The following is a 57,671-nucleotide window of genomic DNA, read 5'->3' on the forward strand; positions in this document are numbered from 1 at the left end:
TCTTCATCATCTTTAGGCAGTGGCATATAGCGATACGCTGCTCTGGAGAGCCCTACTAATTCACAAGCTAAGCGCTCTGATGTTGAGTATTTCTGCAGCAACACCTGAGCAGCTGTTTTGCGTTTAGCAGGGCTTAGAAGTTTCCCTTAATAACTTCCTTGAGCATCACCTCTCGTAGCGATAAGTCCGCTACGAGCTTCTTGAGTCGGGTATTTTCCAGTTCTAGATCTTTGTACTTACGAGCTTGATCGACCTTCATGCCGCCATAAATCTTGCGCCAACGATAGTAGCTTTGCTCTACCGTTCCCACTTCTTTACAGGCCTGGGCTAGGGTTTTGCCGTTCGTTGTCAGGACATCGATTTGACGCAATAAGGTGACGATTTGCTCGGGTTTAAGACGTTGGCCTTTTGCCATATTTAGCACTCCTTTAAGGTGAGAGATTATCAAAAATCCTCTCTTTTGGAGTGGTACTAAAAATCAGGTCAGTTCAAAATTATGACGAGTAGTTACCCTTAATTATTGCGGCGCAAAAATATAATCTGCATGAACTGATGAAGCAAAAGCTAATTGGCTAATATTAGCTATTCTGTGCAACTAACTAACCCTCACTCGCCTACTTTGATCGTCCAGAAGTTATCCTAATTAAGCCACCACAACCATCACATAACCGGACACTGCATTGTCGGGTCAAATCGACGCCAAATGGCTAGGGTTTTGCCGTTCGTTGTCAGGACATCGATTTGACGCAATAAGGTGACGATTTGCTCGGGTTTAAGACGTTGGCCTTTTGCCATATTTAGCACTCCTTTAAGGTGAAGATTATCAAAAATCCTCTCTTCTGGAGTGGTACTAAAAATCAGGTCAGTTCAACATGATGTACGTTGGTACCTTTGCCTCCAAAGCAAAATTATTTATCTTATTTTCATTTCTTTTAATGCTTTATTTAAATACTCAGATAGCTTTTGATAATGCTTATCTGCTTTGGCTGTTAAATAGATTAATTTTTTTCGGCCGTCAAGCTCTCCTTCTCGTAACTCAACATAACCTTTAGTACTCAAACTTTTTAATCGTTTATGAATCGTCGCTTGCGAACCAAATTGCCATAGAACTAGGAGATCCCCTACCAATAGATCATCGCCCTTAAATGTCATCAATAAAATATGATTTAGCAACTGCTCCTCTACAATATCAATTTTATGATTAGCATTAATCAAATTTAAAGAAGTTGAGGCATTTAGAAATTTAGCAAAAGCCAACGATTTGATCGAAATCATTTTCTACCGCCTAAATTAATTTAATAATTTAGTTACTTTATAGGGTATTAATAAATATTTATGTCTGCTACCGTACACAATGACGAAATGTTGATGAGTAAGACTAACTAATGTTAGAAGAGAAAAACTTGCCTCACTTATTAGCACAATATCGCTCTTTCACCTTTTAATTACCATTGGTGCTCTATAAAACTAAATGGATGTTTGCTGTTAGCAGCTCTGATTCAGCGAGGTGCGTAATAAATGATTTTGATCAACTGGTAAAAAAAATTTACCCGAAAGTTAGACGCTAAGCAAAGTCTAAAAGAGCGAATGATACTTAGACATCCAATAAAAACCAACTTACGTTGCAATGCAATTGGGTAATAATCTATCGTATTCTTTTTTCACAACCTTATAGCACTCACAACTACGCTGTTCTAGGCCAGTTCGATTTAAGATAGTGATGTGACCACGGGCATATTTAATTAGACCTGCCTTTTGGAGTTTTGTTGCTGCCTGAGTTACCCCTTCCCTACGAACGCCCAGCATATTAGCAATGAGCTCCTGCGTCATAATAAGCTCATTCTCTGTTAGACGATCGGCGCTTAATAATAACCATCGACATAATTGCTGATCTAAAGAATGGTGCCGATTGCAAACCGCAGTTTGTGTCATTTGACTTATGAGTGCTTGGGTGTAGCGTAGTAGAAGGTGCATTATTGGACCGGATCGATTAAATTCGTCCAATAAAATACTAGACTTGATTTTGTAACCAAAGCCTGCACTTTGGACAACGGCCCTGCTAGTAGATGTTTCACCACCCATAAAAATTGATATGCCTACTAAACCTTCATTACCTACTACAGCAATTTCCGCAGATGCTCCATTTTCTAATCCATACAATAAAGAAACAATTGCAGTGGCCGGAAAGAAAACATGAGTCATCTTCATTCCTGGCTCATATAAAACTATACCAAGTTCCAAATCAACCAGTGTGAAGTGAAGCTGTAACCTCCTCCATTCTTCTGGGGGAAAAGAATTGATTATTTGGTTTTGCTCTTTAAGTACAATCATTTATTTTTTATAGAAATTTTATGTAACAGATCATTTAAAATAAATATAACTATTATACTTACTATAGATTAAGTCTGTTCGATAGCGCACATAAGGATTGAGAGCAAACCGTTATGGTTTACCCCGAATATATTTAAGCTTTTCCCCAAAAATATCTCTTGTCAATTGAGGCGGATTATTTTATCGAAGTGACTGGGGCCTTTCCGCGTCCAAAATAAAGATCAATTAACACTCGACCGACTTCATGATCTAAATACGAGCTCATACGAGGATCCCAAAATTGCCCTTTATCGGCATCATAGAATACCTCTCTGCCATCATATTGTTGTGGCCCATACAAATGATGAGTTACAATTTTTTCAAACAACTGTTTCTTGTTCATTTTTTTATCCCTTCCTTGAAACGAAGCTAAGCATAATTAGGGTGAATAATTGAACTATGTTCGAAATCTAGGGCAGTAGATTTAGCAGGACGCCAAACCAGCTCGGAGGTTTGTTATAGACAGTCTAGTTATTTCTTGCTAATAATTGTGTACGGTACCAAGCATAAGAAATTATTTTTATTACTGAATAGTAAGAGTAGCAATTTATAAAAAATAGCCCAACGAGTGGGCTATTAAGTTTCTTAGTTGCCCCGGGCGGGACCGACTAGGGCAAAAGGATATTGAATCCAAAATTACTTTCGCTTATTTATCGCATCTTTAAAGGCCTTGCCTGACGTAAATTTAACCGTCTTAACAGCTGGAATATTAATCTCCGCTCCAGTCTGCGGGTTACGGCCAATGCGAGCGGCCCGCCTACCAGATTTGAAGGTACCAAAACCAACTAATTGCACATTATCCCCTTTGGAAACAGTTTTGATGACTGTCTCCATGACGACTTTAAGAACTCGCTCTGCAGATGCCTTTGAAATATCAGCATTTGTTGCAATTTTTTCTAATAATTCTGGTTTATTCATTACGTATCCTATCGTTTTAAGAAAATCCAAAATAAGTAAGCAATACAGTTACTCTGCATTCAAATCTAGGGCGGTAGGTTTGGCAGAATGCCAAGTCAGCTCGAAGATCTGTTCTATCAAGTCTAGTTATTTTTAACTACTTCTTATGTACGGTAACAATCATAAGAAGTTATTTTTATTACTGAATAGTAAGAGTAATAATTCTTAAAATAGCCCAATAAGTAAGCTATTGTGATTCTTGGTGATCGGGGCAGAATCGACCAGGGTCTAGTCAGTCCTCTTTGGATAACTCTGCATTTTGGAAGCCATTTCTAACGCCTATCCAACTTGATGCAGTTAAATATTTTCTAAATAACCATATTCCAAAGGAAGTTATTTTTAGCATGGTGGTAGATGAAATTGTGATTTCTTACCCAGATGGGAGCCAAAAAAAGTTACTTAATAATCCATTGCGAGCCGAGTACCCGGAATTTCAAAAAGCAATGTACCAATTACTAGGTTATGGCCTAAACGTCCAACAATCGCTTAATGCAACCTATGAAGGTCAGCCAATGACGGTGGCTCAATTAGAAAAAAATTATGGCGCTGCTTATGTCAATCTTTTAGCGGGGCATGGCATGAAGGTAATACCTGCAAATAAATCATCTGGTAACTCGCAGGCAGCAACCTATCAAATTATCAAAACAACGTCTGTATTAAGGATGTGTTCTGACCAAAAACAATTTAGAAATGACATTATTAAAAATTATGGTGGTGATTTATTGTGCCAGCCTGTAGCAAATTCTAGCGCTAATCTTGCGAAAGAACCGCAAACTGCATTTACTTTTCGCTCAGTTAAAAATATTTACGACTTCTTAGGGCAAGTAACCGATGCCCAACTAGCAGATCCACCATATTTAGTCACGCTACTCCCCAGTGAAAATACCATAGCAAAGAGATCGACTGAAAGTAACCGCTACGCTTTGCTCGTAGTCAATCGCAATAAAGATAGTAAGACGTTTTCAACTATGGAGGCTTTGAATGACAATACTTATTCGATACCTAGAGAAAATAATGGGTACTCCACTCTGGTGATTAATATCCTAGCGCAATTTCAAGGATTGGCTAAATCACCTGGCAGTATTCCAAGCTCACCAGCTGTATTGATTAAGTAATAAATCAAGTTTTTTGATGCGATCCGATCGGCCAGTCGGGTGTTTGGCCTGCCCAGCACGATTCGAACGTGCGACCTACGCCTTAGAAGAATTCGTGGCTGCTGGAATATCCATATATTTCAATAACTTAGACGCATAAATCGGCGCTGTGTAATAAACTGTGTGATACATAAGTGTTGCTTAAAAGACAAATCCTCATCTAGCTTTCAACACTCAATAAGCATTATTTGACAAAATTCATGCCATCATGCAATAATGCAGCACGAATATAGGAGAATGTCATGGGCGCAGTTATAGATCACCAAGTTATTAAATCCATTGGATCGAGTGGGCAAATCTCGCTTGGAAAAGAATATGCAGGACGTCAGGTTCTTGTTGAAAGCCCAGAGCCTGGAGTTTGGATGATTCGCACCGCTACCGTCATTCCAGATAATGAAAAGTGGATACATACGCCAGCCCTTAAAAAGGATTTAACTGCTGCTTTAGCCTGGGCACAAAAAGCACCCGCTAAAGCAAGCGACCTTTCTAAATTAAAAATGGCTAAAGCGCATGGCACGAAACGTAAAGCCTGAGCCATTAGTCGAGCTTGATCTTAATAGTCCTGTTTTTCAATCTGCCTGGAGTGATTTAGAGCTAGCAGAGCAAGAAAAGGCATTTGCTACCTTTAAAAAACTCACGCAACTAACCTGGAACCAAGTCTATCGAGACAAGGGCTTGAAATGGGAAAAGATTCACAGTATTGCAGCCCCTAAAAATATTGAAGCGCTCTACTCCTTTCGTGTAAGCAAATCTATTCGAGGGATTGGCTTTAGGGAAAATCACTTTTTACGAGTCTTATTGATAGAGCCAAACCATGATGCCGCTTATGGGAAAAAATAGTTAGAGTGAACGGCAACTGTAAACTATGTGGTCGGTACCGGATGTAAACCATGTGTCCGGTACGGACCTTTGATGTTTTGGCCTGCCCAGCACGATTCGAACGTGCGACCTACGCCTTAGAAGGGCGTTGCTCTATCCAGCTGAGCTATGGGCAGTTATATGCTGGGTCTATCTAGAACAAATAGGGAAAGTGGTCGGAGTACAAGGATTCGAACCTTGGACCCCCTGCTCCCAAAGCAGGTGCGCTACCAGGCTGCGCTACACTCCGACGGAACCCGTATTCTACACCGACAGGGCTATTTGGGGCAAATCCTGTAAGATTCGAGGCATGGTTGCCTATTTTCCTAGCAAATATCCCAGACGCTTCTCGGCTGCTTTTTCAGCTGCATTGCTCGTCTTTTGCCTTGTAGGAACCCACTGGCTTGGCTTTGCTCATAGTATTTCGCATGCCGGTTTATCTGCTCAGAGTATTAGTCAATGTTCTGCTACCGATTCCGGTACGGGCATTACCCATGGCTCTGACGCCTGTCATTTATATGATGCACTGACCCTTGCTGGATTTGTTTCAGTTGGTGTTTCTGATGCTGTTCATCTTCACACTTCTTTTTCTACTCTGATTTCTTCGGTAGATCTGCTTCTGCTTGAGTCTGCTACTGCTTCGTACCAGTCGCGAGCTCCCCCTGCTTTCATTCTGTAATGACTTTAGTAGCCTGGGTACTACCTGGGCCTTAGATTAAAGCAGCATCTTCTATAGATGCTGATCGGAATGAGAGATCATCAATGTATTGCAAGCGTAATCTGTGGATTTATAAATCACTGTTGTGCATTCCATTTTCTGGATTTTTGTTTGGTATAGCTAGTGCACAGACAGACAGCCTTGAAATTACTGCCACTGGCTCACAAGAGGCTGCCCAAAGCATCTTGACGCCGACTAAGGTGTTACAAGGTGATGAGCTGTTAAATAAACTTGGGTCGACACTGGGTGCAACTCTCGCTAATGAATTGGGCGTCTCTGCTACAGGCTATGGCGCCGGCTCCTCTCGTCCAGTCATTCGCGGTCTTGAGGGGTCTCGTGTCCAAATTTTGCAAAATGGTCTTTCTGTTGGTGATGTCTCCAATATTTCCCAAGATCATGCTGTTGGTAACAATATGCAAAATGCACACCAAGTGGAAATACTGCGTGGTGCAGCTGCCCTGCTTTACGGATCAGGCTCGAGCGGCGGCCTAGTCAACGTAGTGAATGATCGTATTTTGACCAATCTTCCCGATAGACCTACGGGTGCAATCAATACCAGCTATGAAACTGTGAATAATGGCCGTGCTGGATCGGTCGAGGTGGATGGAGGCTTTGGCTCAGTAGCCGTTCATATTGATACAGCAATTAATAATGCCAACAATTACCGTATCCCTGGGAGCTCAACGCAGTCACAAGGCGAGCCCGCTGGTGGTTGGACTGTTCCACCCGGGGGTAATGGCGGCAACAACTACACCGGAAAACTTCCCAATAGCTTTAGCAATCAAAACAATTTAGGTGTTGGCGTTTCCTATATCGGACAAAACGGTTACACCGGTGTATCTGTCGAGCGTCTGAATAATAACTACGGCATTCCGACGCCAGAAGGTGGCTCGATTAATCAGTCACAGAATCGCTACGACTTACAGCATCAAACCCGTGATCCCTTTGCTGGCTTCTCATCATTCAAATTTAGCGCTGCTAATAGTAATTACAACCATACAGAATTTAATAATGTGGGTGAAGCAGTTGCACTTTGGAAAAATATTGCCAATGAGGCCCGCTTTGAATTGGCCCATAACCCTCTTCTGGGCTGGAAAGGCACCTTTGGCGCTCAAGTTTCCGCTGCTTCTTTAAATGCAACAGAAGTAGGTACTGGAAGTTATGCCATCGTTCCGCCAACCAAGACTAATTCCAATGCCTTATTTTGGATTGAGGAAGGTAAGTGGAATTCACTTCAAGGGAATTTGGGATTGCGCTACAACAATGTTGCCCAAAATCCCAATACATCCACCCTATTGGTGGCACAAGATACGGCAGCGGGAACGCTAACTCCAGGCGTTACTCTGCAAAATCGGAACTTTAATTTAATGTCTTATTCTGCAGGTGGATTGTGGAGCTTTATGCAAGGTCATGGAGTAGGAGTAGCTTATACCGTCTCACAACGGGCACCTAGTGCGCAAGAGCTCTACTCCTATGGCGCTCATGAATCGACTGCCACTTTTGATATTGGTAATCCTAACCTCACCAAAGAGACCTCTCACAATCTAGAGCTCAATTTACAAAGAAATATTGGCTTGTTATGTGGTAAAGCAAGTGTTTATGCAAACCGATTCAATAACTACATTTATGGCTATTACACAGGCAACTCCATAAGCAACGGAGGGCAAGAAGGAGATGGTTTTAATGTGGTCACCTCCCAGCAGGCTGCTGCAACGATCAAGGGTATTGAAGGTGAATTAACCTATAACTGGCGTGAACAAGGTCTTGGTGGAAGGGTTTTTGGCGATGCCTCACAAGGTAGTTTTGATGCAGGCGGTAATCTGCCCTTACAACCAGCACCCAGACTTGGTGCTGAGCTAGCCCATCAACGCAATGGCTGGTTAACTAATGCTACTTATATCTACAGCTATCAACAGAACCGCCTAGCAAGCTGGGAACAAGGTCCGGCTCCAAGTTACAACTTACTCAATGCTGGAATATCCTACACAGAGAAAATTCAGCAGGTGAATTGGACTGTGTATCTGAATATGAAGAACTTGCTCAATGAACAGATTCGTTATGCGACTACTCCAATGGCAGTAAGACTGTATGCACCACAGCCTGGAAGAAGTTTTATGCTGGGACTGCGGGGAACGTTTTAATAGAGATCCGGAACGTACATCTCTGGCGGTACAGGGCCACGTAAGTAATCTGGATTATGAACACGGGCAGGCAGTTTAATCACCGGATGGTCTATTTCTTTATAGGGAATTTGGGCCAATAAGTGGCTGATACAGTTCAGACGTGCTTTTTTCTTATCATTCGCTGCTACAACCCACCAAGGTGCCTCAGGTATATGAGTACGCTCTAACATCGTCTCTTTGGCTTTAGTGTATGCCTCCCACAAGCGTCGAGCTTCTAGGTCCATTGGACTGAGCTTCCACTGCTTTAAGGGATCATGAATACGCATCATGAAGCGGCTGTACTGCTCATCATCAGAAATCGAGAACCAATACTTAATTAAGATAATTCCAGAGCTGATCATCATTCGCTCTAAATCCGGAACCGTTCTAAGAAACTCTTCGTATTCTTTCTTGGTACAAAATCCCATGACCTTTTCAACGCCGGCACGGTTGTACCAACTACGATCAAATAAAGCGATCTCGCCACCAGCAGGAAGTTGTGAAATATAGCGCTGAAAATACCACTGCGTTCTTTCGCGCTCATTCGGCGCTGGTAATGCAACTACTTTACAAACTCGTGGATTTAAACGCTGAGCAATGCGCTTAATAGCGCCGCCCTTACCTGCAGAATCGCGGCCTTCAAATAAGATGGCCACTTTCATTTTATTGGCGACAACCCAATCCTGGAGTTTTACAAGTTCACCCTGCAGCCGAAATAGTTCTTTAAAGTAAACATTACGTGGTATTGAAGAGCCCTCTTCCCCATCATGAGCAAGGCGATCATCGTCAAGCTCCATCTCAAGCTCTTCATCCATGCTATCGAGAATTTCTTCTCGAGCACGGCGATACCACTCGTCCATCTCTTTATGCTTTGATGTCATTTGTTCTGTATCTGTAATTGAACTCTGTTTTTAGAGTATATATGTGTCATATTTATTACAAATGACCTAATTACAGTGTTTTGCAAGATATTGGGCAATGTGCTCTTGGCTATACAAAGCAAGCATTTTTCGATCAACGGGTAACTCTGGAGTGGCTTTAATAGGTGCAAAAATGGCTAATTCCACCCTTAACCTACGGTTTTTTAATATGCTGGCCATAGATCCGATCAAACCCATGTCTCCGATAAAAGCTGGAACCTCGGAATGTTGGCCAGTATATCGATCAAAATAAGCTAGCGCCATCGCACATACAGGCACCTCCGATACCGCTGCAGCCTCAAATAAATTAGGCTTAAAAAGCTGTACGCCTTTACCTATCGTTGAGGTACCTTCAGGAAAAATACAAATGGATTGCGTTTTTAGTATTGCAGCTACGCCATCAACTACCTGCCTTGCATGCCTAGTACTATCTCTTTTGATAAATACAGTACCCAATTGCTTTGCCATCCATCCAAAAATTGGCCAACTCGCTACCTCAGACTTTGCTACGAATCGAATCGGCTTAAATGCATTAATAGCATGAATGTCCAACCAGGACACATGATTTGCAGCGAGTAAATAAGATGACTGTGGAAGTAAGTTGGCATGATTAACGTGCAACTGAACACCGAAGATCTTTAACAAGCGTTTTGACCATCTTTGAATATGATCATTTTTTGAGCTTGCACTTAAAAATGGGAACAACACCAGTAGCGTGATGACACCTCTTAATACATGTAGCCAGACTAATAGCCAAAGCGCTATGTAAATAAAAAATGGGGTATTAATATTTGAGGGTGATTTTCTGGTGGTCATAAATGCTAATTTTATGGAATATGCTAAATCATATTCGCATAGTCATAAAAGTGTCTTGAAACTGTCATGAAGCTTTCACAGTGTATCGGCTTAATACTGATTCATGATGCACTACAGAGCCATTTGGATTTCTGACGTACACCTGGGAACATCAGGGTGTCAGGCAAACTACCTTCTGGATTTCTTAAAGCACAATGAAGCCGACAAGTTCTATCTAGTAGGTGACATTATCGACGGCTGGAGACTCAAGAAGTCATTCTACTGGCCCCAAGCTCATAACGATGTGGTTCAAAAGCTTTTACGCAAGGCGCGTAAGGGTGCTGAGGTAATTTACGTTCCTGGCAATCATGATGAAAGTGCCCGGCAGTTTTTTGGCCTCTCCTTTGGTGATGTCAAAGTGGTTGAGGAATGTATTCATACGACCTTAGATGGCAAAAAGCTGTGGGTTACCCATGGTGACTTATTTGATGGGGTCATGCAATATGCCAAATGGCTTGCCTACGTTGGCGACACCCTCTACTCTTTCATTCTGTATGTTAATCGCTACTTCAATATGTTGCGAGTCAAGATGGGCTTGCAATATTGGTCACTGTCTCAATACCTAAAACACCAAGTCAAAAATGCGGTGAGCTATATCGCTGACTTTGAGCACATTATGGCCAGAGAAGCTCGCCTACGTGGTTGTGATGGCGTCGTTTGTGGTCATATTCATAAAGCCGAGATCCGTGAAATCGATGGCCTGCTCTACTGCAATGATGGTGATTGGGTTGAGAGTCTTAGCGCTCTCGTTGAAACCCAAACCGGCGAACTCAAACTGATCTATTGGACTCATATCAAAGGTGATCCTGTAGAAGCTCCAGAACTGTCTTTCCAAACTGCTGTTGCATCAATTCTCAAAGAGGCTGCACTATGAAAATTATGATCATTACGGACGCATGGGACCCACAGGTCAATGGCGTTGTACGCACCCTGAAACAAACTAGCGCTGAATTAACTAGCATGGGTCATGAAGTAGAAATGATTACGCCTAATGGCTTTAAATCGATTCCCTGCCCGACTTATCCAGATATTGCTCTCTCACTATTTCCAGGTAAAGAGGTAGCTCGTCGCATTAAATCATTTGCTCCAGATGCCATGCATATTGCTACTGAAGGGCCTTTAGGCTTATCTGCGCGCTCATATGCAGTCAAGAACAATCTTCCTTTCTCTACCGCCTATCACACCCGCTTTCCGGAATATGTCAAAGCCCGTACAGGTATACCACTTTCTATTACCTATGCGTTCATTCGCTGGTTTCATGGCCCATCCATGGCAGTCATGGCCCCAACGATTGTCGTTAAGGATGATTTAGAAAAGTATGGTCTAAATAATGTTGTCCTCTGGTCTAGAGGTGTTGATCTGGATATATTTAAGATGCAGGAATCTAAGACTCTCAACACAGCCCATCCTATCTTTTTATACGTAGGTCGCGTCGCCATTGAAAAGAACATCAATGCCTTTTTTGGAAATTGATTTACCTGGTTCAAAATGGGTAGTGGGTGATGGCCCCGCCATGGCAGGAATTAAAGAAAAATATCCTGATATCAACTATCTCGGAGTGTTACAACAACATGAGTTAGCTAAGGTTTATGCAGCGGCTGATGTATTCGTGTTTCCAAGCAAGACTGATACTTTTGGCCTAGTTCTTCTTGAAGCAATGGCTTGCGGCACACCGGTGGCTGCTTACCCGGTAACTGGCCCAATTGACGTATTAGGGGACTCCCCTGCTGGCGCTATGAATGAGGATTTGCGGGAAGCCTGTATTGCCGCATTAAAGATTCCTCGTGAAGTAGCTAGAGCCCATGCTGAGAAATTTTCCTGGAGGGCGGCTTCTGAACAATTCTTGCATCATCTCAAGCCAGTTCCCTCAACTGAAGTTCATCTAACCGCCTTAGCCTAAGAAAGACTCGGTTGAATACTAAATATCACATAGACCAAAACCCTCACAAAGGCAATCGAGGGTTAACAAGGGCTTGGCATGCTGCCAAAAACTCTTGGTGTGGATTGGTGTATGCCTTTTTAGAAGAAAGTGCATTTAGGCAAGAACTCTGTCTATTTTTACTACTAACGCCCCTTGCTCTCTTTATGCCCATTAGCTATCTAGACAAGGCTCTCTTAATTTCATCGCTGATCATGGTCTTAGTGGTGGAATTACTCAATTCCAGTGTTGAGGCTGCTATTGATCGCATCTCCTTTGAGCACCATGATCTATCGAAAAGAGCGAAGGATTTTGGCTCAGCAGCAGTGATGTTAACCCTGTTAATAGCCCTTCTAATGTGGTCTGCCTTATGCATACCACTTGTCTTCAAATTGTAATAAACCCCTTCTACGATTAAATATATCTATTTATTTAAGTAACTCACTAAGGCTCCCCCTATGTCAGATATTCCAAACCCAATTGCCGCCTTTGAAATTTTTTCCTTCAAGAAAGAGGGAAAATTTTCTGCTCTTAGACCCAATGCAATTAAAAAACTTTCCAAGAAGCTGACTAAAAAGCTTTTTGGTAAAAAATTTGCTACTAAAGCCCGCGCGCAATTAGCCGCTGAAGTGACGCCTACAGTCAGCCCCAGTGTCAAATCCAAAAGACCAGCTTTTACGATTGAATGGGCAAGCTCTGCTAGTGAAATAAAAGAAGCGCAAAGATTGCGTTATAAGGTATTTGCTGAAGAAATGGGCGCAAATCTCTCTCAAAATGCCGAGGGTTTAGACGTAGATGAATTTGATGATTATTGCGATCATTTAATAATTCGCGATCAAGATACTCTTAAGGTAGTCGGCACCTATCGCGTACTTCCGCCCCACAAAGCACAAGAAATTGGCCGCCTGTACTCTGATGCTGAATTTGATTTATCCCGCCTAGATCACCTTCGTCCTAAGCTAGTTGAATTGGGTAGATCTTGTGTACACCAGGATTATCGTTCAGGGGCAGTGATTATGGCCTTATGGAGTGGCCTAGCCCAATACATGCAAAAGCATGGTTACGAGATCATGCTCGGTTGTGCCAGCATCCCTATGGCTGATGGCGGTCACTTTGCGGCCAGTCTCTATAACTCGCTAGGTAATGATCAAATGGCTCCGGTTGAGCTCCATGCCTTCCCTAAATTAGCTTTGCCATTGGATAAGCTCAATGGTGGATTGGAAGTAGAAGCTCCTCCATTAATTAAGGGCTACCTAAAGCTAGGAGCCAAGATTTGTAGTGCACCTGCTTGGGATCCTGATTTCAATACCGCAGACTTGCTGACAATGTTGCGCTTATCGGAAATCAATCCTCGTTATGCAAAGCATTTCCTGGGACTGTAATTCTCAGTTTTTTATTTCAGATTAAGTTCGTAAGAGCGGCCGATTCGATTCCATTCGGCTGCTTCTTTCAGAAGACTGAATTCTGTTAAAGGATGTATTTGAGCCCACTCCTTAGGGATGCTGACTTGGTAAGCACCGTCCTCATCAGAGACCTTCACCTTTGGTAAATCTTCATCACTTCTGCCACGACAAAGTACTTGGGCTAAGCGGAGACAAAATAACATACGCCAATCATGAAAACCTGAATTGTTTGCAAGTTTTCCTAATTTACCTGTATGACCTATCAAAAGTGCAGCTAAGCGAGCCTGGTCGTTTTTAGAAAAGCCAGGCATATCAGCGTTGCCAGCAATATACGCTGAATGCTTATGGTAGCTGTTATGTGAAATCGATAAGCCGATTTCATGAAGGCTAGCAGCCCATTGCAATAGTGCAATGTTATCTGCTCTACTTTCTGTTTTAGGCTTAGGTAATTGCTGTAAAAATTCAGAAGCTAGTTTACCCACGCGTGTGGCTTGCTCCCGATCAGCAGAGTAGCGTTGGATGAATTGCTCAACCGTAACATAACGCATGTCATGGTGTTGTGAGCGCCCTAAGAGGTCATAGAGCACACCAGTGCGTAAGGCGGCATCAGTAACTTCCATCTCCTCAATGCCAAGCTCATCAAATACTGCCAACATGATGGCTAAGCCCCCAGGCCAGACAGATCTTCTGTCATCTTTTAAGCCTAACAATTCAACCTGACTAATATGTTCGTATGTCAGTAGATGTTTTTTCATCGCCCGCAAACCATCACGAGTAATTAAACCGCCAGAGGCGTTTACACGACCCATGGTTAAGCCATCGGTATGGCCATTAAAGTCATTTGCTGAAATCAGTTCAGCAAGCGCTCTAGCAGTCCCAGATGACCCAATAGCTTGATTCCAACCACTCTTGAGATAAGCTCCTGAGATAACTTGGATCTCACGTCTAGCGGCTAGTTCAGCTTCCTTAAATGAATGGGCATCGATATTGCCCTTGGGGAAAAAGCGGATACTGTGTGAAACGCAGCCAATATAAAGGCTTTCCATTAACTTTGGTTCGTAGCCCTTACCGATAATGAATTCTGTCGAACCGCCGCCAATATCAACCACTAATCGATTGCCTTGAGCTGCCTGAACTTCATGTGCAGCACCGATATAAATTAAGCGCGCCTCCTCAACACCAGCAATGACCTCGATTGGGAAGCCTAAAGCTTGCTGAGCATCATGGATAAATTGCTGGGCATTCTTAGCTACCCGCAAGGTATTAGTAGCAACCGCGCGCACATTGGCTGGATCAAATCCCCGAATGCGCTCTCCAAAGCGCCTAATAGCGGCTAAACCGCGTTGATAGGCATCGTTCCCTAAGAGTTTATTTTCTGTTAAGCCAGCGGCTAAACGCACTGAATCACGCAGAGTATCAATCGGACGAAGTTGGGTACCTGACGGCGTATTGGTAGCCTGAGCAACCAACATCCGAAAACTATTGGAGCCTAAATCTACCGCTGCGACTAGCTCGTCCGGGGAGGATACAGAGTCGTCAGAATGAATTTCCAAAATATTCCCTCAAAATGCCTGTGCCAATCAAATATGTCTATTTTATGAAAAAACCATGACATATTGATGAAAATACACGCTAGTCTAATGGGAAAAGGCTATGTTGCTAGATTTTGTTCTGCGCTAGCGCAGTCAAAGTCTCCAAAGCTGCAAAAAATACAGCAATCGCCTGATTTGGGCTTCAAGATATTGCTACAAGAGCGACAGCGGTACAAATGCATAGAAGACCCTCTAAGGACCTCTAGCGTCTCGGCCGCCTGACAATGCGGACAAGTAATAGTAGATTGCTGTTTTTCTTCAGAGTAGTTCACAGTCCTATATTGAACTGGAGATATTTCAGAAATATGTCAGATCAGAATTAGATGCAAATTATTTAGAGCCAAGCCCAAGTGTTTGAACCATTACTTTAAAGACCTCCGTATTGTCCATAAACCCTTTGAACTTTTCTGATCCAGGGCCTATGGCATTGAGAACAGCATCATCGGCAGTATGCACACCGACCTCTTGATGTGATGGCAAATTGCCATTCATATGAATAGCGTCCTCTTGAAGCTGGAGATATTTCGGGTTTGCGACATACTTACCACCCTCGCCCTTCACTGCTGGTACAAACGTGCCATCAAGCTTAGGATGTAGGGTCTCATAATGATCTGGGTAATTGCCATAGAAAAAGGCTAGGCGCTTACTGACATCAATTTCGCTTGGGTAGCCTTGAACATCTGCTCTAGGATAGTTAGGAAATCCTGCGGAAGCATAAACACCGACCTTTTCACGCAAAGGGCCAGGCCTATCATCATGCACTACGCCGCTAATAGAGCCACTATGAGTGTGATCAGGCGTCACAATGATAAGAGTGTCAGGATGGGTCTTTGCAAAGTCCTTAGCAATTTGCACTGCATTGCTGAGCATGATGGTGTCAAATGCAGCCCTCTCCCAATCCAAGGGGTGATTGAACTTATCAATTAAAGCAGCTTCAACCATCAAGAAAAATCCATTAGGATTTCTAGAGAGGACATCAATCGCTGACTGAGTCATCTCGGTTAAATCAGGCTGATTTGGATATTGAGAAACAGTATTCTTTTTAAGAAATAAGCGATCTAGTGAGCCGTCCATATTATCAGGATGAAATACACCAAATAATTTCTTCGTATTTTTGTTTTCGGCGGCAGCAATCAGCTCTTGCTTAGTAAAGGCTACTTGATAGCCATCAGTTTTAAAGGTTTCGACTAGATTATTCTCATCCTTACGCTTTGAACCATTGCTTGATTTTGGATAGAAATACGCCGAACCACCACCTAAGATAACCTCTGCCTTACTTGCTAGCAATTGATCGGCAATATACTGTTTATCAGCCCTTCGTCTCGTATGAGCCACCATGGCACCAGGTGTGGCATCTTGCAATTCAGCATCGGATACGATACCTACTGACATTTTGGTTTTGCGCTTGAGAAGCTCAGTAATGGTCTCTACTTTAGGGTGCGATAAGTTATCGCTAGCACGGGAAACATAAACCCCCATCGCGTTCACCGCTGTTTTATGCCCAGTTGTATAGGCACTCATGGAATTGGCAGAATCTGTGATCAAAGAATCAGAACCTGAGGTACCAATCATTGCAGTACTTGGCATGTCGTCAAACGCTAGCCTACCCTGGTATTTGCCTTCTGTAATTCCCTTGGAAAGCACTCGCGCGGCTGTCCTATTGGCAATCGTCATACCATCGCCAACAAACAAAATCACATTCTTCACTCTGCGTGGCCCGCTAGCATAAACTTCCCAAGTCACTTGTAACTCTTCTTGTGATGCGCGAGCTAGCACTTGATATTTTCCTGCTTTTGGGAGTTGAACATCTCGGTAGATGAGAGAGCTACCCTTTCCATTTTCATTGGGGATAAATTCTGATTTGGTAGTAATGATTTTATTAGCAGGTATTCCATTAACGGTAATAGCAACCTCATGAGGATTGACAACCTGATTGAACTCTACTTTGATATCAAATTTAGAACCTGCCAAAATTTCGGCTTTATCGATTGGGTAGATTGCTTGTGCATGCGCAACGCTAGTGAAGACAATCGTGAATGCGCATATAGAGCTTTTGATAAGGCAGGAAATATTCATGGGGATAGAAAAAAGATTGATAAGAATAAATTACACTATCTACAATCAAGATGACATCTTTATGACAGCCTCTTTGCATACCTAAAGCGCTATTTTCTTCTTGGCCGCTTTCAATCTACCGCTTTTCACAGCCTTACAAAATAACTCAAAATCCTGCTGATTTTGCTTTGCATAAGACTTGGCAAAGGAATATAGGGCCTCATTAAGCTCGGCAGATTGACCGCAATAGCCTGCGATCATGGCAGCATCGCCAGAACGCGCATGACCTAAAGCCAATGCCCAACCGAATAACTTTGCGTAGTCAGGGAAGGTCTTTAAGGTGACGCCTCCAGTACCAACGCCAATACCACCTTTCATATCGCGTAATTGGCGCAGATAAAACCCCTGACTCTTATTGATATCGTATTGCACTGTGCCGTAATTCAAAAAGATATCTGGTGCACCTTGAAGCAACCTCTGGCCAGCCACTACACGCCTGCCCATATCTCGATATATAGATTCCCCAAGATACGGTGTCAAGACCGATTTTTGAGCCTCTTTATATTGTAGGAATAAAGGATCTTGTTCGCTATCACCTTCAAAATAGAGGACCATACAATTTGTTCCGACACTACCAACACCCACCACTTTACGGGCGTAATCTTTTAATGAGTAGCGCTGAAATAAGATTTGGCGATCTGCTAGCAAAGTACTGGAATAGTTTAATAAAGCCTTATCGACTAGTGAGCCAAAAGGGACACCATAGGCATCCTTTTTAAAATGCTCAATTAATGGAGGCTTGTTAATAATTTTTCGATTCTTACCAACCAAGGTTGTCAGGCTTTGCAGAACCTGAATATTTCCCTGTCCTTTAGTCTCCTTAAGGTAAGCATCTAGCTTTTTTTGATGCTCCTTACTAAAGTGCTTACGAATATCATTTTCACCGATAAACTCTTGCGCTAAATCTAAATAGGGCATTTTGGCGTATTGTGCAATACGTTTTTGATACTCAGAAGCAATGCGGTACACCAGTTTTTTTCCTAGAGCCCTATCACCCCCTAAGCTCTCTGATGCAATAAGGGCGCTTGCTACTAAACGTTTAATGTCCCACTCCCAGCTACCCGGTAAGGTTTCATCAAAATCATTGATTCCAAATACCAATCGATGTTCAGCCGTTCCAAATAAACCAAAGTTAGAAACGTGCATATCGCCGCAAAGCTGGACAGTAATATTGCTTGTGGGCTGATTGGCTAAATCCTGAGCCATGATGGCGGCCCCACCCCGATAAAACGAAAAAGGTGACTGCAACATCCGCTCATATCGAATAGGAATCAGCAATGCGATTCGCTGCTTAGCTTGCGCTTCCAATATGCTAACCGGATCAATTCGGTCCTTAGGAGGCGTATACAGGCCCTGATCAGAAAAGCTCACTACCTTACGTAAGGCCTTTCCATCAGCCATACGCTTTTTGATACTAGGCCGTGGATCTTTGAACGACTCTACAGACCTAAGGACGGCAAATTGGGGTTTCTTCTCTAGAGGCATGGGCTATCAGGGTAATTAACATACCCGTCCATGTTAATACCAGTAGAGAGGAAAAAGACGGTCAGCTAGGAATTGAGGTAATTGAGCTTCTTTTGAATACTTGATGGCAGCGTTGAGAACCAAACCCCATCATCCCCTACCGCTGGCAGTATTTGGCCATATTCAATCATTTGACCAGGCGTAATTTCATCAATATAGGCCCAAATTTGATGCCCAGCTAAGCAAGTGGTGGTTTGAATCGCTATTTCAAGTTCAACTAATAATTGTTTTTTTATTTGTTCGCTTCTACCAATCCGAATTTGACCATTCAGAAAAATATGGGGTTCATTCAGTAGAACGCCGCCAATGAAGCAATCATGCATATCCAATGACTTGAATATCACCTGCGCAAAGTAGGCTTCTGCACCGGTAATATCGGCATGTATCTTGGTAATTGCCTGTGCGAGGGTAAATTTTTGATGTGTTGTGAGGGATAAGCCAGCAAAATATACGCTATAGGTTGCCATCACTATTCCGATAAGTTGTATTGCTGATTAAGCTTATGGTGAATTGAATGGAGCTCATTCTTTATTTGCAATCGATCAAGCATATCGAGCGGTAGATCAAGTAGTAATTCAATACGATTACGCAATTCCATTTCTACCTTTCTGAAAGCCTCCCAAAGAGCTTGCTCATTAATTGCATCATTTTCTGGGTCAATAAAACCCCAGTGGGCAGTCGTGGGATGGCCAGGCCAATATGGGCATTCTTCACCCGCCGCAGAATCGCACACAGTGATTATGAAATCCATATGTGGCGCATCCTCTCTTCCGAACTCATCCCATGTCTTGCTCCTGAGGAGCTCGAGTGGATAACCCATTTCTCTGGCAATCTTTAAAGTAATTGGGTGAACATATTGCTTTGGTTCTGATCCAGCTGAATGCCCAATTAAACGACCATGGCTCAAGGTAGTTGCCAGTGCCTCACCTAAAATTGATCGGGCTGAATTGCCGGTGCAAAGAAACAAGATTTTGTATGGTTGATTCATAGCTGAAGATATGGGAGAAGGCGTATGAATTAAATAAGCTCATCAAGACGCAATGAAAACTTTTTATCAACAACAAATTGGTTACTGTTGCGATCTAACAAATAAAGATTTGCTTGCGGGTTAATTTCTTTTGGCTCTATAGCAGTAGTACGCTCAACTTCATTACGGAAAACATCAGATAAGTATTTAGTGAGACTTGTATTCATGAAGTTTTTCTTTTAAATAAAGAGCCAATACCAACATCCTAAGATTTATTTATTTCAGTTTTATTAAGAAAGGGAATAAAAAAACCCAGCGCAAACTGGGTTTAAAAGGAGGTTAATATAGACGCATGTTAGTCAGCAATCGACTGACATTCAAAATATAGCAATCCTTTATTACAAACTAGTGACTAAGCCTAATCAATTTGAGTTAGCTGCCAAGACGGTGTCGCGCAAATCGGTTCACATATGCTAGTCGCGCTTCGTTCCATGCCTGCCATAAACGTAAAATAAATTTTTTCATATTGCATCCTTGTGGTGAAAGATAAATAGAGGCCCCACTGTTTTGCAGCAAGACCCTCGAAACAACAAAATCTATTGTTCATCACGTCAATGACAGCGTGAAGACATTTTTATGACTAGATGGTGTAGCTGGGATACACTAAATTCTCTATAAGTCCTTTCTTGAAGGAAATCAGCATGCATGATTGGGATCCCTACAGCACCATTGCCTTAAGATTAACCTTGGCATTATTTGTTGGAGCGGTGCTTGGCCTAAATCGCTGGCTTCACCATAAGTCTGCGGGTATTCGCACCCACTCCTTAGTAGCCATTGGTTCGGCAACTGCGGTTATGCTTATTAGTGACTTTGTTCAGGATGATGCGCAGTCGGTTAGCCGAGTTCTCCAAGGCTTAATCACCGGTCTTGGCTTTTTGGGAGCAGGTGTCATCATCCATGAACAACGCTCGAATAAGGTTCATGGGCTCACTACAGCGGCAAGCCTATGGGCCTGCTCCCTGATAGGCGCCGCCTTTGGAGCAGGGCAATTTGCCTTAGGAGGCTTGTCTTTGGCAGCAATTTTGCTGACTCTGGCACTCGGGGGCCCATTAGAACGGCTCTTTGCAAAACTCAATGGCGTAAAAAGAGGATCTGAAATTTCTGGCGATCCAGACTAAATAGCCTTAAAACCACTAAAAAAGCATGTTTTGTCATATTTGTTTGTTAGGATGGTAATTCCCTTCATAAATAATAAACTGATGCCATGAGTAACTACAAATACGAAGATGCAGTGAAACAGCTTCAAGAAAGCGGTGCTATTGGCCTGGTGGACTTAAAAAGTCTGCCTCACGAAGATCTTGTAGAGCTTCTTGAAGAAATCAAAGTTTGGTGCTTGTATGCAGGCGGCAAAACTGAAAAGCTCCCTAAGGAATCCAAAAAGAAAAAGAAAAAGAAAAAGGATTAATTCTGAGGAAGCTTGCGCTTAAGAACTTAAGCGCTCCTTAGGAAAGCGCAGCATAAAAGTACTACCCTTCCCTGGGATACTTTCAATAGTTAATTGCGCTTGATGACGACTAGCAATATGCTTCACAATTGCTAAGCCAAGACCAGTACCTCCCGTATCACGAGAACGACTTCTATCCACTCGATAAAAACGTTCAGTAAGTCTTGAAAGATGCTCTGCTGCAATCCCGGGGCCAGTGTCCATAACAGAAAATTCGCCCTGCCCATCTGCGTTAACAAGCCACTTCACATGAATAGCGCCAGCATCTGGTGTGTAGCGGATAGCATTAGAGACTAAGTTACTAAATGCAGAAAGTATTTCTCGCTCATCGCCTAACAAATTATTTTTATCAAGCACTTCGAAGGTAAAGCTATGATTCCCATGAGATAGTGCTTCAGCATCATTTTTAAGTAAAGCCATGAGAGTTTCGACATTAACTTGATTTGTTGCGGCTGGCAATGCATTAGCCTCCAGATTAGCGAGGGTTAATAGATCCTCAACCAGACTTTTCATGCGCTGAGCTTGCGACATCATCATCTCAAAATACTGATCACGTTGATCCTTCTCAAGCTCTAAAGATTGCACGGTCTCTAAGAACCCCATTAATACGGTAATTGGGGTCCGCATTTCGTGAGAAACGTTAGCAACGAAGTCGCGACGCATAGCATCAGCCTTTTGTAAATCAGTGACGTTTTGTACTAGTAGCAAATGGCGTTGGTTACCAAACGGAAAGGCCTGCAACATTAAACTCAGACTGCTATCTGGACCCATTCTTTCAAGCAGTAATGGTTCATCGAAGTTACGCTTATTTAAATATTGAATAAATTCAGGGCGACGAATGAGAAAATTAATGCGCTGCATTACATCGCGTTTAAAGGAAAGTCCAAAGAATCGCTCAGCAATACTGTTGCACCACTCAATTTGATCGCTTTCATCTAGCATCAAAATACCATTAGGCGAGGCTTGAAAAGCTTCGATAAAGTTCTCATGTTGCTGCTCAATATTTCGCATCCTTTGCTTTAGCGTTTTCACTAAACGCTGCAACCTGAAAAATACTTCTTCCCAAAATCCACTAGGGAGCGGCATGTGCTCAATGGAATCCGATTGCACGGCCTTACCTAGGCGTGCTAGGTTTATAAATGAGTACACGAGCGGTACAGATAACAGAAAAACGCCAACGAAAATGGCGTATTCAGCACCCCAGTTATAAAGGGTAATGAATGCAGCGACTAATGCGAGGCTAATAAGGAAGGTAAAGCGAGATAAGGCGGAAATCATGCTGCAATCTTAGACGATCTCAAGAATGTCCTTGAAATAGTCCAAAAAGGCCTTTAGATAAGGTCTAATTGTTGCTTGGAGTCTTGGTAATACGATAGCCGCTGCCCCGAACTGTCTCGATAAATCGGTCGCAGTCTACTGGGGTTAATGCTGCCCTGAGGCGCTTAATATGGACGTCAACAGTTCGCTCTTCAATATAGACTTCATTACCCCAAACCTTATCTAGTAAATTAGTACGAGAATGAACGCGTTCTGGGTTAGCCATAAAGAATTGCAGAAGTCTATATTCTGTGGGACCCAAAGAAACTGGTTTAAGCTCAGTATTAGGCCATTGCGCCAAAACTCTATGCGAGCTAGGATCTAGCTTTAGTGGGCCGATTGTGAGTGGGCCCGTGTCTTCAAGCGGGGTTTGCCTGCGCAACAATGCCCTCACCCTAGCAATTAATTCCTTAGGTGAAAAAGGCTTAGTCACATAATCATCTGCACCAGAATCTAAGCCCAAGACCTTATCGGACTCCTCGCTTTTCGCGGTAAGCATCAGAATCGGCAAACCTCTTGTCCGATCATTAGCCCGTAACTCTTTAGCAAATTGCACACCAGACTTTCCTGGCAACATCCAATCTAGTATCACTAGGCTTGGTAACTTTTCTTTCATCATCGCAAGCGCAAGATCAGTTTGCATGGCCTTCTCAACCTCATAGCCTGCATGCGTTAAATTAATTGCAATCAACTCTGCAATGGATGGCTCATCTTCAACGATTAGTATGTGGTGAGTCATTTGAAAGCTCTTTTTTAATCTTTATTAGCTTCGCGCACTAAATCTTCATGGGGAATGTGGCGAACATCTGAGCCCTTCGCAATGTAAATTACAAACTCAGCAATATTCTTAGCATGGTCCCCAATGCGCTCAATCGCCTTAGCAATCGTTAACATGTCAAGCCCAGTGCTAATAATGTGCGGATCTTCCGACATATAAGTAATGAGTTTGCGGACAAAACCACGGAACTCCTCATCAATTTGACGATCTTCAGCAACAACTTCGGCAGCAGCAACAGTGTCTAGGCGAGCAAAGGCGTCCAAACTACGACGCAACAAATTGATTGCCATTTGACCAGAGAGACGAATCTCGGCCACATTGATATTGTGTGGGGTACCTGTATCGATAAGGCGCTTTGTACGCTTTGCAACACGCTCAGCCTCATCCCCGGCACGCTCTAGGTTTGTAATGGCCTTAGATACTGCCATGACGAGGCGTAAGTCACGAGCAGCTGGTTGGCGTCTTGCAATTAATTCAGTACAGGCTGAATCAATTTGGATTTCAAGGTCATTAACTTGTTTTTCATTCTCAATGACGATATTGCAAGTATCAAGATCCATTTGCGTGAATGCACGCATTGCTGTTGAGATCTGCGCCTCAACCAATCCGCCCATTTCTAGCAAACGACCAGAGAGTGAATTTAAATCAGCATCAAATTGTGATGAAAGGTGATTATCAGGCATTTAATATCTCCAATTAACCGAAGCGGCCGGTAATGTAGTCTTCAGTTTCTTTACGCTTAGGCTTAATAAATATTTCATCTGTTTTACCATATTCAACCAAACTGCCAAGGTACATATAGGCAGTGTAATCGGATACACGCGCAGCCTGCTGCATATTATGAGTAACGATGGCAATGGTGTACTCATGTTTGAGTTCATTGATCAACTCTTCAATTTTTCCTGTCGAAATAGGATCTAGTGCTGAAGTAGGTTCATCAAGCAGCATTACCGAAGGTTTTACAGCTACGCTACGAGCAATACAAAGGCGCTGCTGCTGTCCACCAGAAAGCGATAAACCACTTTGATTTAATTTATCCTTAGCTTCATTCCACAGAGCTGCTTTGTTCAATGCCCATTCAACGCGCTCATCCATTTCAGAGCGAGACAGTCTTTCATAGAGGCGTACACCAAAGGCAATGTTTTCATAGATAGACATTGGGAATGGAGTCGGCTTTTGAAAAACCATGCCAATACGTGAGCGCAGTAAGTTTAAGTCCTGATCAGGCTCAAGAATGTTTTGGCCATAAAATTTAATTTCACCTTCTGCACGCTGACCAGGATATAGGTCGTACATGCGATTTAAAGTACGCAATAAAGTGGATTTACCGCAGCCAGAAGGCCCAATAAATGCAGTGACCTTACCTTGCTCAATATCAAGGTTTATGTCTTTTAAGCCCTGGAATGAACCGTAGAAAAAATTAAGATTTCTAACTTCAAGCGCATTGATAGCTGCCTGCTCTGAATGTTGAATTGTTGAATCCACTTTTCCCCCTTGACTATCAATCTGATTTAAGTCAAACATTGTTTTTATATTACTCATCATGCCTGTACCTTTTCACGGAAAACCACTCGCGCCAGAATATTTAAGCCGAGCACAGCAAATGTTATTAATAAGGCAGCTGCCCAAGCCAAATCGACCCAGTTATCATACGGACTCATTGCAAACTGGAAGATGACTACTGGCAAGTTAGCCATTGGTGCATTCATATTCGTTGAGAAGAATTGATTATTTAAAGCTGTAAATAACAATGGAGCTGTTTCACCACTAACACGCGCTAAAGCTAATAAGATTCCCGTAATAACACCGCTCTGGGCGGCGCGCAAAGTAATCATAAAGGCGACCTTCCACTTAGGCGTGCCCAATGCATATGCAGCTTCACGTAAGCTTCCTGGAACGAGTCTCAACATGTTCTCAGTAGTTCTTACTACAACGGGTACCGCAATGAGAGCCAAGGCAATCGTCCCTGCCCAACCAGAAAAATGCTTTACTTGTGCGACCACAATCGCATAGACAAATAAACCGATTACGATTGATGGGGCAGATAACATGATGTCAGTAACAAAACGGGTTATCGATGCTACCTTACTTCTGTCGCCATATTCAGAGAGATACAAGCCAGCAAGCACGCCTATCGGAGTGCTAATTAAAGTGCAGCTAGCTACAATCATGAGACTTCCGAGAATCGCATTAGCTAAACCACCGCCTTCTGATCCAGGAGCAGGTGTACTGTGCAGGAATACATCTAAATTAATAGATGAAAAACCTTTAATAAATAGAATGCTTAAGATCCATAAAAGGAAGGTCATACCCAGCACCATAGCCGTAGAAGAGAGTACTAGGCCAATTTTATTGGCACGTTTACGTTTAGCGAAAATTGCTGGGTTAATGTTTGAAAAATTATTCATGTTTTTAAGCCCTGTTTTTTCTCCATGCTCATGAGCATCCATTTAGCAATAGCTAGCACGATAAATGTGATCATGAATAGCGCAAGACCAAGCGCAAATAAAGAGGAGTAATGAGGTCCTAACTCAGCCTCACCGAACTCATTTGCCAATGTAGAAGCAATTGAATTTCCGGGAGCAAATAAAGAGGCGGATAAGCGATGCGCATTTCCAATCACAAATGTAACGGCCATCGTTTCACCAAGCGCCCTACCCAATCCAAGCATGATTCCACCGATAACACCTGCCTTGGTATAGGGAAGTACGACATTTCTGACTACCTCCCAAGTAGTACAGCCAATACCATAAGCTGATTCCTTGAGAACCGGAGGAACAATCTCGAATACATCACGCATCACAGAAGCAATAAAAGGCAAAATCATCATGGCCAAAATCAATCCAGCACAAAGAATACCGATTCCATTAAAAGCGCCAGAAAATAGGATTCCTAGACCGGGAATTTGGCCCAATGTGCCTGCCAATGCTGGCTGAATATATTCAGCGAAGAGAGGAGCAAAGATAAATAGACCAAACATGCCGTAAATAATGGATGGCACAGCAGCCAATAACTCTACAGCGGTACCTAGCGGTCTGCGTAATACATTCGGACATAGCTCTGTTAAAAATACAGCAATACCAAAGCTGAGCGGCACTGCAATTAACAAGGCAATCAACGATGTTGCGAGTGTTCCATAAATCGCAATGAGACCACCGAATTCTCCATTGATGATATCCCATTCACTTGTGAAGAAAAAACCGATACCAAATTTACTCAGAGCTGGCCATGCATTGATAACGAGAGAAATAATGATGCCAAGCAAGGCTATAAGTACGCCAACTGCAAAAAATTGCGTGATTGCGTAAAACAAAAAGTCTTGTACACGCTGTAATTTCGCAATCCTGGTAGCTTGAGGCGTTGGCGCTGAGTGGGACTGTGTGATATCCATATTTGGCTTATTTAAATATTGAAACAGCCCCACAATATGTGGAGCTGTTTATTTAAGAATGATTAAAAATAATCAAACCTTATTTAGTTACAACCTTTGTGAATACATTCTTACGAATAAAGTCGGTTGTACTATCAGGCATTGGCACGTAATCCAAGTCTATAGCCATACTCTTGCCTTCTTTAAATCCAAAGTCGAAAAACTTGATTACCTCAGCAGCATTCGCCTTATTTTCTGGGTTCTTGTACAGCAGAATGAAAGATGCACCAGTAATTGGCCATGACTTGGCACCAGCAGCATCAGTAATAAAAGTGCCCATACCAGGAATTTTTGCCCAATCAGTACCAGCAGCGGCAGCGGCGAAGGTTAGGTCATCAGGTTGAACATAATTGCCTTCTTTGTTTTTCAAAGCAATATGAGTCATTTTGTTTTTCTTAGCGTAAGCGTACTCGACATAACCAACAGAGTTCTTCACGCGAGAGACGTTTGCAGCAACACCTTCGTTACCTTTACCGCCAACCGATGAAGCGGCTGGCCATTTAACAGCAGCACCTGCACCAACCGCATCTTTCCAGAGGGAGCTAGTTTTTGCTAAGTAGTCTGTAAAAATAGCTGTGGTACCAGAGCCATCAGCACGGTGCACAACGGTAATCGGGCCTGAAGGAATCTTTACGCCTGGGTTCATGATGGCAATGCGCTTATCACCCCAGTCAGAAATGACACCTTGAAAAATATCAGCTAAGGTTGGACCATCTAATTTAAGTTCGCCTGGTTTAACACCATCTACGTTTATCACGGGTACTACACCACCAATGATTGCTGGAAACTGAACCATGCCATCTTTTTCTAAATCTTCGAATTTGACCGGATTATCAGTAGCACCGAAATCAACGGTTTTTGCCTTGATTTGCTTAATACCACCAGATGAACCGATGGACTGGTAGTTCAAGTTGGAACCTGTTTTTGCTTTATAGGCTTCTGCCCACTTTGCGTAAATTGGGTACGGGAATGTTGCGCCTGCACCTGTCATGTCTGCAGCAAAGGTGACTGGAGATAATGAAATAGCGCTAATAACGAGTGCTTTTTTCAAAAAAGAATTCATGTGATTAGTCCTAGAGTAGAAATAACGCAACATTGCGATATTAGGACGATACGATTGGACTATGACGCTTTGATGACAGAAGTGTCACAAATAATAAAACATAATAAATTCAATAGCTTATATTGAAGTTATTAAGTTCAAAGTATGGAAATATAGGCTTGAAATTATGTTGCGGGGATTAAATCAGCAATGCTTTTGGCAGCGCTCATCGCTACATCGCCATCTTTAGTTTCGATCATGACGCGTAGAAGTGGCTCAGTACCGGATGCCCGAATGAGAACTCTGCCGATGCCTTTGAGATCAGCCTCTACTTTAGCGATCTGTAGCTTGAGTTTCTCATCAGACTTCCAGTCATAACTAGGTTTGATTTTCACATTCAGCAAAACTTGCGGAAAGATGTTTACTTTCTCAAGTAACTGGGTAAGGCTCTTTTTATTGTGACTCATCGCTGCTAATACTTGAAGCGCTGCAATGGTGCCATCTCCAGTGGAATGCTGATCTAGGCATAGTAAATGTCCGGAGCCCTCCCCGCCGATGATCCAAGCTTTTTGCTTGAGCAGCTCTAATACGTATCGATCGCCCACATTAGCGCGTTCAAACCCAATACCCATCTCTTTAATGGCATTCTCAACCGCCAGATTGGTCATTAAGGTACCAACGGCACCACCAATCTTTTGTCCACGATCTAGCCTGTCTTTTGCAAGCACATAGAGCAGCTCATCGCCATTAAATAATCGTCCAGTGGCATCAACCATTTGCAAGCGGTCAGCATCGCCATCAAGTGCAACACCAAGATCCGCATTGACTTCTTTGACCTTGGCGATCAGGGCTGCTGGTGCAGTAGCGCCGCAACCATCATTAATATTTTTGCCATCTGGACTAACTCCTATCGAGATCACCTCTGCGCCTAGCTCATGAAATACATGGGGTGCTGTGTGATAGGCGGCTCCATTGGCACAATCAACGACTAGCTTTAATCCCTTGAGATTGAGATCTCCCGGAAATGTAGATTTACAAAATTCAATATAACGACCTGCTGCATCATCTAAACGAAACGCCTTACCGAGCTCTTGTGCACTCACGCAGCCCATCGGCTTTTCTAGCTCTGCTTCAATTGCCAACTCAAAATCATCGCCTAACTTATCACCATTAGATGAGAAAAACTTAATACCGTTATCTTGATAAGGATTGTGTGATGCAGAGATCACGACGCCGGCAGATAAACGCAATGCTTTAGTCAGATAAGCGACGCCAGGAGTTGGCATGGGACCACAGAGCATGACATCCACACCAGCAGCAGCAAAGCCTGCCTCTAAAGCAGCCTCCAATAAATATCCAGATATACGCGTGTCTTTACCAATCAAGACTTTGCATCGTTGGCCAGCTTTGGCATCCTTGGATAGCACTTTGCCTGCGGCATAACCCAGTCGGGTCATGAATTCCGGAACAATCGGAAATTGCCCCACTTCACCGCGGATGCCATCAGTACCAAAGTATTGTTTTTTCATGGGAATCATTATAAAACTTAGCGTCTTCAGTGTTAAAGCAAGGCTAAGTATTAATTGCCTCCCATAGCTTTAAAGCATCTACCGTCTCGGGTACATCATGCACTCTCACAATTCGAGCACCCCGATCAGCCGCCATGATGGCTGCAGCAATGCTGGGAGCTAGGCGCTCATGCGTATCTTTACCAGTGAGCTTGCCCAGCATTGATTTACGGGAGATGCCCGCTAGTACTGAATAGCCCAATCTGGAGAATTGATCAAAATGGCCGAGCATAGTGAGGTTGTGCTCAAGACTTTTGCCAAAGCCAAAGCCAGGGTCAATGGCGATTCTGTTTGCTTGAGCACCTTTTGCTTTGAGTAGCTCTGCACGCTCTTTGAGAAACTGCATTACTTGCGCAAGGACATCGTGATACTCCGGATTAAACTGCATGGCCTGAGGATCACGCTGCATGTGCATCAAGACAATTCCACAATCCTTACTTTCAAGTACTGCATCGACTGCGCCCTCTTGTCTGAGTGCCCAAATATCATTTACGCAATCAACGCCTGCATTGAGGGCCTGACGCATCGTTTCTGCTTTGTAGGTATCAATCGAAAGTGGCACGCCGCAATCTTTCAGCGCTTCGATGACTGGCAGCACACGATCAAGCTCTTCTTGAAGTTCTACCAGCTCTGCACCCGGTCTAGTGGACTCACCACCAATATCAATCAAGTCAACACCACCCGCAATCATGAGCTCTGCTTGAGTGATTGCATCTTTCGGTGTTTTAAATTTGCCGCCATCTGAGAATGAATCTGGGGTGGCGTTCAGAATGCCCATGACAACTGGGCGTCTGCGTTTGGTGAAGTCAAAAAGAAAACGCCCACAACGCCATGTTGTGGGCATCTCTGAAATGCCTTGCTTATCCATCAAGACAATTAGTCTTGTTGCTTAAGCTGTCGCTGGAGCGCTACCAGCCGCTGGGCCAGGTGCACCAGCAGAGTTACCAAAGATCGTTGGCGGTGGAGGCAATGGTGCACGTGGAGGACGACCTTCCATGATGTCGGTAATTTGATCGGCATCAATGGTTTCCCATTCGAGCAAAGCAACAACCATGGCTTCAACCTTATCGCGATTGTTTTCTAGAATCGATCTTGCTAAAGCATATTGACTATCAATCAAGGAACGAATCTCAAAGTCCACTTTTTGTTGTGTCAACTCAGAAACGGTCTTGGTGCTATTGCGCCCGAAAATACTTTCAGATTCAGTATCAACGTAAACCATCGTACCTAAGCTATCGCTCATACCGTAACGCGTCACCATATCGCGTGCCATTTTGGTAGCACGCTCAAAGTCATTTGAAGCACCGGTACTAGATGAATGCAAAAAGATTTCTTCTGCAGCACGGCCACCAAACAAAATAGCCAAGTCTTCCATCATGCGATCTTTATACAGATTCACACGATCAAATTCTGGTAACTGCCAAGTCACTCCCAATGCCATACCGCGCGGCATGATGGTGACCTTATGAACTGGGTCTGCCTTAGGCAAGCTCTTGGCAACAACCGCATGGCCAGCCTCGTGGTAAGCAGTATTAAGACGCTCTTCTTCGCGCATCACGGCAGACTTACGCTCTGGACCCATATAGATCTTGTCTTTAGCGTCTTCAAAGTCTTTCATTTCAACTGAACGCTTATTACGGCGCGCAGCAAATAAGGCGGCTTCATTTACTAAGTTCGCTAAGTCAGCACCTGAAAATCCTGGTGTACCACGTGCTAATACTGCAGCATTGACATCAGGATCAATCGGCACTTTGCGCATATGCACTTGCAAGATCTGCTCACGACCCCGAATGTCTGGCAAGCCTACGTGTACTTGACGATCAAAACGGCCAGGACGCAATAAGGCTTTATCCAATACATCGGAGCGGTTAGTAGCAGCAACCACGATCACACCACTATTGCTTTCAAAACCATCCATCTCTACGAGCATTTGATTTAAGGTTTGTTCGCGCTCATCATTGCCACCGCCCATACCGGCACCACGATGACGACCTACCGCATCGATCTCATCAATAAAGATGATGCAAGGTGAATTTTTCTTGGCGTTCTCAAACATATCGCGTACGCGAGATGCGCCTACACCCACAAACATTTCTACGAAATCGGAACCCGAGATCGAGAAGAAAGGAACCTTGGCTTCACCGGCAATAGCACGTGCCAACAGTGTTTTACCGGTACCTGGAGGGCCAACTAGTAATACGCCATGCGGAATACGACCGCCGAGCTTTTGAAATTTCTGAGGGTCTTTTAAGAAATCAACCAACTCATACACTTCTTCTTTTGCTTCATCGCAACCTGCAACATCAGCAAAAGTAACAGTATTGCTATTTTCATCAATGAGGCGTGCTTTGGATTTACCGAAGGAGAATGCTCCGCCTTTGCCGCCGCCTTGCATCTGACGCATCATGAAAAACCAAAAGCCAATAATCAATAAAGTCGGTCCAAGGTAGTACAAAGCAGATACCAATAGATTAGGTTCATCTTCTGCTTTACCAGTTACTTGTACACCGAACTTCATGAGGTCACCAACCATCCAGATGTCGCCCGGAGAGATGATGGAATATTTAACGCCGTCAGCAGGTGTGACTTGTAATGTGCGACCTTGCACATCGACACGCTTCACTTTTCCAGCCTTAGCGTCGTCCATGAATTGAGAGTACGTGACTTGAGTTTGGTCCCTAGGCTTATCAAACTGTTTAAAAACAGTGAAGAGCACCAGGCCCACAATGAGCCACACGCCGATTTTTTGGAACATATTGCTATTCATATTGCCGTTCAAAATAATTCCTTTTCTGGATATATCCAGGAAATAAGCACATTGCTTCCTATGTATTTGATTCTACTACCACCCTTTTTCAAGGTCTAATGGCCTATTTATTTCACAAAACCATGTATTTAAGGGGGTTATTAGGGGGTATACCTACCTGGTAATACCTATTTTGGCTACTTATTTAGGGGGCTTTAAGTTACGGCCTAAGAGGAATATCTCTGAAGAACGAGCTCGAGAGGCCTTAGGCTTTCTAGAGGCAACGGTTTTGAAGACCTTTTTGAAGGATTCCACGATCTGGCTGTAGCCGCTGCCGTTAAAGCACTTAATTAATAGCGCCCCCTCAGGCTTGAGGTGGTCCACCGCAAAATCTAAGGCAATTTCAGCCAAAAAGGCCATTCGCGCAGAATCTGCAACGCCAACCCCCGAAAGATTGGGTGCCATATCGGATAGAACCAGATCAACCTTGCCTTCTGCGCTCTTCGGCAGAAGCGCCTTGAGGGCATTTAGGCCCTCATCCTCACGAAAGTCCCCCTGAATAAAGCTAACGTCAGCAATATCTTCCATCGGCAAGATATCGATTGCAATGATTTGGCCATCTGGTTTGCCAGACTCGATTTTAGGATTACTTTTACCAAGCTCAGTTAAACGATTGCGTGCATATTGAGACCAACTTCCAGGAGCGCTCCCTAAGTCCACTATGGTCATGCCTGCTTGTATGAGGTGATCTTGCTCATCAATTTCACTGAGCTTGTAAACCGCTCTAGCGCGATAACCCTCTTTCTGAGCCATCTTCACATAGGGATCGGTTAGATGATCTTGCAACCAACTTTTATTAAATTTATTCTTTGCCACAACTTACCCACCTTCGCCCTACATTTTCCTAGTTTTAGCTCTCTAAAGCAAAAGGAATCGATACAAAACGAGACAAATCCAGTCTAAACGAGCATTTTAAGTACCCGATGCTCTATCATCGAACCCATGACCGCACTCACCATCACCCCCGCACAACGTAAATCTCTCAAAGCTGATGCCCACGACTTAAGTCCGGTTGTCATGATCGGTGCTGGTGGCTTAACGCCCTCCGTCATCAAAGAAGCCGAGCTCGCCATTAGCCATCATGGACTCATTAAGGTGCGTATATTTGGCGATGATCGTGAAGCACGCCTTGCTTTTTATGAAGCACTCTGCGACAAACTAGATGCAGCGCCAGTCCAACATATTGGCAAACTACTAGTCATCTGGAGGCCAAAAGATGTTGTTGATGAGGCATTTTCTAATCTGGGTAGATCTTCTAAGCAAACTAAGAAATCATTACAGGCGCCGCGCACAAAACGCCAACCGAATCGCGCACCAACTAAATCTGGTATTCGCACCAGCAGCTCAGAAAGATCTGATCGTCGCTCTGCTTCCAATGCAAAACCATTCGCTCGCGCTGCCGCTGTAAAGTCTGCTGCACCAAAGAAACGGGTACTTCGCTCTGAAGCTGCTGAATCGAAGATTGGTTGGTCATCACCAGGCTATCGCAAAGCAGCTGCTACGCCGGCTCCCATCAAGAAACGTAAAGTGCGGATGAGTAGCAATAAGAAAAAATCACTTGGGTCTTAATATGATCTAAGCCATTAGAGGAACGCCGCTAGTCGGCGTTTTTTATTGCTGATGGTTTACTGTGAATGCGTTTTAGTAAGGCGCCAAACAAGATAGATGCCTAGCGCACTCTGAATCAAAAACAAGACGCTAGAAACACCATGGAGTTTTCTAAATAAATCAGCCGAAGGAGACAGCATGACTGGCATACCTTCTAACAAGGCCTGATCACGTAAGGTATCAAGCCAAGGGATCAAGATAAATGAAGCGGCTGCCGTGCACACTAACATTCCTAAAAGAAGCAATCGAATCACTCTGTACTGGTTTAATCCACGAGTAACCAGTAGATTTGCGAGCACCATTAAAGCAATGCAAACAATGATGCTGAGATAGGCTTCAGCCTTAAAGACGCTACCAGCAACCATACCGGCTACTTGACGGTCAGTCATAGTGCTAAAAATTGCCGGGGCAACCAGATAGCCAACGGCCAGAATGCTACCAACCCAGACGCCGGCGATCAAGATAAAAAGTCGTTGCGCTCCACTATGTTTTGGAGCAGTAAGGTTCTGCACTGGGCTTCTCTGTAGGCGTTAGATATAGCGAACTGCCAGAATCTCAACTTCGCGATTACCGCCGGGGGCCTGAACAGCCACAACATCACCCTCTTCCTTGCCAATTAAGGCACGGGCAATAGGAGAGCTAATCGAGATTTTGCTTACAGCGATATCGGCCTCATCGTCACCCACAATTTGATAAGTGAGCTTAGTACCATCCTCGAGATCTTCGAGATCAACGGTAGCGCCAAATACAACTCGACCAGAAACATCAAGCGTGGCTGGATCAATAATCTGCGCGGCAGATAATTTGCTCTCAAGCTCCTGAATACGACCTTCAATAAAACCTTGCTTTTCTTTTGCAGCATCGTACTCAGCGTTTTCAGAAAGGTCGCCTTGAGCTCGTGCCTCAGAAATCGAAATAATCACTGCTGGACGCTCTACATGCTTAAGACGATGCAGCTCCTCTTTAAGGAGTTCTGCACCGCGTTTGGTAATCGGAATTGTGCTCATACTGCCAACCTAACTTAAATTCTTGCGCTTGATTGCGCGAACAAAAGTCGATTTTAGATTAAACAAGCTTTTGATGTAAATCCTGTAAGGAATATACCTCTAAAGACTCATTAATCCCTTTTTGGGAGGCCAGCAAACCATCCATCACAGCACGGGCCGCGCTAATGGTCGTGTAGTAAGTTACGCCATTTGCTTGGGCTGAAGTCCGGATGGACCTCGAGTCAGCAATGGCAGTTCGAGTCTCATCCACAGTGGTAAATACCAAGGAAATTTCACCATTTTTAATGAAATCCACGATATGAGGACGGCCGTCTTTGACTTTATTGACTACGCGCACTGGCAAACCAGCAGCTTCAATGGCAGCTGCAGTCCCTTTGGTTGCAACCATTGGGAAACCGAGTTGATGCAATAGCTTAGCAACCTCAACCGCTTTAGGCTTATCGCTATCTTTGACTGTAAGCAGAACTGTACCGCTCTTCGGTAGTTTGATGCCAGCACCCAATTGCGATTTGAAGAGCGCTTCACCAAAGGTCTTGCCTACACCCATGACCTCACCAGTCGAGCGCATCTCAGGCCCGAGAATTGGATCAATTCCTGGGAACTTGTTGAACGGGAAAACCGCTTCTTTAACAGAGAAGTATGGTGGATTAACTTCAGCTTTGATGCCCTGTTGCTCTAGCGTTTGACCAACCATACAACGCGCAGCAATTTTAGCCAATTGCAGACCAGTTGCTTTAGAGACAAAAGGTACGGTACGTGAAGCGCGTGGATTGACTTCCAGAACATAGATGACATCTTTGCCGTCGACATTCTGAATCGCAAACTGGACGTTCATCAAGCCAACAACATTTAATCCTGCCGCCATCGCAGCAGTTTGACGTTTAATTTCTTTGACAGTCTCATCGGATAAGGAATATGGCGGCAATGAACATGCTGAATCACCAGAGTGAACGCCAGCCTGCTCGATATGCTCCATCACGCCACCAATAAATACTTTGGATCCATCACGAATGCAATCAACATCACACTCAATCGCATCATTGAGGAAGCGATCTAGCAATACTGGGGAATCATGAGAGACCTTCACAGCCTCACGCATGTAGCGTTCCAAGTCACGGCCATCATGCACGATTTCCATGGCGCGGCCACCCAGTACATAGGAAGGACGCACTACCAATGGGTAGCCAATTTCTTCTGCCAGAACCAACGCCTCTTCTTCTGTACGCGCAGTGCGGTTTGGTGGTTGACGTAAGCCCAAGCCTTGCAAGAGTTTTTGGAAGCGCTCACGGTCTTCCGCAGCATCAATCATGTCTGGTGATGTACCAATGATGGGCACGCCATTGCGCTCAAGATCTAGAGCAAGCTTCAATGGGGTTTGGCCGCCGTACTGAACGATGACGCCTTTAGGCTTCTCTTTAGCAACAATCTCTAATACGTCTTCAAGCGTCAGTGGCTCAAAGTACAAACGATCAGAGGTGTCGTAGTCAGTTGAAACGGTTTCTGGGTTGCAGTTCACCATAATGGTTTCATAACCATCATCGCGCATTGCTAAAGCAGCATGTACGCAGCAATAATCGAACTCAATACCTTGACCAATTCGGTTAGGGCCCCCGCCCAAAACCATGATCTTATCTTTAGTGCTTGGGTTGGATTCACAATCACCGTGCTCTGCTTCATAAGTCGAATAGAGATAAGCAGTATTGGTTGAGAACTCGGCAGCACAAGTGTCAACGCGCTTATAAACAGGTAGCACTTTTAAACGGTGACGTGTTGTGCGTACCGTTGTAGCATCGACGCCTAGTAATTTGGCTAAGCGACGATCAGAGAAGCCCTTCTGCTTAACAGCCCGCAGCTCTGCTGCTGTCAGACTATCAATCTTGCGTTGCTTGAGCTCTGCCTCAATGCTGATCAGCTCCTCAATTTGCTGAAGGAACCAAGGATCTACTTTGGTTTCTGCATAGATCTCATCTAAGCTCATCCCCATCCGGAAAGCATCAGCCAAATACCAAATACGATCTGGGCCTGGCTCATTGATTTCATTCACAATGTCATCAATATCTGTCGAGAATTCATCTAAGCCATCTACACCAACCTCGAGACCCCGTAACGCTTTCTGGAAAGACTCCTGGAAGGTCCGGCCAATGGCCATCACTTCGCCAACCGATTTCATCTGGGTCGTTAAGCGTGAGTCTGCTTGTGGGAATTTCTCAAAAGCAAAACGCGGAATCTTGGTCACTACGTAATCAATTGATGGCTCAAACGATGCAGGCGTAGCTCCGCCGGTAATATCGTTCTTGAGCTCATCCAGTGTATAGCCAACAGCTAACTTGGCTGCGATCTTGGCAATCGGAAAACCCGTTGCTTTGGAAGCCAAGGCAGATGAACGCGATACCCGTGGGTTCATCTCAATGACGATCATGCGGCCGTCTTCTGGGTTAATGGAGAACTGTACGTTTGATCCACCAGTATCAACACCAATTTCCCGTAGAACAGCAATCGATGCATTACGCATGATTTGATATTCTTTGTCGGTCAGCGTTTGTGCAGGGGCAACAGTGATCGAATCACCTGTATGTACGCCCATCGGATCCAAGTTTTCGATTGAGCAAACAATGATGCAGTTGTCGTTACGATCTCGCACGACTTCCATCTCAAACTCTTTCCAGCCCAAAAGCGATTCTTCAATCAAAAGCTCACGGGTGGGTGATAGATCAAGACCCCGTTTGCAGATTTCTTCAAACTCTTCACGGTTATAAGCAATACCACCGCCAGAACCACCCATCGTGAACGAAGGACGAATCACTACTGGAAATCCAGAGCTATCAGCCTCTTTTTGAATGCGCTGTTGTACCTCAAGGGCCTCTTCCATCGAATGCGCAATGCCTGACTTCGCAGAGCCAAGACCAATCTTAGTCATCGCCTCTTTAAATTTCTGACGATCTTCTGCTTTATCAATTGCCTCTGGTGAAGCGCCGATCAGTTCACAGCCGTATTTTTGTAATACGCCATGACGATGTAAATCCAATGCGCAGTTCAAGGCAGTTTGGCCGCCCATGGTTGGCAAAATTGCATCTGGCTTTTCAGTTGCAATAATGCGCTCTACCACTTCCCAGGTAATCGGCTCGATATAAGTCACATCAGCCATCTCGGGGTCAGTCATGATGGTTGCAGGATTGCTATTGACCAAAATGACTTTGTAACCTTCGTCGCGCAGAGCCTTACAAGCTTGCGCACCCGAATAGTCAAACTCACAGGCTTGTCCAATCACAATCGGACCAGCGCCAATAATCAGGATGCTCTTAATGTCGCTCCGCTTAGGCATTATTTGCCCCCTTTGTTGCTAGCATTCATGAGTTCCACAAAATGATCAAATAAATAGGCAATGTCATGCGGTCCAGGCGAGGCTTCAGGGTGTCCCTGGAAACAGAATGCAGGCTTATCTTTCCAGGCCAGCCCCTGCAAGGAGCCATCAAACAATGAAACGTGTGTGACACGCAGGTTGTCAGGCAAAGTATTGGCATCGACTGCAAAGCCATGATTCTGAGATGTAATCGCTACGCGACCAGTATCTAAGTCTTTAACAGGATGGTTAGCGCCATGGTGGCCAAACTTCATCTTGAGGGTTTTAGCACCTGCAGCCAGACCCATAATTTGGTGACCTAAGCAGATGCCAAAGGTAGGGACGCCCTTTTCAATAATTTCTTTAGCAGCAGCAATGGCGTAATCACAAGGTCCCGGGTCTCCAGGACCGTTAGAGAAAAATACACCGTCTGGATTCATGGCGAGCACTTCAGCTGCGCTCGTTTGCGCTGGTACTACGGTTAGCTCACAAGCACGCTCAGTAAGCATGCGCAAAATATTGTGTTTCACACCGAAGTCATAGGCCACCACTTTTTTAGTGGGTTTGTTTGTATCTAATGTTTTATATGCAGGCTTACCTTCAGGGCCATGCAATTGCCAATCAGCTACCCGCCACGGGTAAGCTTTTTTAGTACTCACTACTTTGGCTAAATCTAAGCCTGACATTCCAGGAAAGGCTTTTGCTAGTTCAAGCGCTTTCTTGCCGAGCGCCTCATACTTATCCCCCAATTTGCCAGCGACGATAGCGCCAGATTGAGCACCCTTGTCGCGCAGGATCCGGGTTAATTTACGAGTGTCGATGCCAGCAATGCCAGGGACGCCTGCTTTACTTAAATAGCTATCTAAGCTTCCTTCTGAGCGAAAATTAGATACGCGCTTAGGTAAATCTTTAATGGCTAGACCAGCAGCATGAATCCGATCTGACTCTGCATCTTGTGAATTGACGCCAACGTTGCCGATGTGCGGATAAGTGAGAGTAACAATCTGACGGCAATAACTAGGATCAGTGATGATCTCTTGGTAACCAGTTAATGCGGTATTGAAAACCACTTCGCCAGTAGTTTCACCAGGGGCGCCAATGCTAAAACCGGGAAAAAGAGTGCCGTCGGCTAAGGCCAACACGGCGGGAGGAAAAGAAGGAAGCAAGGGTGACAAACCATCTCCAGTCCCTGCTCCATCCGACGCTCAAAACCCCCAAAAAGACCAACCCGAGGCTTGTGTATGCGGGAGGTGAGTGTCTTTAAGCGCTAGGGTAATTTAATTAGTTTCGAACCTTGCAATGATACCAGTTTTGCTCCTAAACCCTTGAATACCCGCCCAATTGGGCCTTTGAGGGTAATTAAGCCTTAGCGCTTTGCTCGATGATGGTCTTGATTTGAGCCAAAACAGTTTGGTCTTCCATGGTGCTGATATCACCCGGATCACGACCTTCTGCCACCGCCTGCAGAGCGCGACGCACAATCTTTCCAGAACGAGTCTTAGGCAAGGCCGACACAACATAAACACGTCCAGGCCGTGCAATGGCACCCAACTGGCTATCAACTGTCTTCATGCATTCTTTTTCAAGATTCTCAGCCTTAGAAGAATCTTTTGGAATGACAAATGCAATAGCAGCCTGGCCCTTGAGCTTGTCTTCAATTCCGACAACTGCAACTTCAGAAATATTGGGATGACTGGAGATACTTTCCTCAATCTCGCGAGTACCAAGGCGATGTCCGGCAACATTAATCACGTCATCAGTACGACCCAAAATAAAGAAGTAACCATCTTTATCTTTAATGCCCCAATCAAATGTAGAGTAGATCAACTTGCCTGGAATTGTTTCCCAATAAGTACTAACAAAGCGTTTGTCATCACCCCAAACCGTTTGCATACAACCAGGAGGTAATGGTCCTTCAATGGCGATCACACCCTTCTGATCCGGGCCCAGCTCTACTGAAGTAGCATCGTCGAGTAGTTTCATGTTGTAACCGAAAGAGGGAACGCCCGGTGAGCCAAACTTATGCGGCATCACTTCAATGCCTCGCTGAATCGCTAGTATTGGCCAACCCGTTTCCGTTTGCCAGTAGTTGTCAACAACCGGTTTTTTGATCGCATCATGAATCCAGCTTGCAGTAGGCTCGTCTAATGGCTCGCCTGCCAAGAACAATGTACGCAATGATGAGAGATCGTGCTTGGTTAAGAACGCAGGATCTTGCTTCTTGAGAACACGAACGGCAGTTGGTGCAGAGAACATCACTGAAACCTTGTATTTCGCTACTAGCTCCCACCAGATCCCTGCATCGGGTCGCAATGGTGTACCTTCATACATGATCGTTGCCATGCCATTGAGTAAGGGTCCATAGATAATGTAACTGTGACCCACCACCCATCCAATATCTGAAGTGGTGAACATGGTTTCACCCGCTTTGCCACAGAAAATATGGTTCATAGAAGCCATCAAGGCAACTGCATAACCACCAGTATCTCGTTGCACGCCTTTAGGCTTACCGGTAGTGCCTGAGGTGTAGAGAATGTATGAGGGATGGGTTGCATCTACCCACTCCACTGGCACGATGTCATTCAAATGTTTTTGTCGTTCAGCCGCATAGTCCAGATCTCTACCAGCTACGCTGGTGAACTCCGACAAACCACGATTGACGAGCAAGACTTTTTCAGGCTTGTAACTTGCTAAGGTAATTGCTTCGTCTAAAAGGGGTTTGTATGGAACCGCTTTCCCGCCGCGCATCCCTGCTTCTGCAGTCACAATCATCTTGGGCTTAGCATCATCAATTCGAGATGCCAAACTATGTGAAGCAAACCCACCAAATACGACTGAGTGAATCGCCCCAATCCGCGCACAAGCGAGCATTGCAAAGCAAGCTTCCGCAATCATTGGCATGTAAATCAAGACCCGATCACCCTTTTGAATGCCATTAGCTTTGTAAATGGCAGCTATACGATTGACTTCCTCGTAAAGCTCTTGAAAGGTGTAAGCCTTCTCCTTATTGGTTTCAGTTGAAACCGCAACCAGGGCAATTTGATTTGGCCGCTCTTTTGCGTGACGATCTACGGAGTTGTAACAAAGATTGGTGAGCCCTCCCTCAAACCATTTTGCAAATGGAGGATTGTCGTAATTGAGAACAGTATCGAATGGTTTTTCCCAATGAATGAGCTTAGCTTGCTCACCCCAAAATCCATCTGGATCAGAAATTGAGCGTTCATGATGTGCTTTATAGGACATGGTCAACCTAATCTAAAAGTTTGTGAAATTACTGACTGTTAGCGCCGCCTTTGCTACTGGAAGAAGCTGAGACTGTATTTTTCGCAGATTTTGCAATTCCTGTCGATGCGGATTTATGCTGAGATGCCACATTTTTGGCTGAAGAATTACCCTTGGCAGCAGTCTTGGTGGGGCCACATTTGGTATTTTGGCCACTCTTGGCTGATTTTCTGCACTTTGGTGCTGGTGGAGCTGGCTTTTCTAGGTTCAAACTGGCATTTTCGGCCATTGCTGAAGAAACATCGCCAGCTTGACTGCTGGTTTTTGGTATTAGTACAGTAGACCCAGCTTTGATTCGCATTCCCTTTGGAATCCCGTTCACAGATCTCAGGGTATCAACATCTACCCCCAAAGTTTTGCCTACCTGGTCAACACTTTCCGTTTTAGGAATTTTCACTGCTGTCCAAGTCGATAGTGGTTTGTTATACGCCTTCAGATTTGCCTGAAAGATTTCAGCATGGGCAAAGGGCAACAAAATCTGCTGATTCGCATTGCTCAATATCACCGGCTTATTAAACGAGGGATTGAGATTGCGAAACTCTTCTTCTGGGATTTCAGCAAGCTTGATGACAACAGCAACATCGATATCGCTATCAACATCCAATGCTACAAAATAAGGGTGGTTTTCTAATTCAGGCAAAACAATTCCATAGGCCTGTGGATCTAAAACAATTTGGCGATAGGCCATGAGTTTGGGCACATACTGACGTGTTTCTTTGGGCATCTTCAGACTCAGGTAATCCGTAGGTAGACCGGCTGCCAAATTACGTTTTTGTGCCTTAGAAATGTTACCAGCACCCCAGTTGTAAGCTGCAAGAGCAAGCTCCCAACTACCGAACTGGTTATACAAGCGCTGCAGGTAATCCAATGCTGCATCGGTAGATTGCAATACATCACGACGCTCATCCCTAAAGACGTTTTGCGTCAAGCGAAAATCTTTTCCTGTTGCTGGCATGAACTGCCATAAGCCCATCGCTTTTGCGCTTGACTTAGCATGAGTTACAAATGCGCTTTCAACGAATGGTAATAATGCAATTTCAGTGGGCATATTACGGGCATTGACTTCTTGCACAATGTAAAACAGATATCGCGAAGAACGTGTCATCGAGCGATTGACATAATCGGGTCTTGCACTGAGCCACCTAACCTGCTCAATTTCGATGGGGCTATTCATGGGCTCCATCTGAAAGCCATCCCGAATTCGAATCCATAAATTATCGGAAGGCGCATAGACTTTACTGACGGATTGGCTTTTGAGGTCAACCCGCGTTGCCTTGGAAGACTTGGGGTTAGCTTTAGTGGGCGTATCGGATGACCAATCACCGGTGCTTGCGCATCCCGACAGAAAAACGGCAAGAAATATTACCGTAATATGCAGGCGCATTAGAAGTGGTCTTTCCAGGCCCTCACCACTCCTAAAACATGCGCAGGGGTGGGCAAGTCTTTTTGGCCAGAAACTTCTTGGGCTTTCGAAATCACATCAGCTTGATCACAGCGCATAAAAGGGTTGACCTGCAGTTCTTGGCCTATGGTTGTTGGCAATGTTGGTTGATTTTGCGCTCTTAATGCTTGCGCTTTTTCTGACCAGGCCACTAGTTCTGAATTATGAGGTTCAACAGCCAATGCAAAACGAATATTGGATAAAGTGTATTCATGGGTGCAATACACCAAAGTATTTTTTGGTAAGGAAGCAAACTTGGCTAATGAGCTAGTCATCTGGGTTGGCGTCCCTTCAAACAAGCGCCCGCATCCTGATGCAAATAAGGTATCGCCACAAAGCAATATCGGCTGAGCAATATTAGGCTGCATATTGGCGAAATACGCGATATGACTCAAAGTATGTCCAGGAACTTCAAACACTTTGAAGCTAATACCTGGAGTGGCTATCTCTATCGTGTCACCCTCTTTGGCGATGACTGTGCGACCCGGAATATTGCTTCCGGCTGGCCCATAGACTGGAGTGGCAGAGCCAAAACTGCGGAGCAAATTGAGGATCCCGCCGGTATGGTCAGCATGATGGTGGGTAATTAAGATTCCCTTAAGGGCAAGGTCGTTTTGCAAAAGATAATCCTCAACCGGGGCAGAATCCCCCGGATCGACCACTAAAGCTGACTTCCCATCATGGATACACCAGATGTAATTGTCATCAAAGGCCGGGATAGGCCAAACTTGCAATAAAGTATTCTTATCCATAGACCGATGATACCAACCCCACCCATCCCCTCTCAGATGCCTGCACCCCCATGGAGTACCTGGGAGAAATGGCTGCAATCTCCACCGGGACGCTATGTGCTGGCCTGGGAGCAAAAATGCTTTGACCAAATTGTCGCGGATGTCTTTGGGTTTCATGCGGTTCAAATTGGTTTGCCGCAAATCAATACCCTGCTTGAGAACCGCATGCCCTTGCAAGCCCTCTTTATGCACTCCAATGACAGTCGTGAATATGCTGCCCGTTTTAATTGGCACCTGATCGAAGGAAATGCTTCCGAGTTGCCATTTGCCAATGAAAGCCTCGATTTAGTAGTGCTTCCCCACGTGCTTGAATTTGCGACGGATCCTCACCAAATTTTGCGTGAAGTCGATCGTGTTTTGCGTCCTGAAGGACGCTTGATTATTTCCGGATTTAATCCAGCTAGTCTTTGGGGTGCCCGTCAATATCTCAGCCGATTAATTGGTAATCCCTACCTGCCGCGCGATGGTCAATTCATTAGTCTCATTCGCATCAAAGATTGGCTACAGTTACTTAACTTTTCCTTAGATCGTGGCCATTTTGGCTGCTATAAATTACCCTTGCAAGGCAAGTCCTCCATGGGTCGCATGGATTTCTTAGAGCCGATGGGTAATCGTTGGTGGCCTATCTTTGGCGCAGTATTCTTGGTTTCGGCAATTAAACGTCATCAAGGCATCAGGCTCATCGGGCGCGTAGCACCAGTGCGCATTCCTGCAATACCGCAACTCACTCCTGCGGCAGAACGTAATCAAATCAAGAAATTCAAGAAACAGTAAATTAGAGCAATGTCCCATACTAAATCTGCACCACACATACCTCACATCGTGATCTATACCGATGGCGCTTGCAAAGGCAATCCTGGTCCGGGTGGTTGGGGCGCTGTATTGCGCTCAGGCGGTCATGAAAAACAGATTCATGGCGGGGAAAAACACACTACTAACAATCGTATGGAAATTAGTGCTGTTATTTTTGCCTTGCGCTCACTTAAACAAAGAAGCACAGTTGAGCTCTGGACCGATTCTCAATACGTCCAAAAAGGGGTGACAGAATGGCTTGAGGGCTGGAAAAAACGAGGCTGGAAGACTGCCAGCAAGGAGCCGGTTAAAAATGCCGATCTATGGCAAGAATTAGACGCCCTTCTCCCCGATCATGCCATCTCATGGCATTGGGTCAGGGGCCACAACGGACACCCTGGCAATGAACTGGCTGACCAGCTAGCAAATAAGGGGGTTGAGGAGTTTTTGCCCTAGAGCCAATAATCCCCTCCGCAAGCACGATTGAGGCAGTCTTATGAGAGAATGGACGTGCCTTAAAAGCCCCTAAAACAGCATTAAAGACTTATAAAACCAAGAAAACGAGACTGTGTCAAAAATAGAATCTTCTCTCGATCGACTATTTGCCAAATTAGTGCAATTTAAAGACATAGGTAAGACGCGTCTGTGCGCCCTGTGGCAAAGATTATCGCCCTACCTTGGGCAACTTCAGAAAATAGATTACCCGACAACAAAAGCTTTTGTCATTCGCTTTAAGTGGCGCATTTTGTTGATCTTAATTGTTTTTTACGCTGGATCTAAGGCTTACGATTATTACTTCCCTGCAAGCAAAAAAGGTGGGGGCCCTCAAGTCATTACCAGTGTAGTAGTAGAGAAAAAAGATATCCCTCTCGTGATTGAAGCTACTGGTACGACCGTCTCTAATAGTATTGTAGATATCCGTCCAATGGTGACAAACACCGTTAGTAAAATTCACGTTAAGGACGGTCAAGAAGTTAAAGAGGGGCAACTTCTATTCACGCTCGATGACCGTAATGACAAAGCCAATTATGAAAAGCTCAAAGCTTTGGCTGACGATGCTCAAAAACAATATTTACGCGCCAAAGAATTGGTAGAGAAGAACTTTATATCAAAGGCCGGTTTAGAGACATCGCTTGCTAATGCCAAGTCGGCACAGGCTGCCGCCCGCTCTGCCGAGGTACAACTCTCCTTTGACTCCATTCGCTCACCGATTAACGGTAGAGCAGGAATCGTGAATGTCTTCCCTGGCTCTCTAGTGCAAGCAAGCAATATCGTCTCTACCGCAACAAACTCTACTGCCACCTCTAGTGTAGGTTCGATGGTCACAATTACACAACTGAACCCAATGAATGTTCAGTTTGTGATTCCAGAAAAAGATATTCCTATCATCCTAGAAAATAGGAAGAGTGACGTACCTTTAACAGTAAAAGTGACTATTGGTAATACCGGAAAAAATACTTACGAGGGTCAAGTTCTGGTAATCGACAATCAAGTAGACCCTCTGATTGCCGCAGTTCGTGTTAAAGCACAAATTCCGAACGATAAGTTGGAAGTGCTTCCTGGGCAATTTGCACGCGTATCACTCAACGCTAACACCTTAAAAGATGTGATTGCTGTTCCTACTCAGGCAATTGTCATTGGTCCAGCTGGGCGCTTGGTATATGTTGTTGACAAGGATGATAAGGTCACGGCAAAACCGGTGAAGACAACCTACGAATACCTCGGCACCTCAGTTATTACTGGAATTAACGCAGGCGATCGCATTGTGGTTGAAGGTAAGCAGAATTTACGCACCGGCAGCAAAGTACGCGAAGCAAAAGCCGCCAAATCAGAGAAGCCCCCTGCTGATAAAACCACTACCGCTGAACCAAAATGACGCTTTCTGAGCTATGCATTAGACGCCCCGTAATGACGGTCTTGCTGTCTATTGCCACAGTCATTGCTGGGAGTGTTGCTTACACTAAGATTCCAGTAGCTGCCCTACCCAGCTTCAATACGCCAGTGATTTCTGTATCGGCCAGCTTACCTGGTGCATCACCTGAAATTATGGCTTCGGCTGTTGCGCTACCGCTTGAAAAAGAATTTTCAACGATTGATGGCATCAAAGTGATTAGCTCTACCAATTCACTTGGTACCACGAGCGTTACCCTAGAATTTACAAGCGATCGGGATATCGATAAAGCGGCTGTAGATGTTCAGGCAGCCCTCTTACGAGCGCAACGCCGTTTACCAATTGAAATGACGGTGCCTCCTTCGTATCGAAAGATTAATCCTGCCGATACCCCTGTATTAATTGTGCGCATGAGCTCCCCATCAATCAGCCTCTCTGAAATGAATGCTTATGCAGAGAACCTGATGTCTCCAAACTTATCTACAATTTCTGGGGTTTCACAAGTAGCAGTCTACGGAGCAAAGCGTTACGCAGTCAGAGTGAGTGTGAGACCAGATGCCTTAGGTAATCGCAATATCACCATGGATGAGGTGGCGGCTGCCATCAACAAAGCCAATACTAATAGTCCCGTTGGAACCCTTGATGGCCCCCGCCAACTGATTACCATCTATGCCAATCCACAACTTGTAACAGCTGAGGAATTTGGCAACCTGATTGTTGCGCAGCGCAATGGATACCCAATTTATCTCAAAGATGTTGCTGATGTACAAGAGAGCTTTGAGGACGTCAAGACCTATGCTTCAGCAAAAGGTGAGCGCTCAATAGCGATTGCCGTACTGCGCCAACCCAATGCCAACACTGTAGAAGTTGTTGACTCCATTAAAAAACTATTGCCTTCTCTGAAAGCACAAATGCCGGAATCCATTCAGTTAACACTGATTAATGACCGTTCGCTTTCAATTATTGAGTCAATTCACGATGTCAATCTGACGTTACTTCTCACCATCGCACTTGTTGTCTTGGTGATCTTCCTATTCCTAAAGCACGTATCTGCAACAATCATTCCTTCTATTAGTTTGCCGATTTCTCTGATCGGTGCATTTTTTGTTTTCTACTTTTTAGGCTATAGCCTTAATAATATTTCCTTGCTGGGCATTACTCTCGCCGTTGGCTTGGTGGTAGATGATGCAATCGTAGTATTAGAAAACATCATGCGCTATGTTGAAGAAGGCATGGACCCCTTAAAAGCTGCTTTAAAAGGTAGTAAAGAGGTTGGATTTACGATCATCTCAATCTCCATATCTTTGGTGGCAGTATTTATTCCACTATTTTTCATGTCAGGTCCAATTGGCCTTCTCTTTAGAGAATTTGCCGTTGTGGTAACGCTCTCTATATTGGTCTCAGCGGTTGTCTCATTAACAGTAGTGCCAATGTTATGTAGCCGCTTTTTGCCCAAGCCTGGTCAACATCCAAAAGAATATGCAATTACAAAGCAGTTTGATCGCGGATATGAGTGGACTTTAAAAAAGTATGTCCACTTTTTAGATTTAGCCTTAGCAAATAGAAAAAGAGTGTTATTTGGCGCATTAGCCAGCTTTGTGATTACTATTGCTCTCTTTGTTTACAGCCCAAAAGGATTCTTTCCGGAAGAAGATATTGGACAGTTACGCGTGACTGTAGAGGCCTCTGAAGATACTTCCTTTAGCGCGATGATGGCTTTACAAGATCAGGCCGCGAAAGTAGTCGATAGCGACCCTAACGTGGCAACCTCAATCTCTATTCTGGGTGGTGGCCAATCTTCCGGTCGTAATACCGGAAGATTCTTCATCATTCTCAAGCCCAAGGATGAGCGCCAAAAAATGAGCAAGGTCATGGAGGGCCTGAGATCCAAGTTCAAAGAAATCCCTGGCATTCAGGTCTACATGAGTCCGGTACAAAATTTACAGCTAGGCGGTCGGAGCAGTAAAAGTCGCTATCAATTTACTCTGCAAAGCGTTGGCTTTGAAGGCGTCAATGAATGGGCTGAGAAATTGCTCCAAAAAATGCGCGCTGATCCAATTTTTAAGGATGTCACTAGTGACTCGCAATTAAAAGGTTTGAACGTCAAGCTTGAAATCGATCGGGAAAAAGCAGCCAGTGCTGGAGTCTCCATCGCTGATATTCGCACAGCCCTCTACTCCTCCTTTGGTGAGAGGCAGGTATCTACCATCTATACCCCAGTCAACACCTATTATGTGATTTTAGAAACAGCAGAGAATGATCGTCAATTTGAAACAGACTTGAATAAGGTCTTCGTTCGAGGTAGAGCGACAGATAAATTGATTCCGCTATCCAGTCTAGCGAGCTTTGTCAGAACCGTAGGACCCACGGCAGTAAATCACCAAGGTCAGATTCCAGCGGTTACGATTTCTTTTAACCTCGCTCCAGATGTTTTCTTGGGGGATGCGACTAAGGCAATAGATGGCTTTGTTAAGGCGGTTGATTTGCCACCTTCTATCATTACAAGCTATGGTGGTGATGCGGCCGTATTTAAAGATAACCAATCGGGTCAGGTTATTTTATTATTAGCTGCACTAGGCGTTATTTATATCTTGCTTGGCGTTCTGTATGAGAGCTATATCCACCCCCTCACAATTTTGGCGGGCCTACCCTCTGCAGCGATTGGTGCAATTTTATCTCTACGCATCTTCGGATTTGAGCTAACTGTTGTTGCTTCGATTGGCATCTTGCTGCTGATTGGTATTGTGAAGAAAAATGCGATTTTGATGATCGACTTTGCATTAGATGCGCAGCGTAATCAAGGTATGACTCCCGAAAAAGCGATTCGTGAAGCCTGTATTTTGCGCTTTCGCCCCATTATGATGACTACGATTGCTGCTTTGATGGGCGCATTACCCATCGCGCTTGGCATAGGGGCTGGTGCAGAGTTACGTCAACCACTAGGTATTAGTGTGGCCGGTGGTCTGATCTTCTCTCAATTTGTCACCTTGATTATTACTCCCGTGATTTATCTCTATTTAGATAAATATGCGGGTAATGGCCCCATGGAAATTCCGCCGTCAGTGCTAGAAGGAACCTAATGCGTCAAGTCATTCTCGATACTGAAACTACTGGATTAAATCCAGCTACTGGTGACCGCATTATTGAAATTGGTTGCGTTGAGATGCTTGATCGTCGCTTAACTGATCGCACCTTCCATTACTACGTCAATCCAGAGCGTGATATCGATGCTGGCGCTTTTGCTGTCCATGGCCTATCTCGTGAGTTTCTCTCTGATAAACCGGTCTTTAGCAATATCGTTGAGCAGCTCATTGAGTTTGTGGATGGCGCTGAAATCGTTATTCATAACGCCGCCTTCGACTTAGGCTTTTTGGATAATGAATTCGCCCTCCTAAAGCGTCCGCCATTTCGCAATCTAGCTGCTAAGATCACGGATACCTTGCTCGATGCTCGCCAGATGTTCCCTGGCAAACGTAACTCTTTAGATGCGCTGTGTGAACGTTTTTCTATTAGCAACCAACACCGCACCTTACACGGCGCCCTGTTAGATGCCCAGCTCTTAGCCGAGGTCTATGTTGCGATGACTAGAGGTCAAGAGGATCTCTCAATTGATTTAATCGACTACACCGTTGGCGCAGATGCATCTGGACACGCTAAACCATTGCCGACTGATTTAAAGGTGATGGCTGCAGGCGATGATGACATTGCGCAACACGAAAAGATTCTTGCTGAAATTACTAAAGCAAGTAAAAAAGACTCCGTATGGAGCCCTTCAGGCCTTAGTAACTAAGATTTCTGCTGAAGCATTCCACAGAAAAGTCCTTCTAAATCCATTACATATTGCTTGGTGTTGAACAAAGGGGCTGTTAGCCTGTTTGACGATTGCTTTGCGCGTAGTTCTGCTAATAGTTGTGGTTGAGTAGCGAGCTCTAAAGCTTTAGCAAAGTATTCCTCTGGGGTATTGACAATCAACTCCGGCATCCCCAAGGCAGAAAGCTGGCTAGCAGCCACCCTAGCAGCAAAGGTTTCTCCTATTTGCGTTAAAACAGGAACGCCAGCCCATAATGCGTCAGCAGCAGTTGTATGTGCGTTGAAATAAGGAGTATCTAAAAAGAGATCTGCCAAGCGAAGTCGGCTTAAGTGATCCCTTCTTGAGGGTACGCGACTAGCGAATATGAGTCTGGCAGGATCAATACCTAATTTTCTAGCATTCTCACGTAAATTTTGTATCGCTAACTCAGACGGCATCGATAACCACAGCACACTGTTATCCACATGCTTTAATAATTGCATCCACTGACTAAAAATTTGCGATGTGATCTTATAGGAATTATTAAAACAAGCAAATACAAAACCTTCTTTAGGCAATCCTTGACCATCACGCGAAGGCATTGAACCAAAATCCTCAAGCTGAACTAAAGTATCTGCCGGGAAAAAAGAGTTCGGCATATAAGCCAGTTTTTCCGTATAGTGAGTCGCATCAACTTGCGGCACTGCAACTTGATCAGTTATCAAATAGTCATAGAAATTGGCACCTGAAGTGCCTGCATACCCTAGGTAGTTAATTTGTAACGGCGCCACTTTTCTTGCAAATATCCCCGTTCTTGCACCAGCAGTATGTCCATTCAGATCAATGGCAATATCAAGCCCATGCTCAATCACTAATTGTTGAGCATCTTGATCATGCAGTCCAAACAATTCATATGCCCTATCAAATGATTGCCTCAGCCTACCTTCAAGTGCATCGTCAGATTTTTTATTTAAAAAATATCCATAAATTTCAAAACGCGAGCGATCATGAAGGCGAATCAGATTCTCCATAATGATGCCTACTGGGTGCTCCTTAAAATCACTGGAAAAGTATCCAATCCGAATTTTTTGATCTGTGGCTTTCTTTACGGATTGAAATATTGACTCATTCACGTAAGGCACGCGCTCGCGGATATATATTTGCGCTGCTTGTTTTTGCAATGCAAGGCTAGCTGGGGTTTGCAATAGAACAAACGGCGGTACTGCAGGCTTGTTTTCTGCAACTGCCTGCAAGGCCTCTGATAGTAATTTTTCATTACCCTCCCAATTACAGACTGTTGCCAACGAATTGAGCAATTGGCCAATCAGAAAAGGAATTTTCGGCCTCAACTCAAAAGCTTTTGAGTAGCTCACTCGCGCCAAATCTCCATGCTTTAATTCAGTTAGGCTATTTGCTTTATTAAACAAGGCCTCAGCATAATTTGGATCACGCGCAAGAGCCTGATCATGAGCTTCGCATGCCTGATCAAAGCGACCTAAATCAAAAAGTGCATTACCGTAGTTTGTCCATGCTTCGGCATAATCTGGGTTGAGCTCAAGTGCGCGTTCAAAGCACGCAATGGCCTCAACAGGGTAGCCTTGATCAGAATATAGATTACCTCGATTTGACCAAACTAGAAAATAGTTTGGATCAAGCGAAATCGCTTTTTCATAAACAGCCTTAGACCGATCGTATTGACGGAGTTTTGCATATGAAGTCCCCATATCAGTCAGTACCTGAGGCTGATTTGGAGTGAGACGATTGAGCTTTTCAAAAGTCTGAACAGCGTCGCCATAGCGCCCTGTTTGGTGCTGCGCCTTTGCTAAATTAGTCAGCAGTTCTGGGTTCTTAGAATCCAGTGTGGCTGCTTTTGCAAATGGCTCTATAGATTCCTCTGTGCGACCTTGCATTGCCAGGCAAAGGCCTTGCACTTGCAATGCCAATAAGTCTTTCGAATTAACGCGCAGAATAGAGAGCGCTATACGCTCTGCCGCCTCAAGGCGCTGATTTTGAAACTCCAGCATCATTTGCTGAATTAGGGGCGCATAAGCTGGAGTCATCAAACGCTCTGAATTACATTCGCCTTAGATTGCAGCAGCAATCGCCTTACCTAAGTCGTCAGTCTTAGCAGTGCCGCCTACATCGGGTGTTAATGGTGCATGCCCAGGACCAGCTAAGAGAACTTTTTCAATCGCATTAAATATGGCTTTGCCTGCCTCTGGATATCCAAGGTGATCTAACATCATCGCCCCACTCCAGATTTGACCAATCGGATTGGCAATCATCTTGCCAAAAATATCTGGCGCAGAACCGTGAACCGGCTCAAATAATGACGGGAACTTGCCTTCAGGATTAATGCTTCCAGAAGGAGCTACTGCGATCGTGCCGGTACAGGCTGGACCCAAGTCAGACAGGATATCTCCGAACAGGTTGCTAGCAACAACGACATCGAATCGATCGGGATTCATAACAAAGTGGGCAGCCAGAATATCGATGTGATATTTATCAGTGCGCACGTCGGCAAACTTCTTGGACATTGCCTCTACGCGCTCATCCCAATACGGCATGGTGATCGCAATACCATTCGATTTAGTTGCTGAAGTTAAATGCTTCTTAGGGCGGCTCTGAGCCAGATCATAGGCATATTTCAAAATACGATCAACGCCCTGTCTTGTGAATACAGATTCTTGAATCACAAACTCACGGTCAGTATCGGGGAACATTTTTCCGCCAACACTAGAGTATTCACCTTCAGTGTTCTCGCGCACTACAAAGAAGTCAATATCGCCTGGCTTACGATTCGCTAAAGGACATGGGATGCCAGGCAATAAACGGACTGGTCGTAGGTTCACGTATTGATCAAAGCCACGACGGAACTGAATTAAGCTGCCCCACAAAGAAACGTGATCAGGAAGAATATCGGGCATACCAACGGCACCAAAAAAGATGGCGTCGTATTTCATGAGAGTATCGAACCAGTCGTCCGGCATCATCTTGCCGTGCTTAAGATAGTAATCACAGCTTGCAAAATCAAAATGGTCGAATTGCATCCCAATACCAAATTTACGGTTAGCAGCTTCTAAAGCGCGGATACCTTCTGGCATCACTTCCTTACCAATACCATCACCAGGAATCACAGCGATTTTTGGGTTCTTAAAGATTTTCTTAGTGTTCATGTTCTCGTCTTAAATAATGAATAGTTATGTTCAATGCAATCTGGTCAATATAGATACTAGCTGATAGCTCGACGGATTTGATCTGGGGCAGACTTGCCACCCTTGGCAACAGAATCGCTGTCGTAATCACTCGTATTTTCAATAGTCTCTGGGGCAGCCTCCTCCATCCGGATATTATCCTTTGGGCAGATTGGCGCCCCGTAACTAGCCCACTTTTTAAGCAAAGTGACCTCATAGCCACATTGACCGCATTTAGCCTTACTGCGGCTGGAATTACTAGGTCTTGGCGGAGGAAAAACAATGGCCTGATGGGGATATGGGCCCAGCTCTTGGCTGATCATCATGAGTCTGACCATCAGCTCTTCGGTGGCATGTGCCATCCTTGCAGGCCCTTCTAGGCCAACTGTTTGAGCAATCCCCTTAAAGTCCTCTCCATGGCCGCTAAAACAGTCGTCAACGGCATGGCATAGCTCATGGACTAAGGTGTCTAGCAACTGCACTGGATCATCAATTTTGGGTGAGATAAAGATCTCATTAACACCTCCCCCAGACCGCTCCCTTGGCCAGCATTGGCCCATAGTGGTTCTGGGACTACTAGAGGCCGGAAATCCACAGGAGACTCGAACGGGAGGGATGGCATAGCCTGCCTTGGAAAATACTGGCTCAAGATGTCTAACCGCGTCTTGGAGCCAGGCTTCACGGACTGAATGTTGCTTCATCGATCTGCTTACTTTGCGCTAATGGGGTGAGATAAAAAAACGGTAAATTGCGATCATACGCCACCGAACGTAAAATAGCGTCTATGAAAGATCTAGAAAGCCTCAGCGCCTCCCAGGCTGTAAAAGCCCTGTCCAAACGAGAGATTAAAGCAAGCGATTTACTGCTCTCCTGCTTAGATCGCATCGGTCAAAGAGAGAGCACTGTAAAGGCTTGGGTTAGCCTTGGTAAGGAGAACGCCCTCGCTAGAGCAAAGCAACTCGATAAAGGCGCTATTCAGGGTCTATTACATGGCCTACCGATTGGCGTTAAGGATTTATTTGACACCTATGATCTCCCTACGGCATATGGATCTCCCATCTATCAAAACAACTACCCACGGGCAGATGCCGTTTCAATTGCGCTGATGCGTCAAGCAGGCGGCATCATTCTCGGAAAAACAGTCACGACAGAATTTGCCACCTTCAAAGGCGGCGTCACCACTAATCCGCATAACAGCAAACACACCCCTGGCGGATCATCTAGCGGCTCAGCAGCAGCAGTTGCAGACTTCATGGTCCCCTTAGCAACCGGTAGTCAAACAGCTGGCTCGATCATTCGGCCTGCATCCTATTGTGGCGTGGTTGGCTTCAAACCAAGCCTTGGAAAAATCAGCATCGCTGGCGTCAAAAGCCTTTCAATCTCACTAGATACATTAGGTTGCTTTGGCCGTAGCGTAGAAGATGTTGCGCTCGGTATAGCAGCCATGAGTGGCGATCACCAGCTCGCTAACGTGAAGGATCTTCACAACAAGCCCCGTATTGGAATTTGTAAAACCGCTAATTGGTCGTACGCTCAAAAAGAAACTGCTACAGCACTAGCGGTTGCAAGGCATGCAGCTGAATCCATTTGCAAAGGAACCGTTGTTGATCAAAAGCTAGCAAAAGCCTGCAATGGTTTAACTCAAGCCCAAACCAATATCATGCTCTCCGAGATGTCTCGTAGTCTCATTTTTGAGCGCACGCATTTTCCTAAAAAAATCAATCCGCTGATTAGCAAGTTATTAAACGATGGCGCACACATTAGCTATGAGCAGTACGCCAAAGATTTATTGATGGTTGAGCGAGCTAAGGCTTCTGTCGCAGATCTTTTTAATAATGAGATTGATATTCTGATTGCTCCTAGTGCTACTGGTGAAGCACCATTAATCAAAGATGGCACAGGTGATCCTATCTTTTGTAGAGACTGGAGCATGCTAGGTCTGCCGTGTATTAATTTGAATGTTGCTAGCGGGCCCCACGGCTTGCCAGTCGGCGTGCAACTCATTGCAGGCCCAGGAAAAGATCAATTTTTACTGAGTGCTGCTAGAGCATTTGCGCTAGCCTTACCTGATCCCGTTTTGCGAGATCAGGCTTAAAGCATATTTAATCTAGAGTGATGTTGGCAGACTTGATTGCCTTATTCCAATATGGGAGCTCTTTCTTAACCAAGGCATCAGTTGCAGCAGGCGTTAGATAACGCAACTCTACGCCAGCAGCATCAGCGCGCTCTTTCACTTCAGGCAATGCCAAACTCTTTTTAACTGAGTCTGTTAACTTGGCAACGACTGGAGCAGGCGTTCCTGCAGGGGCAAACAAACCTACCCAAGACTCTAGCTGGAAGGAAGGCAATCCGGCCTCGGCAGTAGTTGGAACGTTAGGCATCCCTGGGTGACGGCTCTTGCCAGTGACTGCCAAACCTTTGAGCTTGCCACTTTGAACATGTTGCATCAGTGATGGCGGAGTACTGATAAAGACCTGCACTTGTCCAGCAAGAACGTCCTGAATGGCGGGGCCAGATCCCTTGTACGGCACGTGGACCATTTCAATACCGGTAGATTGCTTGAACATTTCAGTACCGATATGGGAGACTGAACCATTGCCTTGTGAAGCGTAATTTAACTTACCAGGATTGGCTTTTGCATAGGCAATAAATTCTTTTAAGTTGTTAACCGGTACTGAAGGATGGACTGCAATCACATTAGTAGAAATAGTCAACAGCGCAATTGGTGAAAAATCTTTCACAGGATCCCAAGCAAGCTTATCCATCAAAGCAGGATTGCCTACGTGATAACCAGAATATGAAATCAATAAGGTGTATCCATCAGGCTTAGCGTTTGCTACAAATTGATAGGCAATATTTCCGCTAGCTCCAGGTTTGTTATCCACAATCACCGTTTGACCAATGACTCTTGTGAGTGGCTCGCTCAGGAGACGCGCAGAAGTATCGACCAAACCTCCTGGAGGATTAGGCACGACTAAGGTAATGCTCCGGTCCGGAAAGGCTTGTGCGCTGGCAAGCTGAGCAACTGCAGTAAGGGCAAGCGTGGCTACTAATTTACGGGCTATGTGCATTCTGGTCATCATGGTCTCCTCATCTTCAATGCTTATTTATTAATTTCTGCATTTTATCGCTGCCCTACTTTAACGCTTCCGAATACAGCTTGAGCCTCTCTAGGCAAACAACGCCAATAGCGCTCGTTGGCAGTAACTGTAGCGCCTAGGGCAGCAGCGGCCTCCCATCCCCAGCGGGGTTTGTATAAGAAGGCTCTCGCTAAGGCAATCAAGTCTGCATCACCGTCTTGCAAGATCGCTTCGGCTTCATGTGGATCGGTAATTAAACCTACTGTCATCGTTGGTAGGCCGGATTGTTCTTTGACAATCTTAGCAAATGGCACTTGGTATCGCGGTCCAAGAGCAATCTTTTGCTTCGGAGAAATTCCACCGGAAGAGATATGTACAAAATTACAACCCAAAGGCTTTAATTGTTTTGCAAAATCAGCTGTCTCCTGTGGTGTCCAACCGCCCTCAATCCAATCACTTGCAGATATCCGAATACCCAGAACACCTGAATAAGCAGCCCGAACTGCTGTAAACAACTCCAATGGAAAGCGAATTCGGTTTTCAAATGAACCGCCGTACTCATCTTGTCGCTGATTAGCAATCGGAGATAAAAACTGATGCAGTAGATAGCCGTGAGCACCATGCAATTCAATACCATCCACTCCAATACGGTCAGCCCGCTTTGCTGAATTCACAAAATCTTCAATCATTTGTTTGAGTTCTGCTTTTGATAACTCATGTGGCAACCGTTCGCCTTCAAGTTGAGAGATGGCTGAGGGTGCGAGCATTTCCCAGCCGCCTTGGTCTGCAGATAAAAGTTGACCACCATCCCAGGGGGTGGCACTTGATGCTTTACGTCCAGCATGGGCTAATTGAATAAATACCGGAGTAGCCGGTGCTAATTTACGAGCACGACTTAATTTGTCTTGCAGGGCAGCTTCTGTGCGGTCATCCCATAGACCCAAGCAAGCAGGAGTAATACGCCCTTCTGCAGTCACACCAGTGGCCTCAATGATGAATAAGGCCGCGCCACTATTGAGTAAATTACCCCAGTGCATTAAATGCCAGTCAGTTGCCTCACCATTACTGGCAGAGTATTGGCACATTGGGGCAACCACAATGCGATTCGCTAATTCCAATGGTCCGCGGGGTGAATGGAGGGTGTAGCTGGAGAACAAAAGACTCATGGGATGCCTTAAAAAGCTGAAAAATAGTCCAAAAATTACGGAAGTAAGTCTAAAGCGATAGAATACTCAAAAAGCAGAATAAACCAGAAACCAAGACCTGCAGCCCTAGCTCAGCTGGCTTCGATTACCCAAAAACCTATTAATAAATGAGACTATGAACGCACCCCAAGCCTTTGATTCAAAAGACGATATTGGCCACTATATTGGCGGCAAGCTGGTGAACCCCAAAGACGGTCGCTTTGCTGATGTGTACAACCCCGCTAAAGGCGCTGTCGCCCGACGCGTGGCATTAGCGAACCGCAAGGAAGTCGATGCTGCCGTAGCGGTTGCG

Annotated in this window: 56 protein-coding genes, 2 tRNA genes and 1 pseudogene (1 of these 59 running past the window's edge); 19 read left to right on the forward strand and 40 right to left on the reverse strand. The window is 44.7% G+C overall.

What is annotated here, in order from left to right; all coding sequences use genetic code 11:
- Positions 1-133 precede the first annotated feature (133 nt).
- The 6 genes from CBI31_RS03430 to CBI31_RS03450 all read right to left on the reverse strand — a co-directional run bounded on the left by CBI31_RS03430 (position 134) and on the right by CBI31_RS03450 (position 3,288).
- Positions 134-415, reverse strand: a complete 282-nt coding sequence (locus CBI31_RS03430) for a transposase (RefSeq protein ID WP_028819441.1) — start codon at positions 413-415, stop codon at positions 134-136.
- Between the two features lie 245 nt (positions 416-660).
- Positions 661-795: a hypothetical protein gene (locus CBI31_RS10565; protein ID WP_276207123.1), complete on the reverse strand. Its 135-nt coding sequence runs from the start codon at positions 793-795 to the stop codon at positions 661-663.
- Between the two features lie 117 nt (positions 796-912).
- A complete protein-coding gene (locus CBI31_RS03435) occupies positions 913-1,275 on the reverse strand; it encodes a helix-turn-helix domain-containing protein (protein WP_088525043.1) in 363 nt (120 codons plus the stop codon).
- Positions 1,276-1,617: 342 nt separating this feature from the next.
- Entirely contained in the window at positions 1,618-2,331 is a 714-nt protein-coding gene (locus tag CBI31_RS03440; protein ID WP_088525044.1) for a Crp/Fnr family transcriptional regulator, read from the reverse strand.
- Between the two features lie 175 nt (positions 2,332-2,506).
- Positions 2,507-2,713, reverse strand: coding sequence for a hypothetical protein (locus CBI31_RS03445; protein ID WP_088525045.1), 207 nt, complete (start codon positions 2,711-2,713; stop codon positions 2,507-2,509).
- A 293-nt stretch (positions 2,714-3,006) separates the two neighbouring features.
- Positions 3,007-3,288 carry an HU family DNA-binding protein gene (locus tag CBI31_RS03450; protein ID WP_088525046.1) on the reverse strand — a complete coding sequence of 94 codons (282 nt, stop codon included), beginning with the start codon at positions 3,286-3,288 and terminating at the stop codon, positions 3,007-3,009.
- 383 nt (positions 3,289-3,671) lie between these two features.
- Between CBI31_RS03450 and CBI31_RS03455 the strand changes: the two genes are divergently transcribed.
- The 3 genes from CBI31_RS03455 (at position 3,672) to CBI31_RS03465 (ending at position 5,321) form a co-directional block, all read left to right on the forward strand.
- A complete protein-coding gene (locus CBI31_RS03455) occupies positions 3,672-4,442 on the forward strand; it encodes a hypothetical protein (RefSeq protein WP_133062484.1) in 771 nt (256 codons plus the stop codon).
- A 281-nt stretch (positions 4,443-4,723) separates the two neighbouring features.
- Positions 4,724-5,014 (forward strand): hypothetical protein, encoded by a 291-nt coding sequence (locus CBI31_RS03460; RefSeq protein WP_088525048.1) that lies wholly within the window; start codon positions 4,724-4,726, stop codon positions 5,012-5,014.
- Positions 4,992-5,321: a hypothetical protein gene (locus CBI31_RS03465; protein ID WP_088525049.1), complete on the forward strand. Its 330-nt coding sequence runs from the start codon at positions 4,992-4,994 to the stop codon at positions 5,319-5,321. The genes CBI31_RS03460 and CBI31_RS03465 overlap by 23 nt, the downstream gene beginning before the upstream one ends.
- A gap of 78 nt (positions 5,322-5,399) precedes the next feature.
- On the opposite strand, the gene CBI31_RS03470 is transcribed toward CBI31_RS03465, so the two are convergent.
- Both CBI31_RS03470 and CBI31_RS03475 read right to left on the reverse strand, forming a co-directional pair.
- Positions 5,400-5,476 (reverse strand) — tRNA-Arg (locus tag CBI31_RS03470).
- 36 nt (positions 5,477-5,512) lie between these two features.
- Positions 5,513-5,589 (reverse strand) — tRNA-Pro (locus CBI31_RS03475).
- Positions 5,590-5,649: 60 nt separating this feature from the next.
- Here CBI31_RS03475 and CBI31_RS03480 point away from each other — a divergent pair.
- On the forward strand, positions 5,650-6,018 hold the full coding sequence (locus tag CBI31_RS03480; protein ID WP_088525050.1) for a hypothetical protein: 369 nt from the start codon (positions 5,650-5,652) through the stop codon (positions 6,016-6,018).
- 83 nt (positions 6,019-6,101) lie between these two features.
- On the forward strand, positions 6,102-8,198 hold the full coding sequence (locus CBI31_RS03485; RefSeq protein WP_088525051.1) for a TonB-dependent receptor: 2,097 nt from the start codon (positions 6,102-6,104) through the stop codon (positions 8,196-8,198).
- Here CBI31_RS03485 and ppk2 read toward each other — a convergent pair.
- Positions 8,195-9,100: a polyphosphate kinase 2 gene (gene ppk2, locus CBI31_RS03490; protein ID WP_088525052.1), complete on the reverse strand. Its 906-nt coding sequence runs from the start codon at positions 9,098-9,100 to the stop codon at positions 8,195-8,197. The two genes, CBI31_RS03485 and ppk2, sit on opposite strands and share 4 nt — an antisense overlap.
- Before the next feature lie 66 nt (positions 9,101-9,166).
- Positions 9,167-9,955 (reverse strand): lysophospholipid acyltransferase family protein, encoded by a 789-nt coding sequence (locus CBI31_RS03495; protein ID WP_088525053.1) that lies wholly within the window; start codon positions 9,953-9,955, stop codon positions 9,167-9,169.
- Between the two features lie 103 nt (positions 9,956-10,058).
- On the opposite strand from CBI31_RS03495, the gene CBI31_RS03500 reads away from it, so the two are divergent.
- From CBI31_RS03500 to CBI31_RS03515, 4 genes and pseudogenes are all read left to right on the forward strand, one after another.
- Positions 10,059-10,868 carry a UDP-2,3-diacylglucosamine diphosphatase gene (locus CBI31_RS03500; RefSeq protein WP_088525054.1) on the forward strand — a complete coding sequence of 270 codons (810 nt, stop codon included), beginning with the start codon at positions 10,059-10,061 and terminating at the stop codon, positions 10,866-10,868.
- Positions 10,865-11,894, forward strand: a pseudogene (locus CBI31_RS03505) (glycosyltransferase family 4 protein). The gene CBI31_RS03500 and the pseudogene CBI31_RS03505 overlap by 4 nt, the downstream one beginning before the upstream one ends.
- An 11-nt stretch (positions 11,895-11,905) precedes the next feature.
- Entirely contained in the window at positions 11,906-12,310 is a 405-nt protein-coding gene (locus CBI31_RS03510) for a diacylglycerol kinase (protein WP_088525055.1), read from the forward strand.
- A 60-nt stretch (positions 12,311-12,370) separates the two neighbouring features.
- Entirely contained in the window at positions 12,371-13,294 is a 924-nt protein-coding gene (locus CBI31_RS03515; protein ID WP_338047325.1) for a GNAT family N-acetyltransferase, read from the forward strand.
- Between the two features lie 11 nt (positions 13,295-13,305).
- Here CBI31_RS03515 and CBI31_RS03520 read toward each other — a convergent pair whose 3' ends face one another.
- The 7 genes from CBI31_RS03520 to CBI31_RS10315 all read right to left on the reverse strand — a co-directional run bounded on the left by CBI31_RS03520 (position 13,306) and on the right by CBI31_RS10315 (position 19,740).
- Complete coding sequence (locus CBI31_RS03520) at positions 13,306-14,787, reverse strand: Ppx/GppA phosphatase family protein (protein WP_088525056.1); 1,482 nt, start codon at positions 14,785-14,787, stop codon at positions 13,306-13,308.
- A gap of 179 nt (positions 14,788-14,966) precedes the next feature.
- Positions 14,967-15,179, reverse strand: coding sequence for a GDCCVxC domain-containing (seleno)protein (locus CBI31_RS10570; RefSeq protein ID WP_088525057.1), 213 nt, complete (start codon positions 15,177-15,179; stop codon positions 14,967-14,969).
- Between the two features lie 58 nt (positions 15,180-15,237).
- Positions 15,238-16,983 carry an alkaline phosphatase gene (locus CBI31_RS03530; RefSeq protein WP_088525058.1) on the reverse strand — a complete coding sequence of 582 codons (1,746 nt, stop codon included), beginning with the start codon at positions 16,981-16,983 and terminating at the stop codon, positions 15,238-15,240.
- An 81-nt stretch (positions 16,984-17,064) separates the two neighbouring features.
- Positions 17,065-18,423, reverse strand: coding sequence for a DUF2252 domain-containing protein (locus CBI31_RS03535; RefSeq protein ID WP_161491178.1), 1,359 nt, complete (start codon positions 18,421-18,423; stop codon positions 17,065-17,067).
- Between the two features lie 149 nt (positions 18,424-18,572).
- A complete protein-coding gene (locus tag CBI31_RS03540) occupies positions 18,573-19,013 on the reverse strand; it encodes a tautomerase family protein (RefSeq protein WP_088525060.1) in 441 nt (146 codons plus the stop codon).
- A gap of 2 nt (positions 19,014-19,015) precedes the next feature.
- Complete coding sequence (locus tag CBI31_RS03545; protein WP_088525061.1) at positions 19,016-19,534, reverse strand: arsenate reductase ArsC; 519 nt, start codon at positions 19,532-19,534, stop codon at positions 19,016-19,018.
- Positions 19,535-19,563: 29 nt separating this feature from the next.
- On the reverse strand, positions 19,564-19,740 hold the full coding sequence (locus tag CBI31_RS10315) for a hypothetical protein (protein WP_161491179.1): 177 nt from the start codon (positions 19,738-19,740) through the stop codon (positions 19,564-19,566).
- 474 nt (positions 19,741-20,214) lie between these two features.
- Between CBI31_RS10315 and CBI31_RS03550 the strand changes: the two genes are divergently transcribed.
- Positions 20,215-20,691, forward strand: a complete 477-nt coding sequence (locus CBI31_RS03550) for an MgtC/SapB family protein (RefSeq protein ID WP_088525062.1) — start codon at positions 20,215-20,217, stop codon at positions 20,689-20,691.
- A gap of 86 nt (positions 20,692-20,777) precedes the next feature.
- On the forward strand, positions 20,778-20,978 hold the full coding sequence (locus CBI31_RS03555) for a hypothetical protein (RefSeq protein WP_088525063.1): 201 nt from the start codon (positions 20,778-20,780) through the stop codon (positions 20,976-20,978).
- 18 nt (positions 20,979-20,996) lie between these two features.
- On the opposite strand, the gene phoR is transcribed toward CBI31_RS03555, so the two are convergent.
- The 11 genes from phoR to CBI31_RS03610 all read right to left on the reverse strand — a co-directional run bounded on the left by phoR (position 20,997) and on the right by CBI31_RS03610 (position 32,774).
- On the reverse strand, positions 20,997-22,295 hold the full coding sequence (gene phoR / locus CBI31_RS03560) for a phosphate regulon sensor histidine kinase PhoR (protein ID WP_088525064.1): 1,299 nt from the start codon (positions 22,293-22,295) through the stop codon (positions 20,997-20,999).
- Between the two features lie 64 nt (positions 22,296-22,359).
- Entirely contained in the window at positions 22,360-23,073 is a 714-nt protein-coding gene (gene phoB / locus CBI31_RS03565) for a phosphate regulon transcriptional regulator PhoB (RefSeq protein WP_088525065.1), read from the reverse strand.
- Positions 23,074-23,087: 14 nt separating this feature from the next.
- Positions 23,088-23,795: a phosphate signaling complex protein PhoU gene (phoU, locus tag CBI31_RS03570; RefSeq protein WP_088525066.1), complete on the reverse strand. Its 708-nt coding sequence runs from the start codon at positions 23,793-23,795 to the stop codon at positions 23,088-23,090.
- A gap of 13 nt (positions 23,796-23,808) precedes the next feature.
- Entirely contained in the window at positions 23,809-24,645 is an 837-nt protein-coding gene (pstB, locus tag CBI31_RS03575) for a phosphate ABC transporter ATP-binding protein PstB (protein ID WP_420812072.1), read from the reverse strand.
- 8 nt (positions 24,646-24,653) lie between these two features.
- Entirely contained in the window at positions 24,654-25,520 is an 867-nt protein-coding gene (pstA, locus tag CBI31_RS03580; RefSeq protein WP_088525067.1) for a phosphate ABC transporter permease PstA, read from the reverse strand.
- Complete coding sequence (pstC, locus tag CBI31_RS03585; protein WP_088525068.1) at positions 25,517-26,503, reverse strand: phosphate ABC transporter permease subunit PstC; 987 nt, start codon at positions 26,501-26,503, stop codon at positions 25,517-25,519. Before pstC ends, pstA begins: the two co-directional genes overlap by 4 nt.
- 79 nt (positions 26,504-26,582) lie before the next feature.
- Entirely contained in the window at positions 26,583-27,605 is a 1,023-nt protein-coding gene (gene pstS, locus CBI31_RS03590; RefSeq protein WP_088525069.1) for a phosphate ABC transporter substrate-binding protein PstS, read from the reverse strand.
- Between the two features lie 164 nt (positions 27,606-27,769).
- Positions 27,770-29,113, reverse strand: a complete 1,344-nt coding sequence (glmM, locus tag CBI31_RS03595) for a phosphoglucosamine mutase (RefSeq protein ID WP_088525843.1) — start codon at positions 29,111-29,113, stop codon at positions 27,770-27,772.
- Between the two features lie 43 nt (positions 29,114-29,156).
- Complete coding sequence (gene folP, locus CBI31_RS03600; protein WP_240553719.1) at positions 29,157-30,020, reverse strand: dihydropteroate synthase; 864 nt, start codon at positions 30,018-30,020, stop codon at positions 29,157-29,159.
- A gap of 21 nt (positions 30,021-30,041) precedes the next feature.
- Positions 30,042-31,919, reverse strand: coding sequence for an ATP-dependent zinc metalloprotease FtsH (ftsH, locus tag CBI31_RS03605; RefSeq protein ID WP_088525070.1), 1,878 nt, complete (start codon positions 31,917-31,919; stop codon positions 30,042-30,044).
- A 180-nt stretch (positions 31,920-32,099) separates the two neighbouring features.
- Positions 32,100-32,774: an RlmE family RNA methyltransferase gene (locus tag CBI31_RS03610; RefSeq protein WP_088525071.1), complete on the reverse strand. Its 675-nt coding sequence runs from the start codon at positions 32,772-32,774 to the stop codon at positions 32,100-32,102.
- 126 nt (positions 32,775-32,900) lie between these two features.
- Between CBI31_RS03610 and CBI31_RS03615 the strand changes: the two genes are divergently transcribed.
- A complete protein-coding gene (locus CBI31_RS03615) occupies positions 32,901-33,527 on the forward strand; it encodes a YhbY family RNA-binding protein (RefSeq protein ID WP_088525072.1) in 627 nt (208 codons plus the stop codon).
- Between the two features lie 56 nt (positions 33,528-33,583).
- Here CBI31_RS03615 and CBI31_RS03620 read toward each other — a convergent pair whose 3' ends face one another.
- From CBI31_RS03620 to gloB, 7 genes are all read right to left on the reverse strand, one after another.
- The gene (locus CBI31_RS03620; RefSeq protein ID WP_088525073.1) at positions 33,584-34,078 is read right to left on the reverse strand and encodes a DUF4149 domain-containing protein; all 495 of its coding nucleotides are present in this window, start codon (positions 34,076-34,078) and stop codon (positions 33,584-33,586) included.
- A gap of 18 nt (positions 34,079-34,096) precedes the next feature.
- Entirely contained in the window at positions 34,097-34,573 is a 477-nt protein-coding gene (gene greA / locus CBI31_RS03625; protein ID WP_088525074.1) for a transcription elongation factor GreA, read from the reverse strand.
- 58 nt (positions 34,574-34,631) lie between these two features.
- Entirely contained in the window at positions 34,632-37,895 is a 3,264-nt protein-coding gene (carB, locus tag CBI31_RS03630; RefSeq protein WP_088525075.1) for a carbamoyl-phosphate synthase large subunit, read from the reverse strand.
- Complete coding sequence (carA, locus tag CBI31_RS03635; protein ID WP_088525845.1) at positions 37,895-39,079, reverse strand: glutamine-hydrolyzing carbamoyl-phosphate synthase small subunit; 1,185 nt, start codon at positions 39,077-39,079, stop codon at positions 37,895-37,897. The genes carB and carA overlap by 1 nt, the downstream gene beginning before the upstream one ends.
- 193 nt (positions 39,080-39,272) lie before the next feature.
- Positions 39,273-41,156 (reverse strand): propionate--CoA ligase, encoded by a 1,884-nt coding sequence (locus tag CBI31_RS03640; protein WP_088525076.1) that lies wholly within the window; start codon positions 41,154-41,156, stop codon positions 39,273-39,275.
- A 28-nt stretch (positions 41,157-41,184) separates the two neighbouring features.
- Positions 41,185-42,579 (reverse strand): transglycosylase SLT domain-containing protein, encoded by a 1,395-nt coding sequence (locus CBI31_RS03645; RefSeq protein WP_088525077.1) that lies wholly within the window; start codon positions 42,577-42,579, stop codon positions 41,185-41,187.
- A complete protein-coding gene (gloB, locus tag CBI31_RS03650; RefSeq protein WP_088525078.1) occupies positions 42,579-43,388 on the reverse strand; it encodes a hydroxyacylglutathione hydrolase in 810 nt (269 codons plus the stop codon). The genes CBI31_RS03645 and gloB overlap by 1 nt, the downstream gene beginning before the upstream one ends.
- A 6-nt stretch (positions 43,389-43,394) precedes the next feature.
- On the opposite strand from gloB, the gene CBI31_RS03655 reads away from it, so the two are divergent.
- The 5 genes from CBI31_RS03655 (at position 43,395) to dnaQ (ending at position 49,900) form a co-directional block, all read left to right on the forward strand.
- A complete protein-coding gene (locus CBI31_RS03655; RefSeq protein ID WP_088525079.1) occupies positions 43,395-44,201 on the forward strand; it encodes a class I SAM-dependent methyltransferase in 807 nt (268 codons plus the stop codon).
- Between the two features lie 9 nt (positions 44,202-44,210).
- Positions 44,211-44,675: a ribonuclease HI gene (gene rnhA / locus CBI31_RS03660; protein WP_420812060.1), complete on the forward strand. Its 465-nt coding sequence runs from the start codon at positions 44,211-44,213 to the stop codon at positions 44,673-44,675.
- 112 nt (positions 44,676-44,787) lie between these two features.
- Positions 44,788-46,095, forward strand: a complete 1,308-nt coding sequence (locus CBI31_RS03665; protein ID WP_088525080.1) for an efflux RND transporter periplasmic adaptor subunit — start codon at positions 44,788-44,790, stop codon at positions 46,093-46,095.
- Positions 46,092-49,190, forward strand: coding sequence for an efflux RND transporter permease subunit (locus CBI31_RS03670; protein ID WP_088525081.1), 3,099 nt, complete (start codon positions 46,092-46,094; stop codon positions 49,188-49,190). The genes CBI31_RS03665 and CBI31_RS03670 overlap by 4 nt, the downstream gene beginning before the upstream one ends.
- Complete coding sequence (gene dnaQ, locus CBI31_RS03675; RefSeq protein WP_088525082.1) at positions 49,190-49,900, forward strand: DNA polymerase III subunit epsilon; 711 nt, start codon at positions 49,190-49,192, stop codon at positions 49,898-49,900. Before CBI31_RS03670 ends, dnaQ begins: the two co-directional genes overlap by 1 nt.
- Here dnaQ and CBI31_RS03680 read toward each other — a convergent pair.
- The 3 genes from CBI31_RS03680 to CBI31_RS03690 are packed head-to-tail and all read right to left on the reverse strand — an operon-like array spanning position 49,897 to position 53,795.
- Entirely contained in the window at positions 49,897-51,960 is a 2,064-nt protein-coding gene (locus CBI31_RS03680) for an O-linked N-acetylglucosamine transferase, SPINDLY family protein (RefSeq protein WP_088525083.1), read from the reverse strand. The genes dnaQ and CBI31_RS03680 overlap by 4 nt on opposite strands.
- A 24-nt stretch (positions 51,961-51,984) precedes the next feature.
- Positions 51,985-53,076 (reverse strand): tartrate dehydrogenase, encoded by a 1,092-nt coding sequence (locus tag CBI31_RS03685; RefSeq protein WP_088525084.1) that lies wholly within the window; start codon positions 53,074-53,076, stop codon positions 51,985-51,987.
- A 56-nt stretch (positions 53,077-53,132) separates the two neighbouring features.
- On the reverse strand, positions 53,133-53,795 hold the full coding sequence (locus CBI31_RS03690; protein ID WP_088525085.1) for a SprT family zinc-dependent metalloprotease: 663 nt from the start codon (positions 53,793-53,795) through the stop codon (positions 53,133-53,135).
- 83 nt (positions 53,796-53,878) lie between these two features.
- Between CBI31_RS03690 and CBI31_RS03695 the strand changes: the two genes are divergently transcribed.
- Positions 53,879-55,189 carry an amidase gene (locus CBI31_RS03695; protein WP_088525086.1) on the forward strand — a complete coding sequence of 437 codons (1,311 nt, stop codon included), beginning with the start codon at positions 53,879-53,881 and terminating at the stop codon, positions 55,187-55,189.
- A gap of 7 nt (positions 55,190-55,196) precedes the next feature.
- On the opposite strand, the gene CBI31_RS03700 is transcribed toward CBI31_RS03695, so the two are convergent.
- Both CBI31_RS03700 and CBI31_RS03705 read right to left on the reverse strand, forming a co-directional pair.
- Entirely contained in the window at positions 55,197-56,174 is a 978-nt protein-coding gene (locus CBI31_RS03700) for a Bug family tripartite tricarboxylate transporter substrate binding protein (protein WP_088525087.1), read from the reverse strand.
- Between the two features lie 44 nt (positions 56,175-56,218).
- Positions 56,219-57,340, reverse strand: a complete 1,122-nt coding sequence (locus CBI31_RS03705; protein ID WP_088525088.1) for an NADH:flavin oxidoreductase/NADH oxidase — start codon at positions 57,338-57,340, stop codon at positions 56,219-56,221.
- 154 nt (positions 57,341-57,494) lie between these two features.
- Between CBI31_RS03705 and CBI31_RS03710 the strand changes: the two genes are divergently transcribed.
- Positions 57,495-57,671, forward strand: the start of a protein-coding gene (locus CBI31_RS03710) for a CoA-acylating methylmalonate-semialdehyde dehydrogenase (protein ID WP_088525089.1). Its footprint extends 1,344 nt past the window's final position; only the first 177 of its 1,521 coding nucleotides appear in the window; its start codon is at positions 57,495-57,497; the stop codon falls past the right edge of the window.

Source organism: Polynucleobacter campilacus, from assembly GCF_002206625.1.
GTDB classification, from domain to species: domain Bacteria; phylum Pseudomonadota; class Gammaproteobacteria; order Burkholderiales; family Burkholderiaceae; genus Polynucleobacter; species Polynucleobacter campilacus.

Bases quoted from the DNA above. Each gene is read 5' to 3' on its own strand.
- CBI31_RS03430 (WP_028819441.1), bottom strand. From the start codon at position 415: ATGGCAAAAGGCCAACGTCTTAAACCCGAGCAAATCGTCACCTTATTG.
- CBI31_RS10565 (WP_276207123.1), bottom strand. From the start codon at position 795: ATGGCAAAAGGCCAACGTCTTAAACCCGAGCAAATCGTCACCTTATTG.
- CBI31_RS03435 (WP_088525043.1), bottom strand. From the start codon at position 1,275: ATGATTTCGATCAAATCGTTGGCTTTTGCTAAATTTCTAAATGCCTCA.
- CBI31_RS03440 (WP_088525044.1), bottom strand. From the start codon at position 2,331: ATGATTGTACTTAAAGAGCAAAACCAAATAATCAATTCTTTTCCCCCA.
- CBI31_RS03445 (WP_088525045.1), bottom strand. From the start codon at position 2,713: ATGAACAAGAAACAGTTGTTTGAAAAAATTGTAACTCATCATTTGTAT.
- CBI31_RS03450 (WP_088525046.1), bottom strand. From the start codon at position 3,288: ATGAATAAACCAGAATTATTAGAAAAAATTGCAACAAATGCTGATATT.
- CBI31_RS03455 (WP_133062484.1), top strand. From the start codon at position 3,672: ATGGTGGTAGATGAAATTGTGATTTCTTACCCAGATGGGAGCCAAAAA.
- CBI31_RS03460 (WP_088525048.1), top strand. From the start codon at position 4,724: ATGGGCGCAGTTATAGATCACCAAGTTATTAAATCCATTGGATCGAGT.
- CBI31_RS03465 (WP_088525049.1), top strand. From the start codon at position 4,992: ATGGCACGAAACGTAAAGCCTGAGCCATTAGTCGAGCTTGATCTTAAT.
- CBI31_RS03480 (WP_088525050.1), top strand. From the start codon at position 5,650: ATGGTTGCCTATTTTCCTAGCAAATATCCCAGACGCTTCTCGGCTGCT.
- CBI31_RS03485 (WP_088525051.1), top strand. From the start codon at position 6,102: ATGTATTGCAAGCGTAATCTGTGGATTTATAAATCACTGTTGTGCATT.
- ppk2 (WP_088525052.1), bottom strand. From the start codon at position 9,100: ATGACATCAAAGCATAAAGAGATGGACGAGTGGTATCGCCGTGCTCGA.
- CBI31_RS03495 (WP_088525053.1), bottom strand. From the start codon at position 9,955: ATGACCACCAGAAAATCACCCTCAAATATTAATACCCCATTTTTTATT.
- CBI31_RS03500 (WP_088525054.1), top strand. From the start codon at position 10,059: ATGATGCACTACAGAGCCATTTGGATTTCTGACGTACACCTGGGAACA.
- CBI31_RS03515 (WP_338047325.1), top strand. From the start codon at position 12,371: ATGTCAGATATTCCAAACCCAATTGCCGCCTTTGAAATTTTTTCCTTC.
- CBI31_RS03520 (WP_088525056.1), bottom strand. From the start codon at position 14,787: ATGTTGGTTGCTCAGGCTACCAATACGCCGTCAGGTACCCAACTTCGT.
- CBI31_RS03530 (WP_088525058.1), bottom strand. From the start codon at position 16,983: ATGAATATTTCCTGCCTTATCAAAAGCTCTATATGCGCATTCACGATT.
- CBI31_RS03535 (WP_161491178.1), bottom strand. From the start codon at position 18,423: ATGGCTGATGGAAAGGCCTTACGTAAGGTAGTGAGCTTTTCTGATCAG.
- CBI31_RS03540 (WP_088525060.1), bottom strand. From the start codon at position 19,013: ATGGCAACCTATAGCGTATATTTTGCTGGCTTATCCCTCACAACACAT.
- CBI31_RS03545 (WP_088525061.1), bottom strand. From the start codon at position 19,534: ATGAATCAACCATACAAAATCTTGTTTCTTTGCACCGGCAATTCAGCC.
- CBI31_RS10315 (WP_161491179.1), bottom strand. From the start codon at position 19,740: ATGAATACAAGTCTCACTAAATACTTATCTGATGTTTTCCGTAATGAA.
- CBI31_RS03550 (WP_088525062.1), top strand. From the start codon at position 20,215: ATGCATGATTGGGATCCCTACAGCACCATTGCCTTAAGATTAACCTTG.
- CBI31_RS03555 (WP_088525063.1), top strand. From the start codon at position 20,778: ATGAGTAACTACAAATACGAAGATGCAGTGAAACAGCTTCAAGAAAGC.
- phoR (WP_088525064.1), bottom strand. From the start codon at position 22,295: ATGATTTCCGCCTTATCTCGCTTTACCTTCCTTATTAGCCTCGCATTA.
- phoB (WP_088525065.1), bottom strand. From the start codon at position 23,073: ATGACTCACCACATACTAATCGTTGAAGATGAGCCATCCATTGCAGAG.
- phoU (WP_088525066.1), bottom strand. From the start codon at position 23,795: ATGCCTGATAATCACCTTTCATCACAATTTGATGCTGATTTAAATTCA.
- pstA (WP_088525067.1), bottom strand. From the start codon at position 25,520: ATGAATAATTTTTCAAACATTAACCCAGCAATTTTCGCTAAACGTAAA.
- pstC (WP_088525068.1), bottom strand. From the start codon at position 26,503: ATGGATATCACACAGTCCCACTCAGCGCCAACGCCTCAAGCTACCAGG.
- pstS (WP_088525069.1), bottom strand. From the start codon at position 27,605: ATGAATTCTTTTTTGAAAAAAGCACTCGTTATTAGCGCTATTTCATTA.
- glmM (WP_088525843.1), bottom strand. From the start codon at position 29,113: ATGAAAAAACAATACTTTGGTACTGATGGCATCCGCGGTGAAGTGGGG.
- folP (WP_240553719.1), bottom strand. From the start codon at position 30,020: ATGGATAAGCAAGGCATTTCAGAGATGCCCACAACATGGCGTTGTGGG.
- ftsH (WP_088525070.1), bottom strand. From the start codon at position 31,919: ATGAATAGCAATATGTTCCAAAAAATCGGCGTGTGGCTCATTGTGGGC.
- CBI31_RS03615 (WP_088525072.1), top strand. From the start codon at position 32,901: ATGACCGCACTCACCATCACCCCCGCACAACGTAAATCTCTCAAAGCT.
- greA (WP_088525074.1), bottom strand. From the start codon at position 34,573: ATGAGCACAATTCCGATTACCAAACGCGGTGCAGAACTCCTTAAAGAG.
- carB (WP_088525075.1), bottom strand. From the start codon at position 37,895: ATGCCTAAGCGGAGCGACATTAAGAGCATCCTGATTATTGGCGCTGGT.
- CBI31_RS03640 (WP_088525076.1), bottom strand. From the start codon at position 41,156: ATGTCCTATAAAGCACATCATGAACGCTCAATTTCTGATCCAGATGGA.
- CBI31_RS03645 (WP_088525077.1), bottom strand. From the start codon at position 42,579: ATGCGCCTGCATATTACGGTAATATTTCTTGCCGTTTTTCTGTCGGGA.
- gloB (WP_088525078.1), bottom strand. From the start codon at position 43,388: ATGGATAAGAATACTTTATTGCAAGTTTGGCCTATCCCGGCCTTTGAT.
- CBI31_RS03655 (WP_088525079.1), top strand. From the start codon at position 43,395: ATGATACCAACCCCACCCATCCCCTCTCAGATGCCTGCACCCCCATGG.
- rnhA (WP_420812060.1), top strand. From the start codon at position 44,211: ATGTCCCATACTAAATCTGCACCACACATACCTCACATCGTGATCTAT.
- CBI31_RS03670 (WP_088525081.1), top strand. From the start codon at position 46,092: ATGACGCTTTCTGAGCTATGCATTAGACGCCCCGTAATGACGGTCTTG.
- dnaQ (WP_088525082.1), top strand. From the start codon at position 49,190: ATGCGTCAAGTCATTCTCGATACTGAAACTACTGGATTAAATCCAGCT.
- CBI31_RS03680 (WP_088525083.1), bottom strand. From the start codon at position 51,960: ATGACTCCAGCTTATGCGCCCCTAATTCAGCAAATGATGCTGGAGTTT.
- CBI31_RS03685 (WP_088525084.1), bottom strand. From the start codon at position 53,076: ATGAACACTAAGAAAATCTTTAAGAACCCAAAAATCGCTGTGATTCCT.
- CBI31_RS03690 (WP_088525085.1), bottom strand. From the start codon at position 53,795: ATGAAGCAACATTCAGTCCGTGAAGCCTGGCTCCAAGACGCGGTTAGA.
- CBI31_RS03695 (WP_088525086.1), top strand. From the start codon at position 53,879: ATGAAAGATCTAGAAAGCCTCAGCGCCTCCCAGGCTGTAAAAGCCCTG.
- CBI31_RS03700 (WP_088525087.1), bottom strand. From the start codon at position 56,174: ATGACCAGAATGCACATAGCCCGTAAATTAGTAGCCACGCTTGCCCTT.
- CBI31_RS03705 (WP_088525088.1), bottom strand. From the start codon at position 57,340: ATGAGTCTTTTGTTCTCCAGCTACACCCTCCATTCACCCCGCGGACCA.